Source organism: Streptomyces sp. UC4497, from assembly GCF_054871485.1.
This window is the reverse complement of record NZ_JBTYHB010000008.1, coordinates 226,281-283,951: the sequence shown is the minus strand read 5'-3', so window position 1 is coordinate 283,951 and position 57,671 is coordinate 226,281. Positions and strand designations below refer to the sequence as shown.

Below are 57,671 nucleotides of genomic sequence, written 5' to 3'. Positions count from 1 at the left end.
CCGGTGTTCATGTACCAGCAGGCGTTCCAGAACAGCATGATCGGCTACGGCACGGCGATCGCGCTGGTGCTGCTGGTGGTGGGCGCGCTGTTCTCCGTCGTGTATCTGAAGCTGCTCAAGGTGGAGGAGGACTGATGGCCACCACCGATCTGCGGCCCGCCGCCAAGGCCGGCCGCGCCGACGGCGGTGTCCGGCCGTCTCCCGCGACGGGCACGGTACGCCGCCGGATCCGGCCCGGACGGATCGCCGTCAATGTCGTCCTGCTGGTGATCAGCCTGCTGTTCGTGCTGCCGCTGGTGTGGATGGTGTTCGCGTCGTTCAGCTCGACGGCCAGCTTCGAGCTGAGCGTGCCCTCGCCGCCGACGCTGGACAACTTCCACGCGATCCTGAACACCGAGACGACGTTCCGGCCGCTGCTCAACGGGCTGCTGCTGTGCGGCGGGGCGACCCTGCTGTGCGTGGTGACGTCGATCCTGGCCGCGTATCCGCTGTCGCGCTACCGCTCCCGGCTGCGCCGCCCGTTCCTGTACACCGTGCTGTTCACCACGGGGCTGCCCATCACCGCCGTGATGATCCCCGTGTACAGCATGTTCGTGCAGGTCGAGCTGATCGACTCGATGTTCGCGACGACGCTGTTCCTGGCGGCCTCCGCGCTGCCGATCGGGATCTGGCTGATGAAGAACTTCATGGACGGGGTGCCCATCGTCCTGGAGGAGGCCGCCCGGATCGACGGCGCGAACGCCATGCAGTCGCTGGGGCGTGTGGTGCTGCCGCTGATGTGGCCGGGTGTCACCGTCGTCACCGTGTTCACGTTCATCAGCATGTGGGGCAACTTCTTCGTGCCGTTCGTGCTGCTGCTGTCGCCGGAGAAGCTGCCGGCGTCGGTGAGTGTGTTCACGTTCCTCAGTGCCCATGACCAGACGCAGTACGGGCAGCTGGCCGCGTTCTCCCTCGTGTACACGCTGCCCGTGGTGATGCTGTACCTGCTGCTGACCCGCAAGCTGGGCGGCGGGTTCGCCCTCGGCGGCGCCCTCAAGGGCTGAGTCCGCATCCCCGGGAGGGGCCAACTTCCCTCCTGCGCAGTCCTGTTCCACGCTCTTCGAAAGGTGTTCTGTGCACTCCGACCGCGACATCGTCCAGCACCGCCTCCGACGCGTCCTCGACGAACGCATCCGGCCCGCCGTCCACGCCACCTCCGTCCCCCTGGAGATCGGCATCTGGCAGGTGCCGGGCGAGCCGGTGCCGGTGGCCGAGGGGCTCGCCGCCGACTACCGGCCCACCGAGGTCGGCGCGCCCTGGGGTCCCGCCTGGACCACCAACTGGTTCAAGGTCAGCGGCCACGTCCCCGAGGAGTGGGCGGGGCGGCGTGTGGAGGCCGTCGTCGACCTCGGCTTCGGCACCACCGAGCCGGGGTTCTCCGCCGAGGGCCTGGCGTACCGGCCCGACGGCACGGCCGTGAAGGCGCTCAACCCGCGCAACACCTGGCTGCCGGTGGCCGAACAGGCCGTCGGTGGCGAGGAGTTCGTCTGCTACGTCGAGGCCGCCGCCAACCCGCTCGTCATGCACTCGGGGCCCGAGGACCGCTCCTTCGCCATCACGCCGCTCGGCGGTCGCGCGCCGTGGCTGGACGAGGAGGGTGCCTCGAACGGTGAGCCGATCTATCGGCTGCGCCGCCTCGACCTGGCCGTCTTCGACGCGGAGGTGTACGACCTCGTCCACGACATGGAGGTCCTCGACCAGCTGATGCGCGAGCTGCCCGAGCAGTCGCCACGCCGCTGGCAGATCCTGCGCGCGCTGTCCTCCGCGCTGGACGCCGTGGACCTCCAGGACATCGGCGGCACCGCGGCCGCCGCCCGCGCGATCCTCGCCCCGGCCCTCGCCTCGGGGGCCGCGGCCGGTGAGCACCGCATCTCGGCGATCGGGCACGCCCACATCGACACGGCGTGGCTGTGGCCGCTGCGCGAGACGGTGCGCAAGGTCGCGCGCACCGTCTCCAATGTCACCCAACTCATGGACGAGCATCCGGAGTTCCGCTTCGTGATGTCCCAGGCGCAGCAGCTGGCCTGGCTGAAGGAGCACCGGCCGGAGGTGTACGAGCGGGCCCAGGAGAAGGCGAAGACGGGGCAGTTCGTGCCGACGGGCAGCCTGTGGGTGGAGCCGGACACCAACATCACCGGGGGTGAGGCGCTGGCCCGGCAGTTCATCCACGGCAAGCGGTTCTATCTCGACGAGTTCGGTGTCGAGACCGAGGACATGTGGTTGCCGGACACCTTCGGCTACAACGCGGCGATGCCGCAGCTGATGAAGCTGGCCGGGGTGCGCTGGTTCCTCACGCAGAAGATCTCGTGGAACACCACGAACAAGTTCCCGCACCACACGTTCTGGTGGGAGGGCATCGACGGCACCCGCATCTTCAGCCACTTCCCGCCGGTCGACACGTACAACAGTGACCTGTCCGGCGCCGAGGTCGCGCACAGTGTGCGCAACTTCCAGGACAAGGGCGCGGCCAACCGTTCGCTCGCCCCGTTCGGCTACGGCGACGGCGGTGGCGGCCCCACCCGCGAAATGCTCGCGCGTGCCGAGCGCCTCGCGGACCTGGAGGGTTCGGCGCGCGTCGAGATCGAGAAGCCGGGCGACTTCTTCGCCAAGGCCCTGGAGGAGTACCCGGACGCGCCGGTGTGGGTGGGCGAGCTGTACCTGGAGTTCCACCGGGGCACGCTCACCAGCCAGATCGCCACCAAGCAGGGCAACCGGCGCAGCGAACACCTGCTGCGGGAGGCCGAGTTGTGGGCGGCGACGGCGGCGCTGCGCACGGGGGCGGCGTACCCGTACGAGGCGATCGACCGGTTGTGGAAGACGGTGCTGCTGCACCAGTTCCACGACATCCTGCCGGGTACGTCGATCGCGTGGGTGCACCGGGAGGCGGAGGAGACGTACCGTCAGGTCGCCGCCGAGCTGGGTGAGTTGATCGGGTCGGCGCAGGAAGCTCTCGCGGGCCCTGCCTCCGAGGACGGCTCGCGGGTCGTCTTCAACGCCGCTCCGCACGCCCGCGCGGGCGCCGCCGCCCTGGGCACGACGGTGCGCCGCGAGCCGGAGGCGGTCACGGTCGACCCGCAGCCACAAGGCGGCGGATTCGTCCTGGACAACGGCCTGGTCCGGATCGTGATCGACGAGCGGGGCCTGGTCACCTCGGCGTACGACATCGAGGGTGAGCGGGAGGCGCTGCCGCCGGGCGCGGTGGCGAACCTGCTCCAGCTGCACCAGGACTTCCCGAACCAGTGGGACGCCTGGGATCTGGATGCCTTCTACCGCCACACCGTCACGGATCTGACGGCGGCGGAGTCGGTGACCGCCGTGGAAGGCGGCGTCCGTGTCGTGCGTGCCTTTGGTGACTCGCGTATCGAGCAGACCCTCGCGCTCGCGCCAGGCTCCCGCCGCCTGGACGTCGACACGGTCCTCGACTGGCACGAGACGGAGAAGCTGCTCAAGGTTGCGTTCCCGCTGGACGTGCGGGCCGGGCACTCCACGGCGCAGGTGCCCTTCGGGCACGTCGAGCGGCCCACGCACACCAACACCAGTTGGGACGCCGCCAAGTTCGAGGTGTGCGCGCACCGCTTCCTGCACGTCGGTGAGCGGGGCTGGGGCGCGGCCCTGGTCAACGACTCGACGTACGGGCACGACGTCACGCGTGACGTGCGCGAGGACGGCGGCACCACGACGACGGTCCGGCTGTCGCTGGCCCGCGCGCCGCGGTTCCCCGACCCCGACACCGACCAGGGCACGCACCGGCTGCGCTACGCCCTGCTGGTCGGCGCGGACGTCGACGACGCGATCCGCGAGGGCTACCACCTCAATCTGCCCGAGCGGACGGTGTCCGGCTCGGCGGAGGTGGCACCGCTGGTGGCCGTCGACAACCCCGCCGTGGTGGTCGAGGCGGTCAAGCTCGCCGACGACCGCTCGGGCGACGTCGTGGTCCGCCTGTACGAGTCCCGGGGCGCCCGCGCCACAGCGCTTTTGACCCCCGGCTTCCGCCTCGCCTCGGCGACGGCAACGGACCTGCTGGAGCGCCCGCGCGCCGCCGACGAGCCCGCGTGCGAGGTCACGGACGACGGGGTGCGGCTGCGCCTGCGGCCGTTCCAGATCCTGACGGTGCGGCTCGCGGCCGTCCAGGACTGAGTACGCGGCAGGTGTGACGGGGCCCCGCGTGCGTGTGCGCGGGGCCCCGTCCTTCGAGGACTCGACGACCAGGAGGTTCACCCGACATGGAGCACAACGACCGGCAGGCGCACGGGCGTCGCGGCATGCTCAAGACCTCGGCGACCGTGGTCGGCGCGGCGCTCACCGGGTCACTCGCCGGCGCAGGCGGCGCAGCGGCGGCGGACACCCCCGACCGGTTCCCGCGTGGTCCCGCGACCTTTCCCATGGGGCCGTTCACCAAGAGCGACGCGAATCCGATTCTGCGGCCCGAGCCCGCGCACGACTGGGAGTCGGCGTATCTGTACAACCCCTGCGCCCTCGTGGTGGGCGGCAGGATCGCGCTGCTGTACCGGGCGCAGAACAAGGCGAAGCGGTCCAGCATCGGGCTCGCCTGGAGCGATGACGGCATCACGTTCCACCGCAGGGCCGAGCCGGTGCTCACACCGAGCGAACCGTACGAACTGCCCGGCGGCTGCGAGGATCCCCGGGTGGTGCACATCGGTGACACCTTCTACATGACGTACACCGGCTACGACGGGACGAGCGCGCTGCTGTGCCTGGCGACGTCGAAGGACCTGGTGCACTGGAAAAAGTACGGGCCACTGTTCCCCGAGTTGCACGACCCGATCCATGGTGACAAGCCCTGGAACAAGTCGGGCGCCATCCTCAGTACACCCGTCGACGGCACGTACTGGATGTACTTCGGTGAGTCCAACGTCTTCTGGGCCCGGTCGAAGGATCTGATCCACTGGGAGACCGTCGGGAACGACGATCCGGTGGCGAAGCCCGTGCACCCCTGGGAGGGGTCCCTGATCGAGCCCGGTCCGCCGCCGCTGCGCACGGACGACGGACACATCCTGCTCGTCTACAACGCCCGCTCGGACGGCAAGGGCGGGTACACCAAGGGCCAGTACTCCACCGGGCAGCTCCTCATCGACCCGGCCGACCCGACCAGGGCGGTGGCCCGGCTCGAGCGACCGTTCCTCGTGCCGACGTCGGCGGACGAGCAGGACGGCCAGGTCAACCACGTGGTGTTCACCGAGGGGTTGGTGCGGTTCCGCGATGCCTGGTTCCTCTATTACGGCATGGCGGATTCGGTGCTCGGCGTCGCGGTGTGGCGGCCCGGGCACGCGGCCTGACGGTGCCGGGCACTTCAGGCGGCCTCACGGTCGGGCTTTCTGGCGGTGTCCGTCTCTCGGCTGCTTTGCTCGTCACCGTGGACGAGGCGCAGATGACTCAGTCGATGGTGTCCGGTTCCGGGGCGGGCCGCGCCGCCCATTCGGTCCTCTATGCGGTCCATGCCGAGCAGGAGCAGTGCCATGGCCGGCAGGAGCAAAAGAGCCACGATCAGCATCGGTGGCTTCCTTTCCTCGACTTCTCACTTTTCGCCTGCCCCGTACCTGGATCCCCATGGCCGTGATGATGTGATGATTCCGTAACGCTAGGGATTGCCACTGATATCGCTATCTGGGCGATTTTCCGGGAGGGGGCGGATCTAAGGAGCCGCACCACAGGTGGAGGCCCGCCCGGATACCGGGCGGGCCTCCACCTGTGGTGCGTGGGCCGAGGGTCGGCCGGGGCCGGTCAGTGTGTCGCGCCCAGTTCCGCGTCCTCCATACGGGACTCCTCGCGCGCCTCCTCGATGTGCTCCAGCACGCGCTCGCGCGGGAGTTGTACGCGCAGGGCCAGCAGGTAGACGAGCGCGGTGAGTGCGAGGTTGGCGACGAAGCCCCAGCCGAGACCGATCCAGCCGAGCCCGCCGTCGTAGTCGCCGATCCAGCTGATCACGGCGAGGCCGATCAGCCACGGCAGCACCCAGCTCGCACCCGCCTTCCAGTCCATCTTCGGAGCGTGCCCCTTGTCGGCCAGCTGGAGGACCGCCAGGACGACGAAGCCGATGCAGATGGTGAGGAACAGCTTGTAGTTGGTGTTCCAGCCCGCCCAATACACGATCAGGTTCGCCGAGTAGAGGCCGAGGAACGGGATGATGTCACCGCCGGGGATCCGGTACGGCCTTTCGTGCTCCGGGATCTGACGGCGCATCACGGCCAGGACGAGCGGACCCGAGCCGAAGGACAGGACGGTGGCCGACGTGATGAAGCCGACCAGTTCCTGCCAGCTCGGGAAGGGCAGGAAAACGATCAGCCCGAGGACGAAGGTCACGGCCAGGCTGACCAACGGCGCCCCCTTCGGCGTCGTCTTGGCCAGCCCTGCGGGCGCGTTGCGGTTGCGGGCCATGGCGTAGGAGATGCGGGCCGTGACGGTGGTGTAGATGAGGCCGGTGTCGGCCGGTGAGATCACCGCGTCCACGTAGAGGATGTAGGCCAGCCAACCCAGGCCGATGGCGCTGGAGATGGCGGCGAGCGGGCCGAAGTCGTTGGCGAAGGCCAGGTTCAGCCAGCCGTGCGAGTGCTGCAGGTCGCTCTCGGGGACCGCGCCGAGGAAGGCGATTTCGAGGAGTACGTAGATCAGGCCGGTGAGCAGTACGGAGCCGATGACGGCGAACGGAACGTTGCGCCGCGGATTGTCGGTCTCCCCGGCGAGTTCCACGCCTTGGCGAAAGCCCAGAAAGGAGAAGGTGATGCCCGCGGTCGAGATGGCCGTGAAGATGCCCTTGGCGCCGCCGGGGGCGAAGCCGCCGTACTCGGCGGCCCCGAGGTTGTGCGCGTGGAACGCGGTCACGAAGAACGCCACGATCACCAGGGCGATGGCCAGCAGTTTCCACCAGACAAGGACATTGTTGACGCGGGCGAACCAGCGGATGCCGTAGTAGTTCAGCAGCACGAAGAACGCCATGGCGACGACCGCGACGGCATAGCCGAGCGTGGTCAGGGTGTAGGCGCCGTTCGCCTTGTGGAAATCGGTGAAGTGCGCCCACTTCGTGGCGTATTGGAGGGCGCCCTCGACCTCGATGGGTGCCACCGTCGCGGCGGCGATCCAGGTGATCCAGCCCATGGTGTAGCTGGCGAAGGAGCCGAAGGAGAGGTGCGGGAAGCGCACCACTCCCCCGGACACCGGAAACATGGTTCCGAGTTCGGCGAAGCACAGGCCGATGAGGAGAATCATCACCGCGGCTATCGCCCACGAGAATATGGAGGCGGGCCCGGCGATCTTCGCCGCGTTCAACGCGCCGAAGAGCCAGCCGGACCCGATGATGGATCCCACGCCCGCGAAAAGCAGGCTGATGCGACCCATGTCTCTGCGTAGCGCTGTTTGTTGCTCCGAGGCCTTTCCCGAAGACTCAGTCAGCGTGGCCATCACCACATCCGTCCCTGATCCGCGGCCCACTCTTTCGAGGTCGCTCGCTTGATCTGCTACTGGGCGGCCGTCTGCCCTGCCGATCGAGATCCATGCGTCATGAATCTAGTTTTGCCAAATGTTGGGCGCGGCAAGGGAGTTGATTTATGTGGTGATGGCCGGGGGTCAGCTGTCCTTGGCGGGCGCCGCCTCGCCTGCGGGCGTCACGTCCTTGGCAGGTGTCCCGCCCTCGGCCGTGGCCACGGCTGCCGCACCCGGTTCCTCGCCGTTCATCACCCGCTTCGCGGTGACCCGGTCCAGGGCCCCCTCCCAGCGCGACACCGCGAACACCGCGACACAGTTGCCGAGGAGGTTGGTGGCGACGCGCATCGAGTCCATGATCCGGTCGACGCCGAGCAACAGCGCCACCGCGGCCGCCGGGATGACACCGAGGGCGGAGGCGGTCGCGGACAGCGCGAGGAACGCCGAACCGGGCACGCCCGCCATGCCCTTGCTGGTCAGCATGAGTACGAGGACGACCGTGACCTGCTGCCCGAGACTGAGGTCGACGCCGACGGCCTGCGCGATGAAGAGGGTGCCGATGGAGAGGTAGATGGAGGCACCGTCGAGGTTGAAGGAGTACCCGGTGGGCAGGACGAGCCCGACCGCGTCGTCCCGGCAGCCCGCCGCGCGCAGCTTCTGCATCATCCGCGGCATCACGGTCTCGCTGGATCCGGTGCCGAGGGCGAGCAGCAGCTCCTCGCGGGTGTAGCGGACGAACTTCCACAGGCTCAGCCCGGTGACCGCCTTCAGCGCGAGGCCGAGCAGCACGAGGAAGAGCAGGGCGACGCCGTAGCAGACGGCGATCAGCTTTCCGTACGTCGACATCGCACCCACGCCGTATTCGCCGACGAGGTGTGCGGTGGCTCCGAAGACCGCGAGCGGGGCGAGCTTCATGATGTAGCCGACGATGGTGAACACGACGTCCTGGGCCTGCTCGATGAAGGGCAGGATCTGCGGGACCTTGCGCTGGCCGAGGTGGAGCAGCGCGGCGCCCACGAGGCAGGCCAGGACGAGGACTTGGAGCAGGGAGTTCTCGGCGAAGGCGCCGACGGCGCTGTCCGGCAGGGACTCCAGGATGAACTGGGCGGTGGACGGGAGATGCCCGCCGCCGGTCTGCTCGTCGACCGCGCCCTTGTCGAGGGTGGCCGGGTCGACGTTCATGCCGGCGCCGGGCGCCAGGATGTTGCCGGCGAGCAGCCCGATGACGAGGGCGACGGTGGTGGCGACCTCGAACCAGATCAGCGCCTTCACGCCGATCCGGCCGAAGGCCTTCAGGTCACCGGCCTTGGTGATGCCCGCGACGACGACGCAGAACACCAGGGGCGCGATCATCGCCTTGATGAGCCGGACGAAGCCGTCCCCGAGGGGCTGCAGGGCCGATCCGGCGTCCGGCCACAGGCGTCCGACGAGGACGCCGAGCAGCAGGGCGAGCAGTACTTGAGCGAAGAGACTGGTGCGCAGGAGACGGCCTGCGCGGCGTGCGATGTTTCCGTTGGCGTGCGCCATGGGGCACTCCTACATGGGCGGACATTCTGCATCGCGGAAGATCAATTCCGCGATGCATCACTATCGTTGAGACCCATCCGGCACGGAAGACCCCGCATCAACTCCGCATAAGATCTTGGAGGTTGCTCCCGAACCCACGTGCGACCGGCGCGCTCAACTGCCCTTTCGCAGGCTGATGTACGGCTCGAAGGCGTCCAGGAGCAGTTCCCGCATCCGCGCCGCGTCCATGTCGCCCGTTCCCGCCAGGACTTGGATGGCCAGGCCGTCGACGAGTCCCGTGAAGCGGGCGGCCAGGGCCTCCGCGTCGACGCCTTCTGCCATGCCCTCGCGCTGGCAGGTGCGCACCAGGTCCAGGACGACGCCGTGCCAGCCGGCGTAGACACCGCGCTGGCCGTCCCGCAGGCTCGGGTCGAGGATCGCCTCGTTCCACGACTGCACCCACACCGACCACTCGTCGGCGTCCTCCTCCGTGGTCGTCAACTGCACCTCGATCAGGCGGCGCAGCTTCTCGACGGTGCTGTCGGCGGTCTCGAACTCGGCTTCCAGACGGGTGTGGAAGCGGTCCGCGTAGAAGACGAGCGCGGCGCGCAGGGCGTCGTCCTTCGTCGGGAAGTGGTAGTGCACGGTGCCGGTGCTGGTGCCGCAGGCCTCGGCGATGTCCGCGACGCGCACCTTGTGGAAGCCGCGACGCGCGATGAGCCGGGCCGTGGCCTCCAGGATCTGCGTGCGGCGCAGTTCCGCGTCCACGGCGTCGGCGCGCCTGCGGGTGCTCTGCGTGCCGTTCGCGCCCTGCCGCGGGACGGGTGGGCGGCCGACGCCGGTCCGCAGATAGCGCTGCGACACCTTGCCGACCTGGGCGATGGCGGCGATCTCGACGTCCCGCAGGCGGCGGTTGCCGCGCAGCGCCTTGGAGAGGGCGGTGGGGTCCATGCCGACGCGGTCGGCGAACTCCCGCTGGCTCATGGGCGCGGAGAGGACCACCTGGCGGGCCCGCTCGACGAGCGTTGCCTCGCCCTCGCTGTCGGGGCCCATGCTGGTTCAGCCTTCCGCCTGCGCCGGGAGTGACGTGATGACTTCGTCGGCCGCCCGCTTCCCGGAGGAGAGGGCGCCGTCGATGTAGCCGTTCCACACACTAGCCGTCTCCGTGCCGGCCCAGTGCAGCGTCCCGGTGGGTGCGCGCCAGCCGTGCTGTGCGTATCCGGTCCAGCCGCCGGGGGTTGCGTAGGCCTCGTAGCCGCCGCGTGCGTGCGGGTCCTTCGACCAGTTCTTCTCGGTGTAGTCGAGGGGGCGGGCCGCCGCGTCCCCGACGACACGGGCGAGGCTCGCGAGGGCGGCCCCGCGGCGGTCGGTGTCTTCGAGGCGGCTCCAGTCGGAGAGCCGGTCGCCGTAGACGAAGCCGACGAGCACACCGTGCGCCGCGTCCGCGGGCGAGTTGTCGAAGACGACGCCGAGTGGACCGTCGTCGTACAGCGTGGCGATGCCGGAGAGGCCCGCCGCGCGCCAGAACGGGGTGTCGTACACCGCGTGGACCTTGGCGACTCGCCCCATCGGGCTGTGCGAGAGCCAGCCCTCCCTGCTGATCGGCAGGGCCGGAGCGAAGTCGAGGGCGCGGACCGCCGGTGGCGGGAGTGCGACGACCGCCCTGCGGGCCTCGTACACGGTGTCGGCGGTGTGGACGCGTACGCCGTCGGTGTCGTGCTCGACGCGGCGGACCGCGGCGCCGAGGCGGATCCGGTCGCCGAGCAGTTCGGCGGCCGCTCGGGCAGGACCGGCGGCGCCGGTGACGAAGCGGCTGTCCTGGGCGCAGCCGCCGGTCTCCATGAGCTGCTCCCAGCCGCCGGCCGCGGCGACGTAGAAGAGCACGTGAAACAGGGAGATCTCGTACGGCTCCGCGCACCACACGCCCTGGACGGCGAGCGCGAGCCGGCGCAGCGCGTCCGGGTCGTCGGTGTGCGCGCGAAAGTAGGACTGCGCGGTCTGCGCGTCGTATTCGGCGAAGCCGGGGGTGCGCCACGGTTCGGTGGTGTCCACGGTCCGGGCGAGGGTGTCGAGGGCTTCGGTGATGTGGGTGTACGCGGCGATTCCGGGGCCTTCGGCGGGCGCCACACCGAGGTAGGGGACGGTGGCTCCGTCGTGCCACACCTCGATGTGCTTTCCGGACTCCCAGGTCGGGAAGGTGGCGCAGCCGAAACGGGTGGCGAGGGCGTGCAGCCGGGTCTGGGTGGGGCCGATCCACTGGCCGCCGTGGTCGAGGCGCAGGCCGCTGCGGGCCTCGGTGTGCACGCGGCCGCCGACCCGGTCGGCCGCCTCGAGGAGCGCGAAGTCGACGCCGTGGTCGTGCAGTTGGAGCGCCGCGGCGAGACCCGCGTAGCCGCCGCCGACGATGACGACCTCGGTCTCGACCAGGTTCATTTCGGTCTGTTCCCACATGACACGAGAGCATGTCGCAACACTGATCATCCAGTCAATATTGCGATCCGGGACGTCCGGGACCCTTGACATGCCGCACGCCACGCGCATGATTGACCATCGCGTCAATGTTGCGATTCACCTACCACCGACAGGGAGTTCGACCGTGCCGGACGTCCCACGCACCACCACCGACGAGCCTTCCGGTGACCCGCCTCAGCAGGGTCTGCGCGCCAACGCGCTCGGCATGACGACGAGCCTGATCCTGTCGGTCGCGTCGGCCGCTCCCGCGTACAGCCTCGCGGCGACGCTCGCGTTCATCGTGGCGTTCGTCGGTTTCCAGGCACCGTCGATCGTCGTGCTGGCCTTTGTGCCGATCCTGTTCGTGTCCTTCGGGTACGCGGCGTTGAACCGTCAGGAGCCGGACTGCGGCACGATCTTCACCTGGGCGAGCCGGGTACTCGGCCCGCGAGTGGGCTTCATGGGCGGCTGGGCCATCATCACCTCGTTCGTGCTGGTCCTCGCGAGCCTGGCGCAGGTCGCGGGCCAGTACGTCTTCATCCTCTTCGGCGCCGAGGGGATCGGCGCCGACCCGTCGAGCCCGTGGGTGCTGCTGGTGGGGCTCGGCTGGATCGCCCTGATGAGCGCCGTCTGCTACCGGGGCATCGAGGTGGCGGCCGCCGTCCAACGCGCACTGTTGTTCCTGGAGTTCGGGATGCTGGCCGTCCTCTCCGTGGTCGCGCTCGTACGCGTCTACACCGGCAGCACCGGTCCGGGCGCACACCGTCCCCAGCTGTCGTGGCTGAACCCCTTCGAGATCCCCTCGCCGAGCGCCTTCGTCAGCGGGCTCGTGCTGATGCTGTTCATCTACTGGGGGTGGGAGACGGCGCTCACCGTCAACGAGGAGACGACAGACCGGCACCGCACTCCGGGTCGGGCCGCCGCCTGGTCCACGCTCACACTCCTCGGGCTCTATCTGGTGGCCACCATCGCGACCTTGGCGTTCGCCGGCATCGGAACGACGGGGATCGGCCTCGGCAACCCCGACAACTTCGGCGATGTGTTCTCCGCCATCGGCCGTGCCGTGTTCGGTGACAGCGGCCTCGGGTCCTTCCTGTGGCATCTGCTCGTCCTGATGGTGCTGTCGTCCGCGGCCGCCTCCACCGAGACGACCGTGCTGACATTGGGGCGCACGATGCTGGCGATGGGGCGGCGCGGCGCCGCCCCGCGGATCCTCGCGAAGGTGCATCCGCGGTACGCGATCCCACAGTTCGGCACCATCGCCACCGGCCTCGCGGGCGCGGTGTGCTACATCGTCATGAACTTCCTCAGCGACGGGCAGGTGATCGGCGACGCGGTCTCCTCCTGCGGCTTGATGATCGCTTTCTACTACGGACTCACCGGACTGACCTCGGCCTGGGCGTACCGGGACCAGTGGCGGCGCAGCGCCGGAGATCTGTGGCTGCGGCTGGTGCTGCCCGCGATCGGTGGCCTGATACTGGTCGCCGCCGGGCTGTGGAGCCTGCGCAACGACTGGGACCCGGCGAACAGTTACACCTCCTGGACGCTGCCGTTCGCACCGCACTGGCACATCGGCGGCGTCTTCCTCATCGGCGTCGGCACGCTTCTCCTGGGGTGGCTGCTGATGCTCGGCTACGCACGTGTGGCCCCCGAGTTCTTCGACCGCACGGCCCGCCGGGACGAGCCGGCGCCCGCCGGTCCCCCGCACGAGACCGTCCCGCAGTGACCGTCCCGAAGTGACCGTCACCATCCGCTGATCGCCGACAGAGGAGCCCGTCATGCCCCTCCCCGTGCCCGACCCCTCGGAACTGACAGAAGAGCAGCAGGAGTTCGTCCGGCTGGCCCGCGACTTCGCCACCACGGAGATCCGGCCGCGGGCCCGCGCGGTCGACGACGCCGCCGTCGAATCGCCGCTCGACCTGTGGAAGAAGGCCGCGGCGGCCGGTCTGACGGACTTCATGATCCCGGCCGCGTACGGCGGGGGCGGTGTCACCGACCTGGCCACGCAGGCGCTCGTCCAGGAGGAGCTGTGCCACGGTGACATCGGCATCGGCAATCTCCTGACGTCCAACGGCTTCTTCGCGGACCCGGTCCTCGAACTGGGCACCGACGCGCAGAAGGAGCGGTGGCTGCGCCCGCTGACCGGGGCGGCCCCGCCGCTGACCGCGCTCGCCGTCACGGAGCCCGACCACGGCTCGGACGCCGTCGGCATCCGCACACGTGCGGTGCGCGAGGGCGACCACTATGTGCTCAGCGGGCAGAAGACGTGGATCTCCAACGCCCCTTACGCGAGCCGGTTCGTGGTGTTCGCGACGGTCGATCCGAAGCTCCGCTCCCGTGGTGTCACGGCGTTCGTCGTCGACCGGGACACACCGGGGCTCTCCGTCGGCCGGCCGATGCGCAAGATGGGGCAGCGGGCCATCGTCAGCGCCGAGGTGTTCCTCGACGGTGCCCGGGTCCCGGTCGCCGACCGGCTCGGCGAGGAGGGGCAGGGCTTCTCCGGGCTCATGCGGACCTTCGACGCCTCCCGGATCCTGATCGGCGCGTCCTGCGCCGGACTGTGCCGGGCGGCACTCGACCTGGCGGTGCACTACGCACGCGAGCGGGTGCAGTTCGGCGTGCCGATCATCGAGCACCAGGCGGTGGCCTTCCGGCTCGCCGACATGGCGACCCGCGCGGACACCACCCACCTGTTGACGATGCGCGCGGCGTGCCTGCACGACCGGGGTCTGAAGGTGACGTCGGAGGCGGCGACGGCGAAGCTGGTCGGCTCGGAGAACGCCATGTTCGCCACGTGGGCCGCCGTGCAGACGCTGGGCGGCAACGGCTACTCGCAGGAGTTCCTCGCCGAGAAGTGGCTGCGGGACGCCAAGCTGGAGGAGATCGAGGAAGGCACGTCAGACATCCAGCGGCTCATCATTTCCCGCGCGCTCGCGGCATCATGACGACCCGTCGGACGCTCGACGTGTTCCGCGCCCCGCGGTCCGTCGCCGTGGTCGGCGCCACCGACAACCCCGCCAAGTGGGGCCACTGGCTCGCCCGTGGTGCACTGGCCGGCCGACATCGGCGCCGGGTGCATCTCGTCAACGCGCGGGGCGCGACCGTCCTCGGGCGGCCGAGCCACCCGGCACTCGACGCCCTGCCCGAGGTTCCCGACCTGGTCGCCTTCGCGGTGCCGGCGGCCGCCCTCGCCGCAGGAGTCGAGCACGCGGTCGCCCTCGGGGTGCCGGGGCTGCTGGCCGTCACCTCCGGCGTCGAGGACCCCGCCGCACTCACCCGGACCGTCAGGGCCGGTGGCTCCCGTCTGGTGGGTCCGAACTGCCTGGGCCTGTACGACGCGTCGGCCGAACTGGAGCTGGCCTGGGGCCGGTTCACCGCGGGCTCGCTCGCCGTCGTGTCGCAGAGCGGCCAGGTCGGCCTGGAGATCGCCCAGCTGGCCGCAGCCAGTGGCGTGGGTGTCTCGCGCTTCGTCTCCGTGGGCAGCCAGCTCGACGTCGGTGCCGCCGAGGTGCTCGCCGACCTCGTCGACCACGACACCACGCGCGCCGTCGCCCTCTACCTGGAGAGTTACGGCGACGGCGCGGCGCTCCTCGACGCTCTCGCCGCGCTGCGGGAGGCGGGCAAGCCGGTGCTGCTGCTCACCGTCGGCGCCAGCACGGCGGCGCGCGCGGCCGCCCGCTCGCACACCGGCGCCATGACCTCCGCCCTCGATGTCGTGGACGCGGCCTGCCGCGCGGTCGGCGCCGTCCGCGTCGACACCCCGGCCCAACTCGCCGACACCGCCCATGTGATGCTCCGCGCGGCCCCGGTCCGTGGGCCGCGCGTGGCGATCGTGGCGGACAGCGGCGGGCAGGGCGCCGTGGCGGCGGACACCGCCGCGCGGCTCGGTCTGGACGTCACGGAGTTCCCGTCGGCCGTACAGCGGGACCTCGCGCGACACCTGCCACCGCATGCCGGGCGGGCGAACCCTGTGGACCTCGACGGTGCGGGCGAGCGGGACCTGTCGACGTACGCCTCTGTCCCGGCATGCCTGGCGGCCGCGTCCGTCGCCGACACGGTCGTGCTCAGTGGCTACTTCGGCAGTTACGGGCGTGACATCCCCGCGCAGGCGACGACGGAGTCGGCCGCGGCCCGTGCCCTGGGCCGCCTCGCCACCGACAACTCCTTGCCCGTCGTCGTGCACTCCATGGCCGAACACACCCTGGCGATACAGGAGTTGGAGGCTTCGGGTGTGCCGACGTTCACGGATGTCGAGCGGGCGCTGCGGGCCGTCGCCACGGCTCACCGGCTGAGCCGGGAGCCGTGCCACCGCCCGGCACCTCGTCCGATGCCGGTGAAGGCGCCCATCGGTGCGGGCTACCTGGCCGCCCGGCGTCTGCTGGGCGAGGCAGGTGTGCCGTTCGCCCGGGCCGTTGAAGTACCTCCGGGCACCCGTGACCCGGTGGCCGTGGCGGCCTCCCTCTCGGCCCCCGTCGTACTCAAGGCCGACTGGCTGGAGCACAAGACCGAGCACGGTGGTGTGGCGACCGGGCTGTGGGATCCCGGCGCGCTGCGGGCCGCGTACCACGACATGGTCGAGCGCCTCGGGCCGCATCGCTACGTGGTCGAGGAGATGGACCGGCGTACGGACACGGTCGAGGTGCTCGTCGCCGCCCGGCGGGACGTGTCGTTCGGCCCGGTCGTGGTGGTCGGGGCGGGCGGGGTCCGGGCCGAACTCTCCCGTGATCTGGCCCTCGAACTGGCGCCCTGCTCCCGGGCCACCGCGCATGCCATGGTGCGGGGCCTGCGGATGGCCCCGCTGCTGCACGGCTGGCGCGGCCGCCGCCCCGTCGACATGGAGGCCCTGGTGGATGTGGTCGTCGCCGTGTCCGAGGTGATCGCCGGGCGGGAGGACATCGCCGAGGTCGAGCTCAATCCGGTGCGACTCGCCCCGGGAGGTGCGCTGGTTGTGGACGCGCTCGTCCTTGGCGCAGGGGCCTCCCGGGGCGGTGCCGCGTAGCTGACTCCGGGCTACGCGGGCACCTCCGTCGCTCCCCGGGGCGCCTGTACCGGCACCGCGTCCTCCGGGTAGATCATCCGGTCCGGGATCCGGTGCCGTTCGCGGCGGGCCAGGAACCAGTACAGTACTCCGGGCAGCGTAAGGCCCACGATCCACGAGATGTCCGCGCCGCCCAATGACGCGACGAACGGGCCGGTGAACAGGTCCGTTGCCATGAACGGGAGTTGGACCGCCAGACCCACTCCGTACGACACCAGGGCGGGCGCCCGCCAGGATCCGTAGCGGCCGTCGGGGTCGTTGAGGGCCGGGATGTCGTAGCGCTCCTTCGCGACCAGGTAGTAGTCGGCGAGGTTCACCGCGCTCCACGGGGTGAAGAAGGCCAGCACGATGAGCAGGAACGTCGAGAACGTGTTGAGGAAGTCGCCCCGCCCGGCGAGGGCGAGGGCGGCGCCCACCACGATGATCGCGGCGATGTAGCCGACCCGCCCGCGCGGCGAGAGGCGGTAGGGCACCGCGCCCCGCCGCCGCATCCCGGTCACACTCGTCACGGTCGACATGAACGCGCCGTAGGTGTTGAGGACCGTGACGGTCAGCTTGCCGAGGGCGATGACGAAGTAGAGCACCGCCGCCATCAGGCCCGCCCCGCCGAGTGACACCACGTACGTCACCTCGTGGCCGACGAACGCCTCCCCCGCCGCCGCGGCGGCCAGCGCGCCGAAGGCCATCGACCACTGGGCTCCGAGCGCGGTCCCGGCCAGCGTCCAGCCGAACGTCGCACGGGCCGAGGTCGAGCGCGGCAGATAGCGCGAGTAGTCGGCGACGTACGGGCCGAACGACAGCTGCCAGGATGCCGAGAGCGAGACGGCGAGCAGGAACGCCGGCAGGGCGAAGCTGTGGTCGGCGAGGACCGTACCCATGTCGTCGTGCTGCAGGAGGCGTACGCCGAGGTAGACGAACGCCACGCCGCACACCACTCCGGCGAGGCGGCCCAGGAAGTGGATGAGGCGGTAGCCGACGGCGGCCGCCACCGCGGTGACCGCCGTGAAGATCAGGATGCCCGCGACGGGTCCCAGGTGGGTCAGTTCGCCGACTGCCTCGCCCGCGAGGACGGTGCCGCTGGCGGTGCAGCCGATGAACATGAACACCGCGAGGACGAGCGGCACCACCGCGCCGCGGACCCCGAACTGGGCCCGCGAGGAGATCATTTGAGGCAGGCCGAGGCGGGGGCCCTGCGCCGAGTGCAGGGCCATCACCGCGCCGCCGAGCAGGTTTCCGGCGAGGAGCCCGATGACCGCCCAGAAGGCGGTGGCGCCGAGCACCACCGCGAGGGCGCCCGTGACCACGGCCGTGATCTGCAGGTTCGCGCCCACCCACAGGGTGAACTGGCTGAACGCGGTGCCGTGCCGTTCCTCGTCCGGCACGACGTCGATCGATCGCGACTCGACCAGGCCGCCGGACTGCCCCTGCGTCGTCGGCATCGCGTCACTGGCCTTCATGTGCCGCGAGCACCGTGCCGATGGCCGCGACGAGTCCGCGCAGTTCCTCGTCGGTGGTGATGAACGGCGGGCTGATCTGCACGGTGTTGCCGCTCAGCGGGCGGGTGACGAAGCCGTGCTCGACGAGCTCGTCGGTGACCGCCTCCGCGCTGATGTCGTCGACGAGGGCGACACCGCCGAGCAGTCCCGCGACGCGTGTCTCGACGACGGACTCTCGCGTGCCCAGGACCCGCAGTTCGTCGGCGAGCACCTGCTCGAGCTCGGCGACGCGGGGCACCAGCTTCTCCTCGTCGAGGATGTCGAGGTTGCGCAGGGCGACGGCGCAGGCGGTGGCGTGCCCGGAGTAGGTGGCGCCGTGCCGGAACATGGGTGTGTCGTCCGCGTCCCGGTAGAACGGCTGCCAGATGTGCGGGGCGACGAGGACGCCGCCGAGCGGGGCGTAGCCGGAGGTGACGCCCTTGGCGAAGGTGATCAGGTCGGGTGTGAGCCCGTAGCGTTCGGTGGCGAACATGTGGCCCGTGCGCCCGAATCCGGTGATGACCTCGTCGATGATCAGCAGGATGTCGTTCTCCCGGCAGATGCGCTGCAGGCCTTCGAGGTAGCCGGGCGCGGGCGGGATCACACCACCGGTGCCCTGGACGGGTTCGGCGACGATCGCCGCGATGTGCTCGGGGCCGATCTCCCGCACGGTGTGCTCGACCGCGTCGATGTCGTACGTCGACACGCGCGCGGTCTCCGGGACCAGGGACTCGGTGCCGTAGCCGGCCCGGTTGAATTCGAGGCCCGCGATGCTCGTGCCGTAGGCGTGCAGTCCGTGGTAGGCGAACTCGCGGCTGAGGATCATGGTCTTGTCCTCGCGGCCCTCGCGCTGCCAGTGCCTGCGGGCGAGTTTGCAGGCGACGTCGATGGCGTCGCTGCCGCCGCTGTTGAGGATGACCTTGGGGTCGTCGATGGGTGACAGCGCGGCGAGGCGTTCACCGAGGGCGACGGCGCGGTCGTTCAGGTAGCGGCCGAACACGTGGTACGTCTCCAGGCGCCGCATCTGGTCGTGGGCGGCGTCGGCGAGTTCGGGGCGTGCGTGGCCGACGTTGGCGTGCCACAGGCCGGCGGTGCCGTCGAAGAGGCGGCGGCCGTCCGCAGTGAACAGGTAGCTGCCTTCGGCGCGTTCGATGGTCAGCTGGCGTCCGAGGACGGACGGGAGGTGGGCCTGCGCGCTCCACAGGGCGGGGCCGGGCAGCACGGGCGGGTTCTCCTGGGCCATGAGGTCTCCATGAGGTGTGGGGGTGGGCGGTCAGTGCCTGGTGTCGCGCCGCCGGGACCGTACGAGCACGTAGGTGGCGAGGATGGCGGCCAGGCTCAGGACGCTCAGATACAGCTGCGAGCGCGCGTCGGGGACGAGAAGCATGGAGCTCAGGACGACGATGATGCCCGCGAGAGTGGCCCAACTCAGGTACGGGTAGGCCCACATGCGCAGCTTGAGCCGCTCCGGGGACTCGCGTTCCAGCTGCCGTCGCATGCGCAGCTGCGAGCCGGCGATGATCGCGTAGACGAACAGGCCTACGGCGCCTGCCGAGTTGATGATGAAGTTGAAGATGGTGTCAGGGGCGACATAGCTCATGGCGACGGCCACGTATCCGACGGACGTGCAGGCCAGGATCGCCTTCCACGGGGTGCCCTTGCGGCTGCGGTGGGCGACCCAGCGGGGCGCCCACTTGTTGCCCTGGAGGGCGAAGAGCATGCGGGAGGCCGTGTACAAACCGGAGTTGAGCACGGAGAGGACCGAGGTGAGCACCACGACGTTGATGATGGTCGTCGCCGCGGGCACGCCCATCTTGCCGAAGGCGGCCGCGTACGGACTGGTCTCGGTCGGGATCCGGTCCCACGGCGTCATCATCACCAGCAGGGTGACCGAGCCGACGTAGAAGATGATGACCCGCCACACCGTGGAGGAGGTCGCCTTGACGACGGACTTCACGGGGTTGTCGGATTCGGCGGCGGCGATGGTGACGATCTCGGTGCCGACGTAGGAGAAGATCACGAGGACGACGCCGTGCAGGATGGCCGACAGGCCGTTGGGGGCGAATCCGTCGAGGGCGACGTTGCCCACCGACAGTTTGGCGTCCGGCCACAGCCCCAGCGCGAAGAGTGTGCCGGCGACGAGGAACACGACGATGGTGACGACCTTGATGGAGGCCAGCCAGAACTCGGTCTCCCCGAACGAGCGGGTCGACACCAGGTTCGTGGCCGTCAGCAGTGTCATCAGGATCAGGGAGAAGAGCCACTGCGGTACGCCGGGTATCCAGAGCCTCAGCAGCTTGGCGCCCGCGACCGCCTCGAAGGCGACGACGCCGACCCAGAAGTACCAGTACAGCCAGCCGATGGTGTATCCGGCCCAGCCGCCGAGGGACGTCCTCGCGTACTCCATGAACGAGCCGAGGGTCGGCGAGGCGGTCGCCATCTCGCCGAGCATCCGCATGACGAGGATGACCAGGAGGCCGCCGAGCGCGTAGGACAGGATGCTCGCCGGTCCGACGGTGTGGATGACGGCGCCGCTGCCGACGAAGAGGCTGGCGCCGACGATGCCGCCGAGGGCGATCATGCGGACGTGCCGCTGCCTGAGGGTGCGGGGCGCATCGGAGGGCTGCCGCTCGGGGGCCGTCCCCTCACCCGGATCGATCCTGTCGTTCTCGCGAGTTGTCCGCACTGTGGAGAGCCCTCCTGCCACATCGGTTCAGTGGGTCACGCAGGCGACGGGCCGTGAGCGGCCGAAGCAGTGCGCAACTGTAGAACAGTTCTACTGTTCGGCACCAGAGGTCCCAGGGTGGTTACGATGACGCCATGACGGCACTTGAAGGGCTGGTGGCCCAGCGGACCACGACCGCACAGCAGATCGCCGACGGTCTGTCGGAGCGGATCCTCGCCGGCTCCTTCCGGCCGGGCGAGCGCCTGCGCGAGAGCGCCATCGCCGCCGAACTCGGCATCGCCCGCAACACGGTGCGCGAGGCCGTCCGCCTGCTGGAGCACGGCGGTCTGATCCGGTTCCAGGCCAACCGCGGGGCCGTGGTCATCTCCCCCACGCCGCGGAGCGTCGACGAGCTCTACACGGCTCGCGAGCACTTGGAGGCGGCGGCCCTCGCGGCGCCCCTCGGTGCGGCCCAACTCGCCGCTGTGGAGGCGGCGTACGACAACCTCGTCACCGTCACGGCCTCACTGCGACGCGCCGACATCGTGGCCGCGGACCTCGCCTTCCACGGGGCGATCGTGGCGACGCTCGGCAACGCGCGCCTCGACGCGTTCTACGCCGGGCTCACCCGTGAACTGCGCTTCTACCTCATGGCGTTGTCCGCCCACGAACGCGAGAACGAGAACCCGCGCAGGCTGCTCGGCGAGCACGAACCGCTGATGTCCGCGATCCGCGCGGGCGACGCGCAGCGCGCGCAGCGGGAGGCGCGACACCACATCGCGTCGAACGCGGCGCGGGTGCAGGAGATCCTGGCGACGTCGTTCGAGGGGTGAACGGCAGGGCAGGGCGCGGGGTCCAGGGCTCTCACGAGTCGTGAACTGCGGTGCAGTACCGGGGCGTTCGGCCTCCAGCGAGATGAACGGCGGTGCTGAGCGCGAGCGTTCAGGGCTCCAACGGTTTCCGTTCGCCCCCGCTCGACTCCCGCACCTCCAGCCAATGCGGCGCCATGTGCACCTCGAACGGCGGGGGGTCCTCCGCGCGGATGCGGTCGACCAGACACTTCACGGCCAGCGCGGCGATCGCCGACTTGTCGGGGACCACCGAGGTCAGCGACGGCGTGCCGTAGAGGGCCTCCTCCGAGCCGTCGACGCCTGCCAGGGCCACGTCGCCGGGGATGGACAAGTCCGCTTCGTGCAGGGCGCGGCGGGCACCGACGGCCAGGAGGTCGCTGAAGCAGAAGACCGCGTCGGGGCGCTGACCCTTCGGAAGCGCAGTCAGGGTGCGCATCGCCTGGAGGCCGTTGCGGCGGTCGAAGTCCTTGATCTGGGGCGCGAGGCGGGGGTCGTAGGTGAGGCCCGCGTCGTGCAGCGCCTGCTGGAAACCCTCCAGGCGTTGGCGGCTCGTGGCGGAACCCGCCTTGTCGACGCCGATCGCGGCGATGCGGGTGCGGCCGAGACTCGCCAGGTGTGCGGTGGCCTCGCGGGCCGCCGCCACGTTGTCGATGAGGACGTGGTCCGCCACCACGCGGTCGCCCTCGTAGCTGCGCTCGCCGAGGAGGACGAGGGGGAACTGGTCGGTGACGGGGGCGAGTTCGTCAGGCGAGACATGCAGCGGGGAGAGGATCACGCCGTCCAGGAGTGACGCGCCGACGCCCGTCGCGAGGCGCAGTTCCTCCTTGGTGTCGCCGAGGGTCTCCTCGATGAGGACGGTAAAGCCGAGCGCCGCCGCCTCGGTGCGCACGTGGTGGGCGAGTTCCGCGAAGTAGGGCGTGGCCAGGTCGGGCACGGCGAGGGCGATCAGGCCACTGCGCCCGGTCCGCAGCCTGCGGGCCGAGGGGTTCGGCCGGTACCCCAGCTCCTGCACGGCGCGCATCACGCGGGTCCGCGTGGCTTCCGAGACCCGCGGCGCGTCCCGTACAACGTTGGAAACGGTTTTGATCGACACCCCCGCCCGCTCGGCGACGTCCTTGAGCGTCACTGCTGCCACTGCCCGGCTCCCCTCACATTGTCTTCCTTGATTATGCACGTGGTGACCGTCGTTCACAGCCCTGATCCCGGTCCGCGTTCATTTACGTCAGAGGGTTGACCTCGGCGACACGCACTGGTTACAACGTTGGAATCCGCCGCCGTCGGGGTGCGCCGCAGCACCTGCGCACCAGCCGCGGTGCCCCACACGCCTGCCTCATGAGAGGTCTCTCATGCCCGAGCCCCGAAGCGGCCCGCGCCCCCACCTCAGCCGCCGGGCCGTCCTGACCACCGCGGCCGCCGGGGTCGGTGCCGCGCTGACCGGAACGTTGTCCGGCTGTTCCACCGCGAGCGGCGGCACGTCGCGCGGTGTCACCCTCAGGTTCTCCTGGTGGGGCAATGACGACCGTGCCGCGCGCACCGAGAAAGCGGTGCGCCTCTTCGAGAAGGAGCACCCCGGCGTCACCGTCCGCACGTCGAACGGTGAATTCGGCGCGTACCTCCAGAAGTTGGCGACGCAGGCCGCGGGCGGCGGCATCCCCGACGTGGTGCAGCTGGACTACCGGCAGGTGTCCCAGTACGCCGGCGGTGACGCGCTGCTGTCCCTCGACGACGCCATCAAGGACGGCACCATCGACACGTCCGACATGGACCGCAGCTTCCTGCGCACCGGCACGTACCGGGGCGTCCAGTACGCCCTGCCGATGGGCCGTGGCATCACCGGGTTCGCCTACGACTCGAAGATCTTCGAGCGGGCCGGGATCGGCACACCTCCCACCGACTGGACCTGGCAGGAGTGGGCCGAGGCCAACAAGAAGATCACCGCCTTGGGCCTGAAGTCCCCCGACGGCCGCACGCTGCGCGGCGCCAATGACGGCGGCGGCAACGAGGACATCTTCGAGGACTGGCTGCGCGGTCGCGGCGGGAAGCTCTACAAGAGCCAGACCGAACTCGCCTTCACCGAGGACGATCTCGCCGAGTTCTGGACGTTCTACGACCGCCTCCGCAAGACGGGCGCGATCGCAGAGCCCCGGGACTCCGTGCAGGCCACGAACACCGAGATGTCCCCGATGGGCCGCCACCTCGCCGCCTCCGACTTCACGTGGGACGCACCCTTCCCCGGCTATGTCGACCTGCTCGGCGACCACATCCACTACGCGCCGGTGCCCACGACCGACGGCAGGCAGGGCGCGTACTTCAAGCCGAGCATGCTGGTCGGCATCGGCGCGCACTCCCCGCACCCCAAGGAGGCTGCGCAGTTGGTCGACTTCCTGCTCAACGACAGGCGGGCCGGCGACATCCTCGGGTTCTCCCGGTCCACCCCGCCCAACCGGACGATCGCCGCGCGCGTCGGCAAGACGCTCGAGGGCCCCGAGCTGGAGATCTACCGCTACGCGCAGACGATGGAGAAGTACGGCCTCGACGCTCCGCCGACCGCCCCGCCGCCCGCCGACCTGGCGATCCAGCCCACGTTCAACCGCGTGTACCAGCGCGTGATGTACGGCAAGGCCACTCCCCGCCAGGCGGCGCGCGAACTCATCGACGAGGCCACCAAGGAGCTGAGGTCATGAGCGCACTCACCACCAAGGCGCCCGCCCCCGCACACCAGGACCCCGAACGGTCCACGTCCGGCGGCCGCGTCCGCCGGGTGCGCGAGAAGCAGTGGCCCGCCTACGTGTTCCTCTCGCCGTGGATGATCGGCGCGGTCGTGCTGACGCTCGTACCGATGACGGTGTCGCTGTATCTGTCGTTCACGGACTACAACCTGTTCGACCCCCCGAAGTGGATCGGCCTGCGCAACTACACCGACATGCTCACCGACGATCCCCGCTATTGGCGCTCGGTCGGCACCACGATGCTGTACGTCGTCGTGGCCGTCCCGCTGAAGCTGGGTCTCGCCCTCGGTGTGGCGATGCTGCTGAAGAACCTCGGCCGGGGCCGGGCCTTCTACCGCTCCGCGTTCTACGCGCCGTCGCTGCTCGGGGCGAGCATGTCCATCGCGCTGGTGTGGCGGGCGCTGTTCAACGACGGCGGGACCGTCTCCCACATCCTCGGAAGCATCGGCATCCACACGGGCGGCTGGGTCGGCAACGCCGATCTCTCCATCTACGTGATCGTCCTGCTGACGGTGTGGCAGTTCGGCGCCCCGATGGTCATCTTCCTGGCGGGTCTGCAGCAGATCTCGCCCGATCTGTACGAGGCCGCGGCGCTCGACGGGGCGGGCCGCTGGCGGCAGTTCGTCTCGGTGACCGTGCCGATGCTGTCCCCGGTCGTCTTCTTCAACCTGGTCCTCGAAGTCATCAACTCCTTCCAGGTCTTCACCCCCGCGTTCGCCGTCAGCGGCGGCGAGGGCGGACCCGCCGACTCCACGCTGTTCTACACGCTGTACCTGTACGAGCGCGGCTTCACGGCCTCGCACATGGGCTACGCCTCGGCGATGGCCTGGCTGCTGCTGATCGCGATCGGCGTGGTCACCCTGATCCTCTTCCGGACGTCCCGGTCGTGGGTCTTCTACGCCGATGACAACGAGGGGGCAGCCCGATGAACATCGCCGCGAAGCGGTGGGTGCCGCACACGATCGCCGCCGTGGGCCTGTTGGTGCTGCTGTACCCGCTGGCCTGGCTGCTCGCCACGTCCCTGAAGCCGGCCGACGAGGTCATCGCCAGCCTCGACCTGTGGCCCAGCCACCTGGAGTGGGGCAACTACACGACCGCCCTCGACGGTGTGTCGGGCGTTCCGGTGAGCCGGCTGCTCGGCAACACCCTGCTGATCGCCGGCGGGGCCGTTCTCGGCAATGTGCTGTCCTGCTCGCTGGCCGCGTACGCCTTCGCGCGGCTGCGGTTCCGGATGAGCAAGCCGATGTTCGGCTTCATGGTGGCGACGCTGATGCTGCCGCACCACGTCGTGCTGATCCCGCAGTACATCATCTTCAACCGGCTCGGCCTCACGGACACGTTCTGGCCGCTGATCCTGCCGAAGTTCCTCGCCACCGAGGCGTTCTTCGTGTTCCTCATCGTGCAGTTCATGCGGGGGATTCCGCGGGAGCTGGAGGAGTCGGCGCGGATCGACGGCTGCGGCCCTTTCCGCACCTACTGGGCGATCACGCTGCCGCTCAGCCGTCCGGCGCTGATCACCACGGCCATCTTCACGTTCATCTGGACGTGGAACGACTTCTTCACGCAGATGATCTATCTGTTCTCGCCGGAGAAGTCGACCATCACGCTCGCCCTACGCAGCTTCGTCGACCAGGGCAGCACCTCCGCGTACGGGCCGATGTTCGCCATGTCGGTGATCTCCGTCCTGCCGATCGTGCTGTTCTTCTTCGTCTTCCAGCGCTATCTCGTGCAGGGCATGGCGACCTCCGGGCTGAAGGGCTGAGACGACATGGCTCACACACCTGTCGCGCCGCGCGGCACGGGACAGCAACGCAAGGAACCGGGCGAGGTGTTCGGCGTCGGCTTCTCGCTCTTCGCGGACATGCTGCTCGTCGGCCTGCTGACCAGCGTCGCCTGCCTGCCCGTCGTCACGGCGCCCGCCGCCTTCTCGGCGGCGTCGGCGACGCTGCGCGGCACGGCGCACAGCGGCGTCCAGATCAGTGTCCGCGGATACGTCGGTGAGCTGCGCGCACGTCTCGGCACGCGCACACTGCTGGCCGGCCTCGTCCCGCCGCTCTTCGCCCTGCTCCTGCTGCTCGACAGCCGGCTGCTCGGCACCGACCTGCCGGGCGCGAAGGTCCTGGCGCCCGCCCTGTTGCTGCTCGCCCTGGGGGCCGCGGTGGTGGGGCTGCGGGCCACGGCGTTGGAGGAGCCGCATCGGCTGTCGGCCCGTGAGGCGCTCGTCCGCTCGGTCGCCGATCCGCGCGGCAGTCTGCTCCTCGCGGGCGCCGTGGTCCTGGCCGCGCTCCTCGCGTGGGCGATGCCGATGCTCGTCCCGCTGCTGCCCGGCCCGCTGACCTTCGCCGCCACGGCCGTCGACCTCCGCTCCCCCACGATCCGCCCCGCGCCCTGACACCCCGGCCCGTCCCCTGAACAGCGCACCACACCACCGGAGTTCTCCTTGTCTCACACCCATCTCGACGTCGCAGGACACCCCCGGCCGCAGCTCGTCCGGGACCCGGACTGGCACGACCTGAGCGGTCCGTGGCGGTTCGCCCGTGACGACGACGGCCGCGGCCGCGCGGAGCGCTGGATGGATCCGGATGTCACCGAGCCGTTCACCGGCGTCGTGACCGTGCCCTACCCGCCCGAGTCCGAGGCGTCCGGGGTGCGGGACGCCGGCTTCCACCCCGTGCTCTGGTACCGGCGCACGATCGACGTGGCCCGGCCCGCCGCGGGCCGCCGCCTGCTTCTGCACTTCGGAGCGGTCGACCACCGTGCGGAGGTCTGGGTGGACGGTCGCCTGGTCGGCCGGCACGAGGGCGGACACACCGGCTTCTCCTGCGATGTCACGGACGTGCTCGACGGGGACGGCGAGCACGTCCTCGTGGTCCGCGCGGAGGACCAGCCGCTCGACGTGACGCAGCCGCGCGGCAAGCAGGACTGGCACCGCGACCCGCACGTCATCTGGTACCACCGCACGTCGGGGATCTGGCAGCCCGTCTGGCTGGAGGAGGTGCCCGAACTGCACGTGACGACGCTGCACTGGACTCCCGACGTCGCGAACGCCCGCGTCCGCTGCCGGGTTCGCCTGAGCGGGTGGCCCGCGTCGCCCGTGCATGTGTCGGTGCGTCTCGCACTGGGCGAGCGCGTCCTCACCGACCAGCGGACTCTCGCCGAGAGCCAGGAGACGTCGTTCGACGTCGCGGTGCCCGCCCTGCGCAACGGCCAGGACCTGGACGGTGTGCTGTGGAGCCCGGAGCGCCCGCACCTCGTGGACGCGACGGTCGATGTCACCGACACCTCGGACGGCGCGGCCGTCGACCACGTCTCGTCGTACCTCGGGCTGCGAGACATCGGCTGGGACGACGGTCTCTTCCTCCTCAACCACAAGCCGTACTTCCTGCGGCTCGCGCTCCAACAGGGCTACTGGCCGGGCTCGCACCTCGCGGCGTCCGGCGAGGAGCTGCGCCGGGAGGCCGAACTGGCCAAGGAGATCGGCCTCAACGGGCTGCGCATCCACCAGAAGATCGAGGATCCGCGCTTCCTGTACTGGGCGGACCGGCTCGGCCTCGTGCTGTGGGGCGAGATGCCGTCGGCGTACGCGTTCTCCACGACCACCGTGGAGCGGGTGGTCGCCGAGTGGACGGAGGCGGTCTCGCGCGACCTGAGTCACCCCTCGATCGTCGCCTGGATTCCCCTCAACGAGTCCTGGTCCGTGCCCAATCCGGCGCTCGTCCCCGAGCAGCGCCACTTCATGGACGCCCTGTACCACCTGACGAAGGCCCTCGATCCCTCGCGGCCCGCCGTCTCCAACGACGGCTGGGAGATCTCGGCCGGTGACATGTGGGGCGTGCACGACTACACGCAGAGCGCCGATGTGCTGCGCGAACGGTACGGCCATGCATCCCTGCGCGGGGGCGAGTTGACCGAGCAGTGGCCCGGCGTCCGGCGCCTCACACTGGACGGGGTGCGCCACCAGGGGCAGCCGGTCGTGCTCAGCGAGTTCGGCGGCGCCACCTTCGAACCGGCCGAGGGCGCCGAGTGGTTCGGCTACGACACCGTCGCCACCGACAAGGACTTCGCCGAGCGGCTGTCCTCCCTGGTGGGGGCCGCCGTGAACTCGGGGCTCGCGGGCTTCTGCTACACCCAGTTCACCGACACCGAGCAGGAGGTCAACGGCCTGCTGACGGCGGACCGCGAACCGAAGCTCCCCGTGCCCGAACTCCGCGCGATCCTCACCAGGACCCGCGGCTGACCTCGGTGATGGCCGGTACGTGTCCGCGGGCGATGCGTCGCCCGCGGACACGTACCGGCCATCACGCCCTCCCCGTCCGACCGTTGACGCCCGCCGACACAGATCGAATACTGAGCCCCTTGCACCTGACAACGTTGTCTCGTGATTCGCGAAAGAGGTCCTGGCCATGCCGCACCACCTCCCGCAGCTCCATCGCCGCAGGTTCCTGCAGGCCGTCGGCCTGACGGGCGCCATGGCCGCCCTTCCCACTCTCACCGGCACGAACCCGTCGCGAGCGGCTGGGCGTTCGGCCACTCCCCCGGACGACATCGCCGCCACCTACCACCGGGTGCTGCTGGACCACACCCGCTGGTCCGAGACCCAGTGGGACGCGGCACTCGGCCACTACAAGGCGAAGGACTTCGGGTTCGCCGTGGTCCTCGGCAACGCGGTCCTGCTGACGCAGGGCACGTACGACGGTGAGCGGGCCGGCATCGACCGGGACACTCTCAAGGCGCGCACGCTCGCCACCATTCGGCACTTCGCGGCGTCGAACCGGCTCACGGGCGGCACCGAATGGGGCCGCAAGCTGTTCTTCGACACCACCTTCCAGTCGTACTTCGTGCTCGCCGCGCGCCTCCTGTGGGACGAGCTCGACGACACGACGCGCGACCGGATCGACACCATCACGCGCGAACAGGCCGCGTACACCACGTCGTTGGGGACGGGCGACGACCCCGACTCGGGTGACTGGACACCGAACGGCCTCAAGGGCGGCCACGTCGGTGACACCAAGCTGGAGGAGATGGGTCTGTACGCGCAGACCCTCGCGCCCGCCCTCGCCTGGGCGCCCGACGATCCGCGCCACGCCGACTGGGAGTCCGGCTACGGCACGTGGTCGCGCAACGAGGCCGGGCTTCCGCCCGCCGACCTGGCCAATCCGGCGCTCGTCGACGGTGTGCGCGTCTCGCGCAACACCGCGCGGAACCTGTACGACACGTTCATCGTCGAGAACCACGGCTCCTTCGGCCCGCACTACCAGGAGGAGTTGTGGCGCACCTCGGGGCGGAACGCCGCGCACTTCCTGGCGGCTGGCCGGCCGCTGCCCGAGGTGCTGACGAAGCAGCCGAACGCGGAGCCGCTGTGGCGCACGCTCCTTGGTGTCATGAGCGACGCCGGTGAGCCGTTGATGCCGATGGTGAACGACCGCGAGCACCTCTACGGCCGGGACATCATCCCGCTGGCCTTCTTCGCGCAGGTGGTGGGCGACCGGGCGGCTGCGCGCGCCGAACAGGCGCTGGCAGAGCGGCTCGAGGCGTACCAGAAGTATCCGCCGGAACACCGTCTGGCCAAGTTCTCCGGGGAGCCGAAGTACGAGCCGGAGGCGCGCGCCGAGCTGGCCATCAGCTATCTGCTGCACGTGTGGGCGGCGGAGGAAGGGCGCGACCCGGTCCGCCCGTACTCGGCGGAGGAGCTGTTCGCCCACGCGTCCGGGGTCACGGACTTCGGCACCGGCCCCGGCCTCGTCTCGCACCAGACACCGGCCGCCTGGGCGGGCACCGTCAGCAAGCCCGACTTCGTGAAGTTCGCCTGGCAGCCGGGGCACGACGACTGGCTGTTCAAGCTGAGCGGCGCGACGCCGATGTTCCTCCCCTCCTCCAAGGGCAAGGTCACCCACCGCGCGGTACGGCTCTACGAGTCCCTGCGCGACGGCTTCGACGGCAGCGCGAGCGTCCTCCAACTGGACGGCGGTTACGCGGGGTTCGCGACGCTGCCGACCGGCTCGGTCGTCTACGCGACGTCCGGGACGGGCGCGGGCGAGGGCCATCTGGAGATCCACAACCTCACGATGCCGGGCATGGCGGGACTCGACGGGTCGCGCACCTACCGCTTCGAGGAGGGCAGCGCGTCTGTGCGGGCGCAGGAGGGATCGGGCTCGGCGGCGCGCGTCGACAAGGTCGATGTCCCGCGCACGGCCGTGCGGCACATCCGGATGCTCGGGGTGCGGCCCGATCCGACGTACGGGTACTCGCTGTTCGCCCTGGAGGTGCGCGACGGCGCGGACGGGGCGGACCTCGCGCGCGGCGCGGCGGCGACCGCGTCGTCGAGCGAAACGGGCAGGGGGCCGGGGCTCGCCGTCGACGGTGACCCGGCGACCCGGTGGGCCGTGTCCAAGGCCGACCGTCCGCGCGCGGACAGCTGGCTCGCCGTGGACCTCGGCGCGCGGCACGACATCGACCAGGTGACACTGCGCTGGGAGGCCGCCGCGGGCCGCGCCTACCGCATCCAGGGCTCGACCGACGGCGAGACCTGGGAGGACCTGGCCAGTTGGCCGGTGCCGGACGTGAGCAGCCGTGGCGGCTGGCTCGACGTCGACGGCAGGGCGGGACTCGTCGTCCGCGGTGGCAAGCACCCGCTCGCGGTGTACGGAGACACGATCGTGGCGGCGGACGGTCCGGCGGCGCCCGTCGTGGTCGAGGGCTTCGCGGGCTCGTCGACGAGCGCGTTGCGCACGGTCGCCCGTAGGCCCGCCCCCACGGCAGAGGCCGATGGTGTCCAAGTGGCGCTCACCGATGGGTACTTGAGCCTGTTCAACCTGTCGGGCGAGCGGGTCGTCACCACGGCCGACGTCCCGCAGTCCGGTGACCGTCGCACCGCCTTCCAAGGTGACCAGAGCGTCACGGATGACGGTGTCACCTACCGCGCGGACCTCGACGCGGCCGAGGCGGTGCTGCTCGCACCCCGGTTCACACTGGCTCCGCTGACCGGCGATCGACTGCCCGCCGGGCTGCGCGTCCGCGTGGTCGACGGCGCCACACTCCGGCTCTCCGGGGCGGCGTGCCGGGTCCGTGTGGAGGCGCAGGGCCGCCACGCCGTGGCCACGGTGTCCCGTACGCGGGAGACGACGCTGCACCTCCCCGGCGCCACCGCCTTCCCGTTGGACGACCGCGCGCTCGGCCGGACCGTCTTCCCGACCAGCCCGCTGCCCGCGGGCATGTCCGACCCGGCGACAGCGGTGGACGGCGACCCGGGCACCTCGTGGCGCCCGGGGCCCGGCGGGCGCCTGGTCGTCGACCTCGGCGAGGAGGTCGCGCTGCGCACCGTGGAGGCGCAGTGGACGGTCGGCGGCGCCCCCGCGGCCGAGGTGGAACTCAGCACCGACGGGCTCGAGTATCGGGTCGCGGGCCGGCTCGACGGGAAGCGGCCGGACCGGTCGCTGTCGCTCGGCTCGGCGAGGGCCCGTTACGTCGCCTTCAAGGTGCCCGGCGAGCGGGCCACGGACGCGCGCCTGGTGCGGCTTTCCGTGCGCTGACCCTTGGCTGATCCCGGTCAGTCGCCCGCGGGGGCGGCGGCCGGGGTCTCAGTGTCCTGTGGGGCTGCCACCGGCGCCGCCTTCGACCGGCGCCACGGGCCGCGGAAGAGCAGTGACGCCGGGACGAACACGGCCATGCAGCACAGCGAGACGATCAGCCAGTCCCGCCAGCCGTGGGCCTCGACGACGCGGGGCACGGCGAGGAGCACCACCACACCCATCGCCTTGGTCAGGAAGGTGAACACACCCCAGGCGGTGCCCTGCAGGCGCGGGTCGACGTCCTCGGCGTTCTCCGAGAAGTTCGCCATCCACGGCCCGTAGGCGCAGCCCATCACCCCGCCGAGGAGCGCTCCGGTGATCGCAATGTGCAGGTGCGAGACGTCGTCGCGTCCGACGAGGCCGGCCAGGTACCCGGTGAGCAGCACACTGCCCACCGTCCCTCCGACGCAGAAGGGCTTGCGCAGTTGCAGCCTGTCGGAGAACCGGCCGGACAGGACGAGGGTGAAGATGTTCAGCGTCCAGAACGCCGCCATGATCTGCGAGGCCGTCGCGGCGTCGAGGTCGAAGCTCTCCGCGAGCATCGTCTGCCCGTACACAACGAGTGTCACGTACAGCACGAGCCAGGACGCGATGCCGATCACATGGGCCCAGATGGCGCGGTGCTTGAACAGGTCGCGCGCTCGGGCCGGTTGGGTGTGGTCCGCGTGGCCGAGGGTCTCCCGCTCGGACTGCACGATACGGGCCCGCAACTCCGGTGAGAGGTCCGCGATGTTGAAGGCGATCACCACGGAGAGCACGAGGGACACCGAGCCCATGATGACGAACTGCGAGCGCCACGAGTCGTCGAACAGCGGCAGCGTGAGGCTGGCGACCGCGGCGGCCAGGAAGCTCGCGCCGACCGGGCCCCAGGTCCAGAAGCCGAAGGCCTGCGCCCGGCCCATCCGCGGCGAGAAGTCCCGCACCAGCGGTGCGGTGCCCGCCATCGCCATGCCGTCGACGACCGACAACACGGCGCGCACGGCGAGGAGTTGGCCGGCCGAGTGGACGGTCGTCATCAGGAAGCAGCAGCCCGCGGTGAGCATCAGCAGCGGCACGATGAGCCGCACCCGGCCCACGGTGTCGGTGAGCCGTCCGCCGACCATCGACGCCACGGCCCCGGCGACGAGCGCCGTCGCGGAGACGGCCCCGTAGGTGGTCAGCGTGATGTCGAGGTCGTCGAGGAGCAGCGGCACCACGGGTGCGATCTGGCCCTCGTAGGAGGCGATGAGGACCGCGAGGACCGCCATCGACAGGATGCGCATCCGCTGTCCGGCGTCCGGGTACTGGTCGAGCTCGCGCACCCGGAAGAGCCGGATGCGCGGGCGCCGCCCGGTCACTCGCCGATCCCGCCGAGTCGTACGTGCCCCTTGATGAGGTTGCGGGCGATGGTGCGCTTCTGGATCTCGTCGGTGCCCTCGAAGATGCGCAGCAGCCGCAGCTCGCGGTACCAGCGTTCGATGGGCAGTTCCTTGGTGTAGCCCATGCCGCCGTGGATCTGCAGGACGCGGTCGACGACCTGGTTGGCCATCACCGCTCCGTTGAGCTTGGCGATCGACGAGGCGTGCCGGGCGTCCATGCCCTGCTGGACCCGCCAGGCTGCGTACAGGGTGAGCCACTTCGCGGACTCGATCTCCACCTGGGAGTCGGCGATGTGCCACTGGATGGCCTGGTAGTCGGCGATGGGCCGGCCCATGGAGTGCCGCTGGCGGGCGTAGTCGACGCCCATCTGGAGCATGCGTTCGGCGGAGCCGATGGCCCGTGCGGGGATGAGATAGCGGCCCTGGCCGATCCACTGCATGGCGAGCTCGAAGCCCTTGCCGACCTCGCCGAGGACGTTGCGGCCGGGGACGCGTACCTCGTCGAAGACGAGCGAGGCCGGGCCCCACTGGCCCATGGTCTCGATCGGTTCGGACTTCCAGCCCATGTCGCGGTCGACGAGGAAGCAGGTGACACCGCCGTCGGCGCCCTTGTCCGGGTCGGTGACCGCGAACACCATCACGAAGTCGGCCTCGTTGCCCCCGGTGATGAAGGTCTTCTCGCCGGTGATCAGCCAGTCGTCGCCGTCGCACACGGCGCGGCTGCGGATGTTGCGGGCGTCGGAGCCCGCGCCGGGTTCGGTGATGGCGAAGCAGGAGCGGCGCTCGCCCTCGATGGTGGGCAGCAGGTACTCCTGCTTCTGCTCGTCGTCGCAGGCGTAGAGGATGTTGTCGGCGCTGCCACCGAAGCTGAAGGGGACGAACGTGCGGCCCATCTCCATCGCGATGATCGCCGACATGACGGCGCCGAGGTTCATCCCGCCGTACTCCTCCGGGGTGTTGACACCCCAGAAGCCGGACCGGCGGGCCTTGGCGCGGAGTTCGGCGACGACTTCGGGGTCGACACCCGGCTGACCGGCCCGTTCGTTGCGCAGGACGTCCTGCTCCAGCGGCATCACTTCCTTGGTGATGAACGCGCGCACGGTGTCCCTGATCTGACGTTCCTCGGTGGACAGCGAGAAGTCGACCATGAAAGTGCCCCCTCAATCCCGAGTACGGGAATCCTGGAACGGGAATCTAGGAATGAGTTCAAGTTGCCCGCGGCCCGGCGGTCGGTCAAGAGGTCGGAACGAGTTCAACCGGGCTTCTGGCGCGGGGAATTGGCTGATTCTAAAATTCGGTTCGGTACGACAGTGGGTGCGCAACAGTGGGTACGGAGGGGGTGACGACCGGATGGCACGCAAGGCGGAGCGGATCTCGGCCAAAGACAACGCGTGGCAGTGGAGCCGCACGGAACAGACCCGTCGGAACCTGCTGGACGCCGCCCGCGAGGTCTTCTGCGAGCAGGGGTTCACGGACACGGCGATCGTCGCGGTGGTGCGCAGGGCGGGGTCGAGCGTCGGCAGCCTCTACCACCATTTCGGCGGCAAGACGGAGCTGTTCGTCGCGTTGTGGGAGGACTACGAGAACTCCCGCGAGCGCGAGGCGGCCGAGGCGGTGGCCACGGCGCGGGCGGCGGGCGAGACGGATCCGCTGGAGCTGTTCCTCGTCGGCACCCGCAGCTTCCTGGAGGGCTGTTGGCGGCGGCGTGACCTGATCGAGCTGTGGATGGACGGCGACGGGCCGCCCGGTTTCGAGCTGATGCGCCGGGCGCGCGGCCGCGAGTGGATCCGGCAGAACTCGGTGCTGCTCGAAGCCGGCAAGGAGCCCGTGGACCGGCTGGTGGTCGGCGTCCTCACCTCCGTCATCGGCGAGGCGGGGAGGGAGATCGGCACGTGCGCGCGCAAGCGGGACGCGGACGCGATCTGTCACGCCACGCTCGCGCTCATCCGCAGGCTCGATCCGCTGCACATCGATCCGCTCCGCATGACCGACCCCCGTACGCACCGGCGTACGACGCACTGAAGGGAACACACGTGGCACAGACCGAGGACGCGGCGCCCTACTTCACCCGGAGCGCGGACGTGTTCGTGCCCGAGTCGCACGCGCGTGGCTGGTGGGCGCCCGACACGGTGCACGGCCGGCTCCTGGGCGGGCTCGCCGCGCGGGCGCTGGAGCGTGAACACGCCGAGGAGGGGCTGCACTTCGCGCGGCTCACCGTCGATCTGTTCCGCACCGCGCCGTTCGCCCATGTCGGTGTCACCACAGAGCGGGTCCGCGACGGGCGGCGGATCCGCGTGGCCGACGCGGTCGTGCGCGGCGCCGACGGGAAGCCGCTGGCGCGGGCCAGTGCCGTGCTGCTGCGCACCGGCACACCGCCGCCGGGTCACATTCCCGCGACCGGCCCATGGGACGCGCCCGCGGCGCAGGAGCTGCTGGCCCCGCACGGGCGCACCCAGTTCCTGCGGTTCGACGACGAGCTTCGGCCCGTGCGCGAGTGGAGCGGCGATCAGCGGCGGCGGTCCTGGATGCGCGACGCCCGGCCGCTGGTGGGCGGGGAGGCGCTGTCCCCGCTCGTCCGCGCCGCGCTGGCCGCGGACACCGCGAGCCCGCTCGCCCACGCGAGCGACCACGGCCTGCGCTATATCAACGCCGACTACACCCTGTCCCTGAGCCGGCTCCCGCTCAGCGACGAGATCGGCCTGGAGGCGACGGGGCACACGGCGGAGGACGGCATCGCCGTCGGGCACTGCACGCTGTACGACGCGGCGGGCCCGATCGGCTACTGCACGACGACGGCGCTCGCGAACCCGGCGCCGGAGCGCTGACCGCTTTCTACAGGGACTGTTCCAGCGCCTGGGCCTGCTACAGGGGCTGCTACAGGTCCTGTACTTCCCCGTACGAGAGGGTGTTGCCGGTGGGCCGTCGTCCTTCGCGGACGGCCCGCGCGGTGGCCACGGCTTCGCCGAGCGCCCTGCGGTAGAGCAGCGAGCCGAGGCTGACGCGGCGGACGCCCAGCGCGGCGAGTTCGTCGAGGGTCGGGCCGGTGGGCGAGTAGAGGATGTTGAGCGGTCGTTCGAAGCGGGCGGCGATGTCGCAGATCCGGTCGGATTCGGCGAGGCCGGGCACGAACAGCCCGTCGGCGCCTGCTTGTTGGTACGCGGCAAGGCGCTCCTCGGTGCGTTCCTGCTCACGGCCCAGCCAGTACGTGTCCGTGCGGGCGTTGACGAACAGCTCGGGGACGGCGTCCTTGACCGCTGCGATCTTCGCGGCGTGCTGGTGTGCCGGGGTGAGGCTGCCGTCGGCGCGACCGTCCTCGAGGTTGATCCCGGCGGCGCCCGCGGCGCTCAACTGGCGGGCCAGGTCGGCGACTTCCTCCGGATCGTCGCTGAATCCGCCCTCCATGTCGACGGTGAACAACAGCTGGGTGCGCCCGAGTCGGCGGGCCAGGTCGAGGGTGGCGTCGGCGGTGACACCCGCGCCGTCCGGGAGCCCGGCCGCGGCGGCCACACCGAGGCTGGTGGTGCCGACGGCCTCGAACCCGGCACCGGCCAGGGCGGCGGCCGAGGCACAGTCCCAGGCGTTCGGCAGCAACAGCGGCACGTCCTTGCGGTGCAGGCGGGCGAAGGGGGTGACCGAGGACTGCCGGTGCGCGAGGGCACCCGCGGCGAGGGCCATGGCGTGCTCCCGACCCGGGCAGACACGCGGCGGCGCCCCGAAGGCGAGCGGCTCGTCGGCATCCGTGGGCCCGACCGCCGTGGCGCCCAGGAGAACAAGATCCCCGACGGCGATGTCCCTACCGGCGACACGGGTGTCGCGGGCGGCGACGCGGCGCAGGGCGCGGACGGGCGGGTCGTTGCGCAGGGTTTCGTGGAGGAGGTGCTCGATGGGGTGGGCGTCGGCGGGACCGGAGACGGGGGCGGCCTCGGCATGGCGCACCAGGGCGGCGGTCGCGTCGCGGGCCTGTACGAGGAGGCAGATGCGGGCGGCGGCGAGCTCGGTGTGGTCCGGGGGTTGGGGGGCGTCGGGTTGCTGGGGGCCGTCCGACTGCCGGGCGCCATCCGGCTGTCGGGGGCCGTCCGCCTGACGCGGGCCATCGGTCTGCCAGGCGCCGTCCGTCCGGCAGGGGCCATCGGGCTGCTGGGCGCCGCCCACCTGCCGAGGGCCCTCCGACTGCCGAGGACCGTCCGGCTCTCGAGGGCCATCCGGCTGCCGGTCGCCGCCCGACTCCCGAAGGCCATCCGACTGACCGGCGCCATCCGACCGCCGAGGACCGTCCGCCTGGCGGGCGCCATCCGCCTGCTGGGCGCCGTCCACCTGTCGCGGGCCGTCCGACCGCCAGGCGCCATCCGACTGCCGAGGACCGTCCGGCTCTCGGGGGCCAACGGGCTGACCGGCGCCATCCGGCTGCCGGTTGCCGCCCGGCCCTCGAGGGCCATCCGACTGCCGGGCACGATCCGGCTGTCGCGGGCCGTCCAACTGCCGGGCGCCTTCCGGCACTCGGGCGCCGTCGAGGACCGGTTCCCGGATGCCCTCACCCTGCCGCTCCCACGGCGGGGACAGCAGGTCCACGAGGCGGGCCACCGCTGCGTCGGCCTCCGGGGTCTCGCCGCCGAAGTAGACACGGGACACAGTCCCGACCGCCTCCGCCACGGCGTGGGGTTCGCGGTATCCCAGGGCCTCGGCGAGGGTGCTCACCACGTACGGAGCCGCGTCCTCGGTCTCGGGCCACCGTGCCGCCGCCTTCCGCAGCCGCGCCACGTCGAGGCGGGCCAGCTCGGCCTCCACCAGCGCCCGGCGCCGCGCGTGCGTCTCGCCGGAACTGAACCGGGGCACCGAGGCCCGCAACCAGGTCATGGACGCGCCCTGCTTCCACTCGGCAGCCGGCGGCGCCTCAGGTACCTCCGGCACCAGGTACGGGTTGGCCAGCGCCGCACGCGCGTCCTTGTAACGGGAGATCTCATGCACGGTTCGGTTCATGCCACCGACGCTAGGCGCGGAACACTTCGGGACCGGCCGAAGCGTCCCCGCTCTCCAGCGTCGCCCTCGCGTCTTCCCGGGGCGGGCGAAGGCCCGAACGCTACGCTCGGCCGATGTACTCGACCGAGCTCACCCAGCACGTGAACGCCCCACGTGCCGCCGTCTACCGGGCGCTCATCGACGCGGACGCGATCGCGCACTGGCGGATGCCCGACGGCATGACCAGCCGTGTGCACGAGTTCGACGCCCGCGAGGGCGGAAGGTTCCGCGTCTCGCTCACCTACGACGCGCCCACCGGGAACGGAAAGTCGGCCTCGCACACCGACACGTACCACGGACACTTCGCCAGGCTCGTACCGGACGAGCAGGTGGTCGAGGTGCTCGCCTTCGAGTCCGCCGATCCCACGCTGCGCGACACGATGACCATGACCACCACGCTCACCGACGCGGACGGCGGCACCGAGGTGCGGATGCTGCACGAGGGGATCCCCGACGTCGTGCCCGCCGACCAGAACGAGACGGGCACGCGGATGGCACTCGAGAACCTCGCCCGGCTCGTGGAGACGGACCCGCGTTACGGCGGCTGACTCCAGGCTTCGGCACCAGCACCAGCCGGTGCCGCCTCCGCGTTACTGGTGCGGACCGCGCAACGACGCGTCGAGCGCGCTCATCAGGTGCGCCACACGTCCCTTCCCCTGAGGCGCCGCGGGGTACCGGCTCAGCACGTCGACGAGGACGCGGGTGGCGCGCCGCCGGGCCCGTTCGACGTCCCGCTCCCCCACCTCCGGATCGCCGCCCGCGGCCAGCTCCGCCACACGGGCCGCGCAGGCGGCCGCGCGCAGGATGTGCCCGACCTGGGTGGCCTTCGCGATCGGGTGCAGATACGCGGCGGACGCGGCGTCGCCCGCGGCGCGCGCGGCGAGCCGGGCGGCTTCGCTGTCCGCCGCCGCGGCGGCCCGGTGCGCGTCGAGCGAGGTGACGCGCTGCAGCCGGGACCGGTTCGCGCCGTTGACGAACTCCCACGCGGCGTCGACGGCCGCGCGGGGCCGCGGGTCGTCCGGCGCCGCGGCCTCGAACACGGGGAGGACCTGTTCGGCGCTCTGCACGGCGTACCGCGCGACCTCGCGCAGCTCGTCCATGGTCAGTTCGAAGTCTCCGGTCGCGGTGGTCGTCGCCATGGCCCGATCCTCTCACCGCGCCCGCACGGGTCCGGAAGCCCCGGACCGGTCGGGCCCTTCGCCTCTTGGCGCCCCGCGTCCGCCCGGGCGACGGTATTAGGACGGAAGTGGAGTGACCGTGTGCACCGCAGCGCACGGCCGCCCGGCGACGTCACGCCCGGCAGAGCGCCGCCCACCGAAGACGAGCGCCCCGACAGTCGCGCCGCACGCACCGCCGCCGGTCCGGGCCGGCCCCTCCACGAAAGGTTCCTCACCGATGGCCACGCGCGAAGGACGACGGTTCCCCCTGCCCGAGCGGAACCCGGACAACCAGCGCCGCAAGGCCGAGCACACTCACAAGGACGGAAGCCCCCGCAAGGCCGAACGCACGCACAAGCAGCGCATCGCCCGCCGGGTCATCTGGGTCGTCGCCCTCCTCCTCATCGTCTGCCTCGGCACGGCCAGCTGCGCGTACTGGCGTCTGGACCACAACGTCTCCGGGATCGACCTGTCCAAGGTGCTGACGGACACCGACGACTCCGGCGAGATGAACATCCTCGTGATGGGCTCCGACTCCCGCTCCGGTGACAACGGCGACCTCGCCGGAGGCGACACCGGCGGCACCTCGCGTTCGGACACCACGGCCGTCGTGCACATCAACGAGGACCACACCAAGGCGGAGACCGTGTGGATCCCGCGGGACACCCTCGTCGACATCCCCGCGTGCACCGACAGCGACGGCGACACGGCCCCCGCGCAGCAGGACGCCATGTTCAACTCGGCGTACAGCAAGGGTGGTCCGGAGTGCACGGTGAAGACCGTAGAGCAGATGTCGGGCCTCGAGCTGAACCACTACGTAGAGCTCGACTTCTCCGGATTCGTGGACTTCATCGACGACATCGGCGGTGTCACCATCACCACGACCGAGGACATCGACGACCCCGACAGCGGCTTCGACGAGCCGGCCGGCACCCACCACCTCGACGGCGACGAGGCCCTCGCCTTCGTCCGCACCCGGCACGGTGTCGGCGACGGCTCGGACCTGGACCGCATCACCCTGGAACAGCAGATGGCCACCGCCGTCATCGACCAGGTGAAGGCCCGCGACCTGGTCACCCACCCCAAGCAGGCCTACGACCTCGCGTCCGACCTGACGAAGTCCCTGACCACGGACACCGGTCTGGACTCGGTGAGCTCCCTCCTGGGCCTCGGCAAGAGCCTGACCGGCATCGGGGCGGACGACGTCACCCAGGTGACCCTCCCGACCGAGACCGCCCCCGGCGACCCCAACCGCGTCGCCCCCAAGGCCCCGGACGCGGACCAGGTCTGGAACGCGCTCAAGAACGACGCGTCCATCCCGTCGTCGATCGTGCACGACCAGCGTGAGAACCCGGCGAACTCGTCGACGTCGAAGTGACGGCGTGAGGGTTCACGAGCCCTGTTGACGCAACGTCACCCGCCGCAGCATCCGCAGGAATTCCTCCCGCTCCTCCTCCGAGAGCACGTCCAGCAGCTGGTCGCTCACATCCGTGACACCGGGCGCCAGCCGCGTCACCAGGTGACGGCCGCTCTCCGTGATGCGCACCAGCTTGCGGCGCCGGTCGCGCTCGTCCTTCTCGAGGTCCAGCAGGCCCCGCCGGCGCAGTCGCTCGAGGAGCGGTGCGGCCGTCGACTTGTCGAGGTGGGCCAGGGTGCCGAGCGTGCCCTGGTCCATGTCGCCGTGCAGGTCGAGCAGGCTCAGGACGGTGAACTGCGGTCCTGTGAGGTCCTGGTGGACCTGCTCGTACCAGAGCCGTGTGTGCAGCTGGTTCAGCTGGCGCGCGAGCGGCCCGACGCCGTCGAGCGCCGCCTCCAGGGCCTCGGCGTGCGGGCTCTTTCGGGACGGCGGACCGGACAGTGGACGGGATGCCGGACGGGACATCGGATGGGACCCCTCGCTTGATTAGGACGTACACGTACTTTACCGTGAGAAAAGAAGGACGTGTACGTAATAACTGTGTGTGACACCTTCGGGGGGAGCCGATTCCGCCGGCCCACGCCCGCAGGAACCGTAGGAAAGGTCTGCAATGACGCAACGCGGCAGCGCGCTCAACTTCCGTGACTTCGTCGAGGAGTTGATCGGGGCCGGCGACGCGGTCGACATCCGTCAACCGGTCAGCCCCACCCTCGAGGTCGGCGCGATCACGCGGCGTGTGTACGAGACGCGTGGCCCCGCTCCCTTGTTCAGCAATCTCACCGAGGGCGCGCCCGGGCATCGCATCCTCGGCGCGCCGGCCGGTCTCACGGGCCGCGCGGACGGCGCGTACGGGCGGCTCGCCGCGCACTTCGGGCTCCCCCGCGACACCACGCCGCGCGAACTCCTCGAACGGCTCATCTCGGCGATGCACGCCGAGCCCCTCGCGCCGCGCGTCGTGGACGACGGCCCCTGCAAGGAGAACGTCCTGACGGGCGAGGACGTCGACCTCACCCGCTTCCCCGTCCCGCTGCTGCACGCCGAGGACGGCGGCCGCTACTTCGGGACGTACGGCTTCCATGTGGTGCGCACGCCCGACGGCCGGTGGACGAGCTGGTCCGTCAGCCGCACGATGCTGCACGGGCCGCGCACCCTTGTCGGGCCCGCCATGCCGCAGCAGCACCTCGGCATGATCCATCAGATGTGGCGGGAGCGCGGCGAGCCCACGCCCTGGGCGATGGTCATCGGCGCGCCGCCCGCCGCACTGGCCGCCGCGGGCATGCCACTGCCCGCCGAGGTGAACGAGGACGGGTATGTGGGCGCCCTCGCCGGCAGCCCGGTGGACGTCGTGCGGACCGAGCTGCACGATCTGCACGTGCCCGCCAACTCCGAGATCGTGCTGGAGGGTTGGATCAGCCCGGACGAGACCGCCCCCGAGGGGCCGATGGGCGAGTACCACGGCTATTCGTTCGCCGAGAGCAAGCAGCAGCCCGTCTTCCACGTCGCGACCGTCACCCATCGCGACGAGCCCATCCTGCCGGTGTGCGTGGCGGGACTGCCGCCGGAGGAGAACCACACCATCTGGGGCACGATGATCTCGGCGACCAGCCTGGACCTGCTGCGCTCCAGCGAGCTGCCCGTTTCCATGGCCTGGTGCTCGTACGAGGCCGCGACGTGCTGGATCGCCGTCTCCGTGGACATCGGGCGGCTGGCGGGGATGCGGATGAGCGAGCGCCAACTGGCCGATGCCGTCGCCGAGGTGCTGTTCGGCTCGCACACCGGGTGGCTCGTCCCGAAGGTGATCCTGGTCGCCGACGACATCGACGTCACCGACATCGACCAGCTGGTGTGGGCGATGGCGACGCGCTACCACCCCGGCACCGGCGAGTACGTGTACCCGGAGGCGCCCGGCATCCCCATGGTTCCCTACCTCACTCCGGAGGAGGCGCGCGCGGGCCGTGGTGGCAAGGCTGTCATCAGCTGCCTGCTTCCCGCTCAACTGGCCGGTGAGGCACCGGGGATCACCGCTTCGTTCCGGAACTCGTTCCCCGAGGACGTGCGGCGGCGTGTGGTCGAGAAGTGGGAGGAGTACGGGTTCCGTCACTGAGGTCCGCGGCGGCGCGCGCGTACGCGTGCACCAGTGGGCGGCGGTCGTCGGCGCGCCAGGCCAACACGAACCGGCTGGGTGAGATGCCGCGGACGGGGCGGGTGACGACGCCGCCGAGGGTGACCAGCGGCGCGTTGCCGAGCGCGAGCAGGACGACGCCGAGTTCCGCGGCGAGCGCCTCGTACGTCTCCTCGGCGCTGGCCACCTCGGCGCCGATGACCGCGGGTTTCCCGCCGCGGGCTTCGGTGGCGAGCCAGTAGTCCCGCAGCGGCCCCGCGCTTTCGGGAAGCGCGAGGAACGGCTCGTTCAGGAGGTCCGCGAAGTCGACGGTCTCGCGGTCGGCGAGCGGGTGCGTCTCGGCCATGGCGACCAGGCGGGGCTCCTCGGCGACCGGCGACCACCGGTAGCGCTCCTGTTCCGGCAGCGGCAGCCAGACGAACGCCACGTCGCTCGTGCCGTCGGCGAGCCCTGCGGTCGAGTCGTCCCAGGACACCTGGCGGACCCGGAGCCGGGTGTCGGGGTGCTCGGCGGTGAAGCGGGAGCGGATCGCCGGCAGCACGCCCCCGCGCCCCGGGCTGGTGCTCATGCCCACCACGAGGGCCGACGCCTGCTCGGCCACCACCTTGGCGACCGAATCCCGCGCCGCCTCCCACTCGGCGACCATCCGCTGGGCGTGCGGCAACAGCGCCGCCCCCGCCCGGGTCAGCCGGACTTCGCGCCGGTCCCGCTCGAACAGCGCGGCCCCCACCTGCTTCTCCAGCATCCTGATCTGCTTGCTCAGCGCGGGCTGCGAGACGTACAGCCGCTCGGCCGCACGCTTGAAGTGCAACTCCTCGGCCACCGCGGTGAAGTACCTGAGGTCCCGCCCGTGAACGTCCATAACCATCGGCTATCACGGCAGATCTTGGACGGGCAACTGGTCCGCACCGCAAGGTAGTTCGCAGCGGGGCCCCCGACAGGGGCGGCTCCCGGATCGAGGAGAACACCATGAACAGGGTTTGGCTGGTCACGGGAGCGAGCAGCGGGTTCGGCCGGGCGATCACCGAGGCGGCGGTGGCCTCGGGGGATGTCGTGGTGGCCGCCGCACGCCGCACCGCGCCGCTCGACGATCTGGTCGCCGCCCACCCGGACCAGGTCGAGACGCTGGCGCTGGACGTGACCGCCATCGACGACGTGCAAGCCGCGGTCGACGGCGTGGCCGCCCGGCACGGCCGGATCGACGTCCTGGTCAACAACGCCGGGCGCGGCATGGTCGGGGCGGTCGAGGAGGCCACGGACGCGGAGCTTCGGGACCTGATGGACCTGCATTTCTTCGGCCCTGCCGCGCTCACCCGTGCCGTGCTGCCGCACATGCGCCGCCGCGGCTCGGGCACGATCGTCCAACTCACCAGCATGGGCGGCCGGTTCGCGTTCGCGGGGGTCGGCGCCTACTGCGCCACCAAGTTCGCCCTGGAAGGGCTCTCCGAGGCGCTGGCCGCCGAGGTCGCGCCGCTCGGCATCAAGGTGTTGATCGTCGAGCCCGGAGCGTTCCGCACGGGCTTCGCCGGCACCGAGGCGGTGGCCCCGGCGCCGGTCATGGACGCCTACCGGGACACCGTGGGCCCGGTCGTCTCCGGACTGCCGGGAGGCAGCGGCCAGGAGCCCGGCGACCCGGCCAAGGCCGCTGCCGCCATCCTGACCGCCGTGGACGCCGACGAGCCGCCGCTGCGCCTGCCGCTCGGCAACGACGCGGTCGACGCGATCACCGCCCAACTCGACGGCGCCCGATCCGAGTTGACCTCGTGGGAGAAGCTCGCCCGCTCCACCGACTTCGACGCGTGACGGAGCGCTCCGAGGGCCTCAGCGCACGACGTCAAAGACGTTCTTCTGCAGCCCGTTCGCGTACGCCTCGTGCTCGACGAGCTTCAGATGCTGGGTGTCCTTGTCCGTCGCGCTGAACAGTCGCTTGCCCGCTCCGAGCAGCAGCGGGAAGACCAGCAGGTGGTAGCGGTCGATGAGGCCCGCGTCCGACAGGTTGTGATTGAGGGTGGCGCTGCCGTGCATGATGATCGGGCCGCCCTCGGTCTCCTTCAGCGCGGCGACCTCGTCGAGCGAGCGCAGGATCGTCGTCTCACCCCAACCGGACACCAGGTCACCGGACTTGAGGGTGGTGGACACCACGTACTTCGGCATCGGCTTGTACTCGGCGAACTCCTCCATGCCCGGCCACACCGGGCTGAACGCCTCGTAGCTGACCCGGCCGAAGAGCATCGCGGTCGCCTCGGTCTGCTCCCGACCCTTGATCTCGAACGCCTCGGGCACGAAGTCGACGCCCTTGAAGGTCCACCCGGAGTTGCGGTACCCGGGCTCGCCGCCCGGCGCCTCCATGACTCCGTCGAGGGACACGAAGGCCGTACTGATCAGCGTGCGCATGTCGGATCTCCCTGGTTCTTCACTCGTCATCGGTCGGCTCTGCACCAACTAACACTCATGGACCGGCGCGCGCGGCAGAACTCATCGGAAAGAGGCGGGCCGGTCAGTTTCCTCGCCGGGACCGCAGCGCGTCCCTGAGGAGTTCCGCGAGGTGGCGTGGGCGGCGGTCGGAGAGTTGGGTGATCTGGGTGCGGCAGCTGTACCCGTCCGCGAGGACCACCGTGTCGTCGGCCGCCTCGCGCAGGGCCGGCAGCAGGGCCTGTTCGCCGACCGCGACCGACACGTCGTAATGGCCGTCCTCGAAGCCGAAGTTGCCGGCCAGGCCGCAGCAGCCGGAGTCGAGGCGGCCGCTGTCCACGCCGACGCGGGCAAGCACCCGGTCGTCCGCCTTGCTGCCGAGCGTGGCGTGCTGGTGGCAGTGGGTCTGGGTCAGGGCGGTGACGTCGTCGAGCCGGCCGAAGTCGACGTCGGGGGCGCGCTGGTCGAGGAGTTCGGCGAGCGTCATGGTCTGGTCGGCCAGGCGCTTCGCGCGGGGGTCGTCGGGGAACAGCTCCGTGGCGTCCGTGCGGAACAGGGACGTGCAGCTGGGCTCCAGGCCGATCAGTGGCATCCCTTGCTGGAGGTAGGGGTCGACGGCCTTGAGGGTGCGGTCCAACACCTTCTTGGCCATGTCGAGTTGGCCCGTCGTGTGCCAGGTCAGGCCGCAGCACAGGCGGTCGGGCGGGAGGACCACCTCGAAGCCGGCGTGTTCGAGGACGAGGACCGCCGCGCGGCCGACCTCGGGCGACATGAACTCGGTGAAGGTGTCGGGCCAGAGGAGTACCTTGCCCCGGCTGCCGGGGGCCGGCACGTTGCGGCGCTTCTTGAAGCTCGTACGGAAGCGGCGCCCGGCGAAGGGCGGGACGGGGCGCTCCGGGGCGATACCGCCCGCCTTCTTAAGAAGTGTGGCGGCCTTCTTGTTGCGCGTCACCGCGTTGACGAGGCTCGGCGCGAGGCCCGCGAGGTGGGACCACAGGGGCAGCCAGCCGAGTGCGTAGTGGGAGGCGGGGCGGCGCTTGCCCTTGTAGTGGTGGTGCAGGAACTCCGCCTTGTAGGAGGCCATGTCGACGCCTACAGGGCAGTCGCTCTTGCAGCCCTTGCAGGACAGGCACAGGTCGAGCGCCTCGGCGGCCTCCTCCGACTGCCAGCCGTCGGTGATGACGTCGCCCTGCACCATTTCGTACAGCACGCGTGCGCGCCCGCGCGTGGAGTCCTTCTCGTCGCCGGTGGCGCGGTAGCTGGGGCACATCACGCCGCCGGACGCGGTGCGGCACTTGGCGATGCCGACGCAGCGGCGCAGCGCTTTGGTGAGGTCGCCGTCGTCCTCGGCGAGGGCGAGCGTGGTGGTGAGCTGGAGGGTGGGGCGGTGGCCCGCGGTGATGCGCAGGCGTTCGTCGGCGGCGCGGGGGTGGACGAGGATGCCGGGGTTGAGCCGGTTCTCCGGGTCCCAGATCGCCTTGAACTCGCCGAATGCGTCGATGGCCTCCTCGCTGTAGACGAGGGGGAGGAATTCGGCGCGGGCCTGGCCGTCGCCGTGCTCGCCGGAGAGCGTGCCGCCGTGCCGGGCGACGAGTTCGGCGGCGTCCTTCATGAACGTACGGAAGATCCGCACGCCTTCGGCCGTCGCGTGGTCGAAGTCGATGCGGATGTGCACGCAGCCCTCGCCGAAGTGGCCGTACGGGGTGCCCTGGAGGCCGTGCGATTCCAGGAGCGCGGCCAGATCGCGCAAATAGTCGCCGAGGTGTTCGACGGGGACGGCGGAGTCCTCCCAGCCGGGCCAGGCCTCGGAGCCGTCGGGTGCGCGGGTGGCGAGGCCCGAGCTGTCCTCGCGGATGCGCCACAGGGCGGCCTGTTCCGCCGGGCTCTGTACGAGACGTACGTCGACGGCGCCGGTGTCCTTCAACAGGGCGTCGGCGCGGGCCTGTTCGGCCTCGGGGTCGGGCGTCGCGTCCGCGTGGCCGAACTCGCACAGCAGCCAGCCCGCGCCCTCGGGGAGCATCTCCTCGGGGCGGGCGTCGGGGACGTTGCGGCGCAGCGCCGCGACCTGGTCGCCGCCCAGGCCCTCGCAGGCGATGGGTTCGTGGCGCAGCACGTGGCGGGCCGCGTCGCCGGCGGCCGGAAGGTCGGAGAAGCCGAGCGCGACGAGGGTGCGGCGGGCCGGGAGGACGACGAGCTTGACGGTGGCCGAGACGACGACCGCACAGGTGCCTTCGGTGCCGACCAGCGCCGCGGCGAGGTCGAAGCCCTTCTCCGGCAGCAGGTGTTCGAGGCTGTAGCCGGAGACCTGGCGGCGGAAGCGGCCGAACTCGGTGCGCAGCATGCCGAGATGCCGATCACGCAGATCGCGCAGGCGGGCGTGGATCTCGCCGGTGCGGCCGCCCTCGTCGATGACGTCCTGCAGTTCGTCGGCGTCGAGGGAGCGCAGCCGGATGCGCTCGCCGTCGTAGGTGAGGACCTCGAGTTCGACGATGTTGTCGGCGGTGCGGCCCCAGGCCACCGAGTGGGTGCCACAGGCGTTGTTGCCGATCATGCCGCCGATGGTGCAGCGGGCGTGCGTGGACGGGTCGGGCCCGAAGCGCAGGCCGTGCGGCTTGCAGGCGTCCTGGAGGCGGTCGAGGACGACGCCGGGTTCGACGCGGGCGGTGTGCGCCTCGGCGTCGATCTCGACGATCCGGTTGAGGCTGCGGGAGGTGTCGATGACGACGCCGTCGCCGACGGCCTGCCCCGCGATGGAGGTGCCTGCGCCGCGCAGGGTGACGGCGACGTCGAGGGCGTGGCAGGCGGCGAGCGCCGCGGCCAACTCGTCGGTGTCGGCGGGCAGCACGACGGCCGCGGGCACCTGCCGGTACACGGAGGCGTCCTGCGCGTACTCGGCGCGCCGGCGCTTCCCGAAGGCGACCTCGCCGTGCGGCACGGCCTCCCGCAGCGCGCGCTCCAGCTTCTGCAGCGTCGCCGGGTCGGGCGCGTCCGGGCGGGGCGCGGTGGATCCGGTCGTGGCGACGGGGGCGGACATGGTGGCTCCTTCGGGCGGGGCGACGAGCTGCGCGGACGGGGACGGGGTGGTGGCTAGAGGGTCTCAAGATCGTTGCGCCGAGGTGGCGGAACGTGGGCATTGCGGGGTCACGGTTGGGCGGAGCCGGGGTGGGCCGGCGGCGAGGTGCTGCCCGCACCGGGGGCCGCCCCTGTGCCCACCCGTACCGCCCCTCTGGGGCGGCCCGATTGCCCACAGGGGCGGCGGCGACGCGCAGTCGCCCGGGCAACGCACAGTCGCCCCGGCGCGGCGGCGGCCGGCCGGGGCGACAGTGGAGCTCGGGGCGGTGCCGTCCCGATTCCTGCCGGAGGTGTCAGCCGAGGACCGCCGCGACCGACTCGCGCCACAGCCCCAGGCCCTCGTCGATCTCCTCGCCGTTCACGACGAGCGGCGGGATCATCCGGACGACCTGACCCTGCGTCCCGCAGGTGAGCAGCAGCAGCCCGCGCTCGGACGCGGCGGCGTGCACGCGGGCGGCGGTGGCGCCGTCCGGCTCGCCGTCGGCGGTGACGAACTCGGTGCCCGCCATCAGGCCGAGGCCGCGGACGTCACCGATGCCGCCCTGACCGCCGACCGGGTAGGCCTCCGCGACCTCGCGCAGCCCGGCGAAGAGCTGCGCGCCACGCTCCGCGGCGTTCTCGACGAGCTTCTCCTCCTGGATCACGTCGAGCGTGGCGATGGCGGCGGCGCACGCCACCGCGTTGCCGCCGTACGTGCCGCCCTGCGAGCCGGGCCATGCCCGCGCCATCAGCTCCTTGGACGCGGCGATCGCGGACAGCGGGAAGCCGCTGGCCAGGCCCTTGGCGGTGACGATGATGTCGGGCTTGCCGTCGAAGTGGTCGTGGCCCCAGAACTTGCCGGTGCGCCCGAAGCCGGTCTGCACCTCGTCGATGATCAGCAGGATGCCGTGCCGGTCGGCGCGCTCGCGCAGGCCGCGCAGGAAGGCCGTGTTCGCGGGAACGTAGCCGCCCTCGCCGAGGACCGGCTCCACGATGAACGCGGCGGTGTCGGCGGGCGTGGTGACGGTGGCGAGCAGCTGGTCCAGCTCGCGCAGCGCGAACTTGGTCGCGGTCTCCTCGTCCCAGCCGTAGTAGAAGCAGTTGGGGAACGGCGCGAGCGCGACGCCCGACATCAGCGGGCCGTACCCGGAGCGGAACTTGGTGGCCGACGTGGTCATGGACGCGGCGGCGAGCGTACGGCCGTGGAAGCCACCCTGGAAGGCGACGATGTTGGGCCGACCGGTGGCCTGCTTGGCGAGGCGCATCGCGGCCTCGACGGCCTCCGAACCAGAGTTGACGAAGAAGAGCGAGTCCAGACCGTTCGGCAGTACCTCGCCCAGGCGCGCGCTGAGGGTCTGCAGCGGCTTGTGCATCACGGTCGTGTACTGGCCGTGGATGAGCTTGCCGACCTGCTCCTGGGCGGCGGCCACCACCTTCGGGTGGCAGTGCCCTGTGGACGTGACGCCGATGCCGGCAGTGAAGTCCAGGTGGGCGCGGCCCGACTCGTCGTAGAGACGGACGCCCTCGCCGCGTTCGGCCAGGACGGGGGTGGCCTGCTTGAGGACGGGGGACAAGGCACTCATGGACGGCTCCTCGCTCGGTGACCGCGGTGATTCACGGATCTACTACGGAGATCAACATCAGGCCGCGTCGTAGGATTGTCAACAACCTACACTCATGCAAGCATGCAATTCGGCGGCTGTCCACGAGTGAGCCGGGCCGGGAGTTTCAAAACCACGGGAGTCGAAGTGAGTGCAGTGACCGAACAGCAGACAGAGCGCGAGCGGACCGTCGTCGCCTCCGTGCCCGACGGACTGTTCATCGGCGGCAGCTGGCGCCCGGCGGCCTCCGGCGCGACCTTCGGCGTCGAGGATCCCTCTCTCGCCCGTGAGCTGCGCACCGTCGCCGACGCGGGCGCCGAGGACGCGCGCGCCGCCGCCGAGGCCGCGGCCGCCGCGCAGGAGTCCTGGGCGGCCACGGCGCCGCGCGAGCGCAGCGAGATCCTGCGCCGCGGCTACGAGCTCCTCATGCAGCGCCAGGACGAGCTCGCGCTCCTGATGACGCTCGAAATGGGCAAGCCGCTCGCCGAGGCGCGCGGCGAGGTGGCGTACGCCGCCGAGTTCTTCCGCTGGTTCGCCGAGGAGGCCGTCCGGATCGAGGGCGGCTACCAGGCCTCCCCCGACGGCAAGGACCGCTTCGTCGTGATGAAGCGCCCGGTCGGCCCGGTGCTGCTGATCACGCCGTGGAACTTCCCGCTCGCCATGGGCACCCGCAAGATCGGCCCGGCGATCGCGGCGGGCTGCACGATGATCGTGAAGCCGGCCGAGCAGACGCCGCTGACGATGCTGAAGCTCGCCGAGATCATGACCGACGCGGGCGTTCCCGCGGGCGTCCTGAACGTGCTCACCACGTCGCGCCCCGGCGAGGTCGTCGAGCCGCTGCTGCGCGGCGGCACGATCCGCAAGCTGTCCTTCACGGGCTCCACGGCCGTCGGCCGGCTCCTGATCGAGCAGAGCGCCGAGCACGTGCTGCGGGTGTCGTTGGAGCTGGGCGGCAACGCGCCGTTCATCGTGTGCGAGGACGCCGACCTGGACAAGGCCGTCGAGGGTGCGATGGCCGCCAAGATGCGCAACATCGGCGAGGCGTGCACGGCCGCCAACCGCCTGTACGTGCACGAGTCCGTCGCCGCCGAGTTCGCCGAGAAGCTCTCCGCCCGGATGTCCTCGCTCGCGGTCGGCCGCGGCACCGACGACGGCGTCTCGGTCGGCCCGCTGATCGACGAGGACGGCCGCGGCAAGGTCGAGGAGCTGGTCGCCGACGCCGTCGAGCGCGGCGCCAAGGTCCTCACGGGCGGCGAGCGCGCCGAGGGCGAGGGCTACTTCTACGCCCCGACCGTCCTCACCGGCGTCTCCCCCGACTCCGCCCTGATGAGCCAGGAGATCTTCGGCCCCGTGGCCCCGATCCTCACCTTCACCGACGAGGACGAGGTCGTCGCCGCGGCCAACGACACCGAGTACGGCCTGGTCTCCTACCTGTTCACGGAGAACCTGGAGCGCGCCTTCCGGCTCTCCGAGCGTCTGGAGACGGGCATGGTCGGCCTCAACAAGGGCGTCGTCTCCAACCCCGCGGCCCCGTTCGGCGGCGTCAAGGCCTCGGGCCTCGGCCGTGAGGGCGGCCGGGTCGGCATCGACGAGTTCCTGGAGACGCGCTACCTGGCGATGCCACTCGGCTGACAGGCGGCCTCGAACCCACTTACCTTGCCCCTACGTTGATCACCGATCAGACCGGAGCGACGACACCCATGGACCGTTTCATCGAGGTCTCCCTGCCCAAGCGCGGCGTCACCGCCACCGCCAAGCTGCTCGACGACCGTGCCCCGATCACCTGCGAGGCGATCTGGAACGCCCTGCCGCTGGGCAGCGACGTCTACCACGCGAAGTACGCGCGCAACGAGATCTACACCCTGGTGCCCGCCTTCGCCCCGCAGGAGCCCCCGCTGGAGAACCCGACGATCACGCCGATCCCCGGCGACCTCTGCTACTTCACGTTCTCCAACACCCAGATGAGCACGGCCTCCTACGGCTACGAGGCCGCCGCCGAGCAGCAGGGCAACCAGGCCGCGCACGCGGAGCGCGACATCGTCGTCGACCTCGCCCTGTTCTACGAGCGCAACAACCTCCTGATCAACGGCGACCAGGGCTGGGTCCCCGGCATCGTCTGGGGCACGGTCGTCGAGGGCCTGGACCGGCTCGCCGAGGCCTGTCAGGACCTATGGCGGGCGGGCGCCGTCGGGGAGTCGCTGCAGTTCAAGCGTGCGGAGTGAGTGCCTAGGCAGGGATGAAAGGGGCGGGCCGCTTTCTCCGGCCCGCCCCTTTCGCCGTTCCTCCGCGCTCAGGCCGGGGACGAACCCGCCCGCGACGACGGGACGACCGGCGCGGGCGGCGGCTCGTCCACCGCCGCACCGCTCAGCGCCCCCTCGGCGTCGGCCGGCATCCTGCGCTGCACCCGGCCCAGTACGAACAGCACCAGGACCATCACGGCCGGACAGATCGCGAAGATGCCGAACGCACCCTGTGCCCCGAGGCCGGCATCGAGGATGACGCCGCCGAGCCAGGGCCCCAGCATGGCTCCGGCCTTGGCGACCGACGACGCCCAGCCGGCGCCGTTGGCGCGGATCTCCGTCGGGTAGAACGTGCCCGCGATACTGGTGATGCCCCCGTGCCCACCGTTGACGAACATCTTCGCGCCGATGACGAAGCCGACGTACACGGCGGGTGCGAGCACGCCGCTGCCGAGCACGAGCATGCAGACGACGGCGGCCAGCGGCATCCACAGAATCGTGCCCGCGCCCTTCTTGTCGACGAAGCGGCTGATGAACAGCTGCCCGACGGCGCCCGCGACGCTGGCCAGGGCGGCGATGGTGGCGGCCGCACTGACGCTGAAGCCCATCTGTTCGTTGATCATCGGCGTCCAGAAGACCAGGAAGTAGATCAGCGCGGACGACAGCAGGTAGACCAGCCACAACAGGGGTGTGATCGCGGCGAGGTGGCCACGGAAGAGCTGCGCGGGGGTGAACCGCTTCCCCGCGAACGCCTGCCCCGGGGTCTCGGCGGTGAAGCGGGTCCCGGGCTCGAAGGACAGGCCCGGCTGGAAGCGGACGAGGATGCGTGCGATGCGCTCGTCGCTCCCGGGGCGGGACTTCAGCGCCAGGAACCGCACCGACTCCGGCACCAGCGTCAGCACCCCGGCGAGGGTCAGCAGCGAGCAGACGCCGCCGACGACGAACACTGTGCGCCAACCGTGCTCCGGGATCAGCCAGTTGGAGACCGGACCGCCGGCCGCCCCGCCGAGCGTGTAGCCGACCATGATGATCGCGACGGACGTCACCCGGAACCGCTTCGGCGCGAACTCGGCCGCCAGCGCCCAGGTCAGCGGGAGCACGCCCCCGAGGAAGAGGCCGGAGACGAAGCGCAGCACGAACAGGTGCCCGTACGTGTCCGCGAAGGCGAAGGCGATCATGAAGATGCCGAAGCCCGCGACGGATATCGTGATGGTGGGGCGCCGACCCATCCGGTCCGCCAGGTAGCCCATGATCAGCGCGCCGATCATGGTGCCGAAGAGACCGACCGTGCCCAGGGTGCCCAGTTGGGTGCCGGTGAGGTCGAAGTCCTTGCGGATGTAGGTGGCGGCGAACGACAGGATCTGGAAGTCGAATCCGTCGAGGAACGTGATCACGAAGCAGACGGCGTACATCAGCAGCCAGCGGCGGCTCGCGTGCTGGCGCTCGATGACCGGGGCCAGGTCCACGACGGGTGGTGAGGCTCTCACGGGGTCTCCTCGGGGGCCGGTGGTGCGGCGGGGTGGACCGTGACGGTGCCGCTCTCGGCGTCGATACGGACGCGGTCGCCGGTGCGGATGGCGAGGAGGGGATCGCGGTCCAGATCGGTCACGGTGGGGACGCGCGTGACGACGGCGCCGAGCGCGGCCTTGCTGGTCGTCGTCGTGTAGATCATGCCGAGGGGCGCGGTGCCGGCGAGCCGTGTGGCCTGGAAGAAGCCGGACCAGCCGGAGGAGCCCTTGGCACCGGGGAAGACGAGGATCTTCCCCGCGAACGACACGCCGTACAGGGCGTGCCGGCGTTCGATCACGACGCCGCGGGCCGGGTCGATGCCGCCCCAGCCGGAGATCGTCTCGGGTGACACCAGGGCCTCGCCCTCCACGACGCCGGGGACGACGGTCCTGCCGTGCAGGACGACGCTCGGGGCGCTCATCGCAGCTCTCCCTTCCAGGTGCCGGTGACGGCGGCGTCGACGCAGTCGGCGAGGGTGCCGAACCAGGCCTCGATGCCGAGGATCGCGGGCAGGTAGTGGGCCTGTTTCGCCGAGTCGGTGGCGAAGACGCGGGTTCCGGGCGGCGCCGAACGGGACATCGCCGGGCAGGAGTCGGTGAGGACGCGGGCGCCCGCGCGCTCGATGGTCGCCGTCCAGCCGTTGCGGTCGGCGACCGTGCGCAGGGCGCGCGGCACCATCAGCCACAGCTCGGTGGCGGAGTTGAGCCGCCGCCCGTCGAGGAGCCGGGCGGTGTCACGGACCTGGTCGAGGGAGGCGTGCGGGCAGCCGAGGAGGACGAAGTCGACGTCGGTGCGCTCGCCCTGGGAGTTGAGGTCCTCGTAGACGGCGCGGCGCTCGCGCTCCCCGTACGGCACGGCCTCGGGCACAGTGCGCCCGCCGAAGGCCGTCCGCAGGTCGGGCGCCTCCGGGGTGATGCCGGGGAGGTGGTAGATCTCGACGCCGCCGGAGGAGGCGGCGGCCGCCCCGAAGTGCTTGAGGTCGAGCAGGTCGGGGCGGACCAACTCGCCGGTGACGACAGGGCGTTCCTCCTGGACCAGACCGCCCGCGAAGTAGCCGAGCATGCCCCAGTCGAGCGGCCCCGCGATCGGGGTGCGGGCGTCGATGTGGTGGGTGCCGTGGCGGTTCTCGGCGCGGTGGTTGCCCCAGCACGGGATGCGGCCGGTGAGCGAGGCGGCTCCGGTGGAGGCGGCGCCCTCGCAGTTGGTGCGGGCGCCGAGCACCGAGTTGGCGTAGACGACCGCGGAGGACTCCATCCAGGCCACGTGCTCGCCGCGTACGGGGATGTTGCCGACCTGGTACGGCGTGCAGGTGGCGAGGATGCTGACGCCCTTCGCGCTGTAGAAGGCCTCGGCGTCCGTCTGCAGTTCGACGAGTTCCTTCGGGTAGGGCGCGGTGCCCTGGGCGTCGGGCCCGAAGCCGTGCTGGAGCTGGCAGGTGGGCACCTTCATGTCGGGGACGGCGAAGTCGGCGTCGCTGTCGAGGTTGAGGACGGCGTACGCCTTGTTCCAGCCGCCCTCCGCGACGAGGCGGGCCTTGGCGGGCGAGGGCTGGGTCATGGTGCCGGCGACGTTGCGCACGTCGCACAGTTCCTCGGCGTCCAGGGCGCGGCCGTAGCGGACCAGGAGGTCCATGGCGGCCGCGGCGGCGGGGCCCTCGGCGCCGTCGAGCAGGGCCTTGTCGGTGTCGCTGAGTTTCACGCGGGCGTGGGTCCTTCCTCGAGGGTGACCGCGCCCTGTTGCAGGGGACGGACCGTGCGGCGGTAGACGGACAGCCAGCCGCGTCCGCCCTCCGCGTACGCGGTGACGGGGGTGCGGGCGGCCAGTTCCTCGTCCGGTACGAGGAGGTCGGCGCGGCGGGTGGTGAGGTCGACGGAGATCGTGTCGCCGTCGCGCACCAGGGCCAAGGGACCGCCCGCGGCGGCCTCCGGTGACACCTCGCCGACGACGATGCCCTTGTTGACGAGGCCGGAGAGCTGCCCGTCGGTGACGACGGCGACCTTGCCGGTGAGCCCGGCGCCGTCGAGCGCGAAGACGGGCCGTGAGGCCATGCCCATGCCGGGTGTTCCGGTGGGGCCGAGGCCGCGCAGCACGAGCACCTGCCCGGGCCGCACGTCACCGGCCTTGAGCCCTTCGAGGGCGTCCTGCGGGGTGTCGTACACCTTGGCGGGGCCGGTGAACGACGGCGAGCGTTCCTCGTCGACGGCGAGTTTGACGATGCCGGTGGCGGGTGCGAGCGAGCCGCGGACCAGGACGATCGTGGGGCGGCGGCCGTGCGGCCGGTCGATCGGGCGGATCACTTCCGGGTCGGCGGGGGCACGGCCTTCGAGGTTCTCGCCGAGGGTGCGTCCGGTGACGGTGCGGGCATCGGTGTGCAGCAGGTCGCGCAGTTTCCACAGCAGCCCGGCCGCGCCGCCCGCCGCCTCGAACTCCTCAATGGACACAGGGCCGTTGGGTCGCACGGCGGCGAGGAGCGGCACCCGGTCTGCGAGGCGTTCGTACAGCCCGTAGACGTCGACGCCGTTTCCCGCCTCCTGGGCGACCGCCTGCAGGTGTTTGACGGAGTTGATGGAGGCGCTGACGGAGACCATGGCGGTGACCGCGTTCTCGAAGGCCTCGCGGGTCAGCAGGGCGCGCGGACGCAGGTCCTCTCGTACGAGGTCGACGATCCGGCTGCCCGCGGTGCGCACGTCGTCCCACATCTTCGGGCTGTTCGCGAGCACGGGCGTGGAGCCCGGCAGTGCCATGCCGAGGGCTTCGCAGGCGATGTGCATGGAGTTGGCGGTGCCCATGCCGGCGCAGACACCGGGTCCGGCCACCGCGTTCTCGCTCATGCCGGTCAGATCGTCGAGGGTGATGCGGCCCTGGGCGTGGTGTCCCGCGCCGAGGAAGACGTCCTCGATGTCGCAGTGTCGTCCGGCGAAGGTGCCGCAGGGCTGGTAGCCGCAGCCGACGACGACGGTCGGCAGGTCGAGCCTGGCCGCCGCCATCAGTTGGCCGGGGGCGGTCTTGTCGCAGGAGGCGAGGGTGAGCATGCCGTCCAACTGGGCGCCCTCGACGGCGGCTTCGATGTCGTGGCTGATCAGGTCGCGGGCGGAGAGGATGTAGCCGCCGCGGCCGCCCGCGCTGTGGATGAAGTCGCTGGGGGCGACCGTGCGGATCTCGAAGCCGATGCCGCCCGCCGCGTCGATCGCCTCCTTGGCGGCAGCGGCGACGGCGTCGAGGTGGCTGTAACAAGTGGCGAGCTGCGACGAGGAGTTGACGATGGCGATCTTCGGTTTGGCCATGTCCTCGTCGGTGAGTCCGAGGGCCCGCCACTGGGCCCTGCGGACGGCCCACGGGGACGTTCCCGGGGTGTAGTTGCTGCGGAGGTCTGTCATGGGCGGGCTCCCTCAGTCGTCGACGTTGGCGGCAAGGCGCGTGCGCAGGGCGGCGAGGTCGATGTCGTGCACGCTGCCGTCGGGTCCGGCGAGGTCCAGGGCTTGCGCGGCGCCCGCGCCCATCGCCGCGCACGGGCCCATGACGCGGACGCTGGACAGTGCGGCGGCGTCGCCGTCGGCGCAGCGCCCCGCGGCGGCGAGGTTGTCGCAGTCGGGCGAGAGCAGGGAGCGCAGCGGCACGTAGTGGACGTGGTCGGGGCCGAAGGTCTCCCAGACGTATCCGTCGGCGCGGTCGTGCAGTTCGACGGGCCAGGCGGTGCGGGCGACGGCGTCGTCGAAGCGGGTGCCGGAGCGGACTTCGCCGAGGGACAGCTGGTGGACGCCCTTGATCCAGCGGGTCTGGCGCCGCCCGGGGAAGCCGTACGAGCGGACCTTCGCGTTGCCGAACGCCTTGGGGAACTCGGCGCGCAGGAACTCGACCACGCGGTCGGCCTGTTCGCGCCCGTCGAGTTGGGCGGACGACGCCTCGACCGGGTCGAGCGGGGCGGGGACGTGGGTCATGTTCAGTACGGCGGTGCCCCGTCCGGGGAAGAAGAACGCGAGGCCGTCGCGGCGGATCAGGCCCCAGTCGGCGGCCTGGCCGTGGACGCGC

Annotated in this window: 45 protein-coding genes (2 of these 45 cut by a window edge); 22 read left to right on the top strand and 23 right to left on the bottom strand. The window is 71.0% G+C overall.

The features are described from left to right. The 4 genes from ACYSUO_RS14465 to ACYSUO_RS14450 form a co-directional block, all read left to right on the top strand. Positions 1–135 carry the end of a carbohydrate ABC transporter permease gene (locus ACYSUO_RS14465; RefSeq protein WP_461776499.1) on the top strand. The gene continues 780 nt to the left of window position 1, outside the view, so the window shows 135 of its 915 coding nt (coding positions 781–915); its start codon lies off the left edge, out of view; the stop codon is at positions 133–135. Then, positions 135–1,043 carry a carbohydrate ABC transporter permease gene (locus tag ACYSUO_RS14460; RefSeq protein WP_461776498.1) on the top strand — a complete coding sequence of 303 codons (909 nt, stop codon included), beginning with the start codon at positions 135–137 and terminating at the stop codon, positions 1,041–1,043. Before ACYSUO_RS14465 ends, ACYSUO_RS14460 begins: the two co-directional genes overlap by 1 nt. Before the next feature lie 70 nt (positions 1,044–1,113). Then, entirely contained in the window at positions 1,114–4,176 is a 3,063-nt protein-coding gene (locus ACYSUO_RS14455) for an alpha-mannosidase (protein ID WP_461776496.1), read from the top strand. Between the two features lie 86 nt (positions 4,177–4,262). Beyond that, complete coding sequence (locus ACYSUO_RS14450) at positions 4,263–5,336, top strand: glycoside hydrolase family 130 protein (protein WP_461776494.1); 1,074 nt, start codon at positions 4,263–4,265, stop codon at positions 5,334–5,336. A gap of 14 nt (positions 5,337–5,350) precedes the next feature. Here the strand turns inward: ACYSUO_RS14450 and ACYSUO_RS14445 are convergent, their stop codons facing one another. From ACYSUO_RS14445 to ACYSUO_RS14425, 5 genes are all read right to left on the bottom strand, one after another. Beyond that, positions 5,351–5,551, bottom strand: coding sequence for a hypothetical protein (locus ACYSUO_RS14445; protein ID WP_461776492.1), 201 nt, complete (start codon positions 5,549–5,551; stop codon positions 5,351–5,353). Positions 5,552–5,781: 230 nt separating this feature from the next. Further along, the gene (locus tag ACYSUO_RS14440) at positions 5,782–7,392 is read right to left on the bottom strand and encodes an APC family permease (RefSeq protein ID WP_461776490.1); all 1,611 of its coding nucleotides are present in this window, start codon (positions 7,390–7,392) and stop codon (positions 5,782–5,784) included. 228 nt (positions 7,393–7,620) lie between these two features. Beyond that, complete coding sequence (locus ACYSUO_RS14435; RefSeq protein ID WP_461776488.1) at positions 7,621–9,003, bottom strand: cation:dicarboxylate symporter family transporter; 1,383 nt, start codon at positions 9,001–9,003, stop codon at positions 7,621–7,623. A 153-nt stretch (positions 9,004–9,156) separates the two neighbouring features. Continuing rightward, positions 9,157–10,035 (bottom strand): TetR family transcriptional regulator C-terminal domain-containing protein, encoded by an 879-nt coding sequence (locus tag ACYSUO_RS14430; RefSeq protein WP_461776486.1) that lies wholly within the window; start codon positions 10,033–10,035, stop codon positions 9,157–9,159. A 6-nt stretch (positions 10,036–10,041) separates the two neighbouring features. After that, positions 10,042–11,433, bottom strand: a complete 1,392-nt coding sequence (locus tag ACYSUO_RS14425; RefSeq protein ID WP_461776485.1) for a flavin monoamine oxidase family protein — start codon at positions 11,431–11,433, stop codon at positions 10,042–10,044. A 145-nt stretch (positions 11,434–11,578) separates the two neighbouring features. Here ACYSUO_RS14425 and ACYSUO_RS14420 point away from each other — a divergent pair, with 145 nt between their 5' ends. Genes ACYSUO_RS14420 through ACYSUO_RS14410 form a run of 3 tightly spaced genes read left to right on the top strand, consistent with a single transcriptional unit; the run spans position 11,579 to position 16,432 of the window. Beyond that, positions 11,579–13,159 carry an APC family permease gene (locus ACYSUO_RS14420; RefSeq protein ID WP_461776484.1) on the top strand — a complete coding sequence of 527 codons (1,581 nt, stop codon included), beginning with the start codon at positions 11,579–11,581 and terminating at the stop codon, positions 13,157–13,159. 52 nt (positions 13,160–13,211) lie between these two features. Continuing rightward, entirely contained in the window at positions 13,212–14,378 is a 1,167-nt protein-coding gene (locus tag ACYSUO_RS14415; protein ID WP_461776483.1) for an acyl-CoA dehydrogenase family protein, read from the top strand. Then, positions 14,375–16,432, top strand: coding sequence for an acetate--CoA ligase family protein (locus ACYSUO_RS14410; protein WP_461776482.1), 2,058 nt, complete (start codon positions 14,375–14,377; stop codon positions 16,430–16,432). Before ACYSUO_RS14415 ends, ACYSUO_RS14410 begins: the two co-directional genes overlap by 4 nt. A gap of 11 nt (positions 16,433–16,443) precedes the next feature. Here ACYSUO_RS14410 and ACYSUO_RS14405 read toward each other — a convergent pair whose 3' ends face one another. From ACYSUO_RS14405 to ACYSUO_RS14395, 3 genes are read right to left on the bottom strand one after another with little or no spacing between them, the layout of a single operon-like run. Further along, positions 16,444–17,928 (bottom strand): purine-cytosine permease family protein, encoded by a 1,485-nt coding sequence (locus tag ACYSUO_RS14405; protein WP_461776481.1) that lies wholly within the window; start codon positions 17,926–17,928, stop codon positions 16,444–16,446. Continuing rightward, a complete protein-coding gene (locus tag ACYSUO_RS14400) occupies positions 17,915–19,189 on the bottom strand; it encodes an aminotransferase family protein (RefSeq protein ID WP_461776480.1) in 1,275 nt (424 codons plus the stop codon). The genes ACYSUO_RS14405 and ACYSUO_RS14400 overlap by 14 nt, the downstream gene beginning before the upstream one ends. A 30-nt stretch (positions 19,190–19,219) precedes the next feature. Beyond that, positions 19,220–20,632 (bottom strand): amino acid permease, encoded by a 1,413-nt coding sequence (locus ACYSUO_RS14395; protein WP_461776479.1) that lies wholly within the window; start codon positions 20,630–20,632, stop codon positions 19,220–19,222. Positions 20,633–20,766: 134 nt separating this feature from the next. Here ACYSUO_RS14395 and ACYSUO_RS14390 point away from each other — a divergent pair, with 134 nt between their 5' ends. Further along, the gene (locus ACYSUO_RS14390) at positions 20,767–21,444 is read left to right on the top strand and encodes a GntR family transcriptional regulator (RefSeq protein ID WP_461776478.1); all 678 of its coding nucleotides are present in this window, start codon (positions 20,767–20,769) and stop codon (positions 21,442–21,444) included. Between the two features lie 109 nt (positions 21,445–21,553). Here the strand turns inward: ACYSUO_RS14390 and ACYSUO_RS14385 are convergent, their stop codons facing one another. Continuing rightward, positions 21,554–22,597 carry a LacI family DNA-binding transcriptional regulator gene (locus ACYSUO_RS14385; protein WP_461776477.1) on the bottom strand — a complete coding sequence of 348 codons (1,044 nt, stop codon included), beginning with the start codon at positions 22,595–22,597 and terminating at the stop codon, positions 21,554–21,556. A gap of 211 nt (positions 22,598–22,808) precedes the next feature. Here ACYSUO_RS14385 and ACYSUO_RS14380 point away from each other — a divergent pair, with 211 nt between their 5' ends. The 6 genes from ACYSUO_RS14380 to ACYSUO_RS14355 all read left to right on the top strand — a co-directional run bounded on the left by ACYSUO_RS14380 (position 22,809) and on the right by ACYSUO_RS14355 (position 31,720). Next, positions 22,809–24,146, top strand: coding sequence for an ABC transporter substrate-binding protein (locus tag ACYSUO_RS14380; RefSeq protein WP_461776476.1), 1,338 nt, complete (start codon positions 22,809–22,811; stop codon positions 24,144–24,146). Continuing rightward, positions 24,143–25,120 carry a carbohydrate ABC transporter permease gene (locus ACYSUO_RS14375; protein ID WP_461776475.1) on the top strand — a complete coding sequence of 326 codons (978 nt, stop codon included), beginning with the start codon at positions 24,143–24,145 and terminating at the stop codon, positions 25,118–25,120. Before ACYSUO_RS14380 ends, ACYSUO_RS14375 begins: the two co-directional genes overlap by 4 nt. Next, entirely contained in the window at positions 25,117–25,953 is an 837-nt protein-coding gene (locus ACYSUO_RS14370) for a carbohydrate ABC transporter permease (protein ID WP_328630052.1), read from the top strand. Before ACYSUO_RS14375 ends, ACYSUO_RS14370 begins: the two co-directional genes overlap by 4 nt. A 6-nt stretch (positions 25,954–25,959) precedes the next feature. Continuing rightward, positions 25,960–26,583: a hypothetical protein gene (locus tag ACYSUO_RS14365; RefSeq protein ID WP_461776474.1), complete on the top strand. Its 624-nt coding sequence runs from the start codon at positions 25,960–25,962 to the stop codon at positions 26,581–26,583. Positions 26,584–26,631: 48 nt separating this feature from the next. Next, positions 26,632–28,428, top strand: a complete 1,797-nt coding sequence (locus ACYSUO_RS14360) for a sugar-binding domain-containing protein (protein WP_461776473.1) — start codon at positions 26,632–26,634, stop codon at positions 28,426–28,428. Between the two features lie 166 nt (positions 28,429–28,594). Further along, entirely contained in the window at positions 28,595–31,720 is a 3,126-nt protein-coding gene (locus tag ACYSUO_RS14355) for a discoidin domain-containing protein (protein WP_461776472.1), read from the top strand. Between the two features lie 17 nt (positions 31,721–31,737). On the opposite strand, the gene ACYSUO_RS14350 is transcribed toward ACYSUO_RS14355, so the two are convergent. Together ACYSUO_RS14350 and ACYSUO_RS14345 are read right to left on the bottom strand one after the other, a co-directional pair. Continuing rightward, on the bottom strand, positions 31,738–33,096 hold the full coding sequence (locus ACYSUO_RS14350; RefSeq protein ID WP_461776471.1) for an MFS transporter: 1,359 nt from the start codon (positions 33,094–33,096) through the stop codon (positions 31,738–31,740). Then, positions 33,093–34,265 carry an acyl-CoA dehydrogenase family protein gene (locus tag ACYSUO_RS14345; RefSeq protein WP_461776470.1) on the bottom strand — a complete coding sequence of 391 codons (1,173 nt, stop codon included), beginning with the start codon at positions 34,263–34,265 and terminating at the stop codon, positions 33,093–33,095. The genes ACYSUO_RS14350 and ACYSUO_RS14345 overlap by 4 nt, the downstream gene beginning before the upstream one ends. Before the next feature lie 202 nt (positions 34,266–34,467). Here ACYSUO_RS14345 and ACYSUO_RS14340 point away from each other — a divergent pair, with 202 nt between their 5' ends. Together ACYSUO_RS14340 and ACYSUO_RS14335 are read left to right on the top strand one after the other, a co-directional pair. Next, entirely contained in the window at positions 34,468–35,139 is a 672-nt protein-coding gene (locus tag ACYSUO_RS14340; protein ID WP_461776469.1) for a TetR/AcrR family transcriptional regulator, read from the top strand. An 11-nt stretch (positions 35,140–35,150) separates the two neighbouring features. Beyond that, entirely contained in the window at positions 35,151–35,942 is a 792-nt protein-coding gene (locus ACYSUO_RS14335) for a thioesterase family protein (RefSeq protein WP_461776468.1), read from the top strand. Between the two features lie 49 nt (positions 35,943–35,991). Here the strand turns inward: ACYSUO_RS14335 and ACYSUO_RS14330 are convergent, their stop codons facing one another. Next, complete coding sequence (locus ACYSUO_RS14330; RefSeq protein WP_461776467.1) at positions 35,992–38,094, bottom strand: isocitrate lyase/phosphoenolpyruvate mutase family protein; 2,103 nt, start codon at positions 38,092–38,094, stop codon at positions 35,992–35,994. Between the two features lie 113 nt (positions 38,095–38,207). Here ACYSUO_RS14330 and ACYSUO_RS14325 point away from each other — a divergent pair, with 113 nt between their 5' ends. Continuing rightward, the gene (locus ACYSUO_RS14325; RefSeq protein WP_461776466.1) at positions 38,208–38,681 is read left to right on the top strand and encodes an SRPBCC domain-containing protein; all 474 of its coding nucleotides are present in this window, start codon (positions 38,208–38,210) and stop codon (positions 38,679–38,681) included. A gap of 42 nt (positions 38,682–38,723) precedes the next feature. Here ACYSUO_RS14325 and ACYSUO_RS14320 read toward each other — a convergent pair whose 3' ends face one another. Further along, the gene (locus ACYSUO_RS14320; RefSeq protein ID WP_461776465.1) at positions 38,724–39,272 is read right to left on the bottom strand and encodes a putative immunity protein; all 549 of its coding nucleotides are present in this window, start codon (positions 39,270–39,272) and stop codon (positions 38,724–38,726) included. A 256-nt stretch (positions 39,273–39,528) separates the two neighbouring features. Between ACYSUO_RS14320 and ACYSUO_RS14315 the strand changes: the two genes are divergently transcribed. After that, positions 39,529–40,668: an LCP family protein gene (locus tag ACYSUO_RS14315; protein ID WP_461776464.1), complete on the top strand. Its 1,140-nt coding sequence runs from the start codon at positions 39,529–39,531 to the stop codon at positions 40,666–40,668. Positions 40,669–40,680: 12 nt separating this feature from the next. Here the strand turns inward: ACYSUO_RS14315 and ACYSUO_RS14310 are convergent, their stop codons facing one another. Continuing rightward, positions 40,681–41,172 (bottom strand): MarR family winged helix-turn-helix transcriptional regulator, encoded by a 492-nt coding sequence (locus ACYSUO_RS14310; protein WP_461776463.1) that lies wholly within the window; start codon positions 41,170–41,172, stop codon positions 40,681–40,683. A gap of 145 nt (positions 41,173–41,317) precedes the next feature. Here ACYSUO_RS14310 and ACYSUO_RS14305 point away from each other — a divergent pair, with 145 nt between their 5' ends. Next, positions 41,318–42,811 carry a UbiD family decarboxylase gene (locus ACYSUO_RS14305; protein ID WP_461776462.1) on the top strand — a complete coding sequence of 498 codons (1,494 nt, stop codon included), beginning with the start codon at positions 41,318–41,320 and terminating at the stop codon, positions 42,809–42,811. Here ACYSUO_RS14305 and ACYSUO_RS14300 read toward each other — a convergent pair. Next, the gene (locus tag ACYSUO_RS14300; protein WP_461776461.1) at positions 42,726–43,697 is read right to left on the bottom strand and encodes a LysR family transcriptional regulator; all 972 of its coding nucleotides are present in this window, start codon (positions 43,695–43,697) and stop codon (positions 42,726–42,728) included. The genes ACYSUO_RS14305 and ACYSUO_RS14300 overlap by 86 nt on opposite strands. Positions 43,698–43,798: 101 nt before the next feature. On the opposite strand from ACYSUO_RS14300, the gene ACYSUO_RS14295 reads away from it, so the two are divergent. Beyond that, positions 43,799–44,632: an oxidoreductase gene (locus ACYSUO_RS14295; protein ID WP_461776460.1), complete on the top strand. Its 834-nt coding sequence runs from the start codon at positions 43,799–43,801 to the stop codon at positions 44,630–44,632. A gap of 18 nt (positions 44,633–44,650) precedes the next feature. On the opposite strand, the gene ACYSUO_RS14290 is transcribed toward ACYSUO_RS14295, so the two are convergent. The 3 genes from ACYSUO_RS14290 to ACYSUO_RS14280 form a co-directional block, all read right to left on the bottom strand. Beyond that, a complete protein-coding gene (locus tag ACYSUO_RS14290; RefSeq protein WP_461776459.1) occupies positions 44,651–45,223 on the bottom strand; it encodes a dihydrofolate reductase family protein in 573 nt (190 codons plus the stop codon). 103 nt (positions 45,224–45,326) lie between these two features. Next, positions 45,327–48,275, bottom strand: coding sequence for an FAD-binding and (Fe-S)-binding domain-containing protein (locus ACYSUO_RS14285; protein WP_461776458.1), 2,949 nt, complete (start codon positions 48,273–48,275; stop codon positions 45,327–45,329). A 331-nt stretch (positions 48,276–48,606) separates the two neighbouring features. Beyond that, positions 48,607–49,875, bottom strand: a complete 1,269-nt coding sequence (locus ACYSUO_RS14280; RefSeq protein WP_461776457.1) for an aspartate aminotransferase family protein — start codon at positions 49,873–49,875, stop codon at positions 48,607–48,609. A 165-nt stretch (positions 49,876–50,040) separates the two neighbouring features. Between ACYSUO_RS14280 and ACYSUO_RS14275 the strand changes: the two genes are divergently transcribed. Together ACYSUO_RS14275 and ACYSUO_RS14270 are read left to right on the top strand one after the other, a co-directional pair. After that, the gene (locus ACYSUO_RS14275) at positions 50,041–51,525 is read left to right on the top strand and encodes an NAD-dependent succinate-semialdehyde dehydrogenase (RefSeq protein WP_461776456.1); all 1,485 of its coding nucleotides are present in this window, start codon (positions 50,041–50,043) and stop codon (positions 51,523–51,525) included. A 68-nt stretch (positions 51,526–51,593) separates the two neighbouring features. Continuing rightward, the gene (locus tag ACYSUO_RS14270; protein WP_461776455.1) at positions 51,594–52,115 is read left to right on the top strand and encodes a DUF3830 family protein; all 522 of its coding nucleotides are present in this window, start codon (positions 51,594–51,596) and stop codon (positions 52,113–52,115) included. Between the two features lie 68 nt (positions 52,116–52,183). On the opposite strand, the gene ACYSUO_RS14265 is transcribed toward ACYSUO_RS14270, so the two are convergent. The 5 genes in view from ACYSUO_RS14265 to ACYSUO_RS14245 are tightly spaced (at most 12 nt apart) and all read right to left on the bottom strand, a layout consistent with a single transcriptional unit that may run on beyond the window. Continuing rightward, positions 52,184–53,620 carry an MFS transporter gene (locus ACYSUO_RS14265; RefSeq protein WP_461776454.1) on the bottom strand — a complete coding sequence of 479 codons (1,437 nt, stop codon included), beginning with the start codon at positions 53,618–53,620 and terminating at the stop codon, positions 52,184–52,186. Continuing rightward, positions 53,617–54,063 carry an aconitase X swivel domain-containing protein gene (locus tag ACYSUO_RS14260; protein WP_461776453.1) on the bottom strand — a complete coding sequence of 149 codons (447 nt, stop codon included), beginning with the start codon at positions 54,061–54,063 and terminating at the stop codon, positions 53,617–53,619. The genes ACYSUO_RS14265 and ACYSUO_RS14260 overlap by 4 nt, the downstream gene beginning before the upstream one ends. Next, positions 54,060–55,340, bottom strand: coding sequence for an aconitase X (locus ACYSUO_RS14255; protein WP_461776452.1), 1,281 nt, complete (start codon positions 55,338–55,340; stop codon positions 54,060–54,062). Before ACYSUO_RS14255 ends, ACYSUO_RS14260 begins: the two co-directional genes overlap by 4 nt. Next, the gene (ilvD, locus tag ACYSUO_RS14250; RefSeq protein ID WP_461776451.1) at positions 55,337–57,019 is read right to left on the bottom strand and encodes a dihydroxy-acid dehydratase; all 1,683 of its coding nucleotides are present in this window, start codon (positions 57,017–57,019) and stop codon (positions 55,337–55,339) included. The genes ACYSUO_RS14255 and ilvD overlap by 4 nt, the downstream gene beginning before the upstream one ends. Positions 57,020–57,031: 12 nt before the next feature. Beyond that, on the bottom strand, positions 57,032–57,671 hold the 3' portion of the coding sequence (locus tag ACYSUO_RS14245; RefSeq protein WP_461776450.1) for an FAD-dependent oxidoreductase. Its footprint extends 653 nt past the window's final position; only the last 640 of its 1,293 coding nucleotides appear in the window; its start codon lies off the right edge, out of view; it ends in the stop codon at positions 57,032–57,034.

Bases quoted from the DNA above. Each gene is read 5' to 3' on its own strand.
- ACYSUO_RS14460 (WP_461776498.1), top strand. From the start codon at position 135: ATGGCCACCACCGATCTGCGGCCCGCCGCCAAGGCCGGCCGCGCCGAC.
- ACYSUO_RS14450 (WP_461776494.1), top strand. From the start codon at position 4,263: ATGGAGCACAACGACCGGCAGGCGCACGGGCGTCGCGGCATGCTCAAG.
- ACYSUO_RS14445 (WP_461776492.1), bottom strand. From the start codon at position 5,551: ATGCTGATCGTGGCTCTTTTGCTCCTGCCGGCCATGGCACTGCTCCTG.
- ACYSUO_RS14440 (WP_461776490.1), bottom strand. From the start codon at position 7,392: ATGGGTCGCATCAGCCTGCTTTTCGCGGGCGTGGGATCCATCATCGGG.
- ACYSUO_RS14435 (WP_461776488.1), bottom strand. From the start codon at position 9,003: ATGGCGCACGCCAACGGAAACATCGCACGCCGCGCAGGCCGTCTCCTG.
- ACYSUO_RS14430 (WP_461776486.1), bottom strand. From the start codon at position 10,035: ATGGGCCCCGACAGCGAGGGCGAGGCAACGCTCGTCGAGCGGGCCCGC.
- ACYSUO_RS14425 (WP_461776485.1), bottom strand. From the start codon at position 11,433: ATGTGGGAACAGACCGAAATGAACCTGGTCGAGACCGAGGTCGTCATC.
- ACYSUO_RS14415 (WP_461776483.1), top strand. From the start codon at position 13,212: ATGCCCCTCCCCGTGCCCGACCCCTCGGAACTGACAGAAGAGCAGCAG.
- ACYSUO_RS14410 (WP_461776482.1), top strand. From the start codon at position 14,375: ATGACGACCCGTCGGACGCTCGACGTGTTCCGCGCCCCGCGGTCCGTC.
- ACYSUO_RS14405 (WP_461776481.1), bottom strand. From the start codon at position 17,928: ATGAAGGCCAGTGACGCGATGCCGACGACGCAGGGGCAGTCCGGCGGC.
- ACYSUO_RS14400 (WP_461776480.1), bottom strand. From the start codon at position 19,189: ATGGCCCAGGAGAACCCGCCCGTGCTGCCCGGCCCCGCCCTGTGGAGC.
- ACYSUO_RS14390 (WP_461776478.1), top strand. From the start codon at position 20,767: ATGACGGCACTTGAAGGGCTGGTGGCCCAGCGGACCACGACCGCACAG.
- ACYSUO_RS14380 (WP_461776476.1), top strand. From the start codon at position 22,809: ATGCCCGAGCCCCGAAGCGGCCCGCGCCCCCACCTCAGCCGCCGGGCC.
- ACYSUO_RS14375 (WP_461776475.1), top strand. From the start codon at position 24,143: ATGAGCGCACTCACCACCAAGGCGCCCGCCCCCGCACACCAGGACCCC.
- ACYSUO_RS14370 (WP_328630052.1), top strand. From the start codon at position 25,117: ATGAACATCGCCGCGAAGCGGTGGGTGCCGCACACGATCGCCGCCGTG.
- ACYSUO_RS14365 (WP_461776474.1), top strand. From the start codon at position 25,960: ATGGCTCACACACCTGTCGCGCCGCGCGGCACGGGACAGCAACGCAAG.
- ACYSUO_RS14355 (WP_461776472.1), top strand. From the start codon at position 28,595: ATGCCGCACCACCTCCCGCAGCTCCATCGCCGCAGGTTCCTGCAGGCC.
- ACYSUO_RS14345 (WP_461776470.1), bottom strand. From the start codon at position 34,265: ATGGTCGACTTCTCGCTGTCCACCGAGGAACGTCAGATCAGGGACACC.
- ACYSUO_RS14340 (WP_461776469.1), top strand. From the start codon at position 34,468: ATGGCACGCAAGGCGGAGCGGATCTCGGCCAAAGACAACGCGTGGCAG.
- ACYSUO_RS14330 (WP_461776467.1), bottom strand. From the start codon at position 38,094: ATGAACCGAACCGTGCATGAGATCTCCCGTTACAAGGACGCGCGTGCG.
- ACYSUO_RS14325 (WP_461776466.1), top strand. From the start codon at position 38,208: ATGTACTCGACCGAGCTCACCCAGCACGTGAACGCCCCACGTGCCGCC.
- ACYSUO_RS14320 (WP_461776465.1), bottom strand. From the start codon at position 39,272: ATGGCGACGACCACCGCGACCGGAGACTTCGAACTGACCATGGACGAG.
- ACYSUO_RS14315 (WP_461776464.1), top strand. From the start codon at position 39,529: ATGGCCACGCGCGAAGGACGACGGTTCCCCCTGCCCGAGCGGAACCCG.
- ACYSUO_RS14310 (WP_461776463.1), bottom strand. From the start codon at position 41,172: ATGTCCCGTCCGGCATCCCGTCCACTGTCCGGTCCGCCGTCCCGAAAG.
- ACYSUO_RS14305 (WP_461776462.1), top strand. From the start codon at position 41,318: ATGACGCAACGCGGCAGCGCGCTCAACTTCCGTGACTTCGTCGAGGAG.
- ACYSUO_RS14300 (WP_461776461.1), bottom strand. From the start codon at position 43,697: ATGGTTATGGACGTTCACGGGCGGGACCTCAGGTACTTCACCGCGGTG.
- ACYSUO_RS14295 (WP_461776460.1), top strand. From the start codon at position 43,799: ATGAACAGGGTTTGGCTGGTCACGGGAGCGAGCAGCGGGTTCGGCCGG.
- ACYSUO_RS14290 (WP_461776459.1), bottom strand. From the start codon at position 45,223: ATGCGCACGCTGATCAGTACGGCCTTCGTGTCCCTCGACGGAGTCATG.
- ACYSUO_RS14285 (WP_461776458.1), bottom strand. From the start codon at position 48,275: ATGTCCGCCCCCGTCGCCACGACCGGATCCACCGCGCCCCGCCCGGAC.
- ACYSUO_RS14280 (WP_461776457.1), bottom strand. From the start codon at position 49,875: ATGAGTGCCTTGTCCCCCGTCCTCAAGCAGGCCACCCCCGTCCTGGCC.
- ACYSUO_RS14270 (WP_461776455.1), top strand. From the start codon at position 51,594: ATGGACCGTTTCATCGAGGTCTCCCTGCCCAAGCGCGGCGTCACCGCC.
- ACYSUO_RS14260 (WP_461776453.1), bottom strand. From the start codon at position 54,063: ATGAGCGCCCCGAGCGTCGTCCTGCACGGCAGGACCGTCGTCCCCGGC.
- ilvD (WP_461776451.1), bottom strand. From the start codon at position 57,019: ATGACAGACCTCCGCAGCAACTACACCCCGGGAACGTCCCCGTGGGCC.